This window comes from Nocardia vulneris (assembly GCF_001613425.1).
In the GTDB taxonomy this organism is placed as follows: domain Bacteria; phylum Actinomycetota; class Actinomycetes; order Mycobacteriales; family Mycobacteriaceae; genus Nocardia; species Nocardia vulneris.
On record NZ_BDCI01000007.1, the window covers coordinates 1 to 55,671 of the forward strand.

A 55,671-nucleotide genomic window follows, 5' to 3' on the forward strand; every position below is an offset into this window, starting at 1 on the left:
GGGCGACCGGCACGCGGCGATCCTCGCCGACGCGGGCCGCACCTGGGTGCTCGTGCTGCGCGGACAGGTCGCGGCGGCACCAGTGGCGACGGCCGTGGCCGGGCTGAGCGAGATCGGCATGACCTGGGACGCCGCCCGTCTCGCCAGCGAGGCCGCGCTCGGCGCCGCCGATTCGGCCACCGCCACCGCACTGCTCAAGCTGGCCCGTACGGTCCGCGCCGACGCGAAGCCGCAGGAACCGAGCGTCGCGCCCGCGCAGCCGGTGGTGCGGGAGGGCACGCCGCCCGTCCCCGATCCGGCGATCGGGGAGCCGGCCGCGATCCTCAGTGAGCGCGAACGCGAAGTCGCCGAACTGGTGTTACTCGGCCTCACCTACCGTGAGATCGGCGCACGTCTGTACATTTCCGCCAAGACCGTGGAGCATCATGTCGCCCGTATTCGACGCCGGATCGGTGCGCGGTCCCGATCGGAGCTATTGTCGATGCTCCGTGCCATGGGACACGGCTCACTGCTGGTGTGATCCAGCACTGGTGCACAGAGTGCGGATTCGTCAGCCGGACGCCGAAGCGAGGTATTGAGGATGGCCACAGGGGTGGGCCTGCGCATCGCCGAGGACGAGTGCACGGCGGCGATCGTCACCGACAGCGGCGATGAGCCGCTGCTCATCGTCCGCGAGTCGGTGCTGTACATGTCCGACGACGGCGACGCCGCACTCGGCGAAGCGCCGCCGGACGGGAACGCCCACGCGATCACGGGCTTCGTGCGCGCCGTCGGCGATCCGGCCGGTCTCGCGGTCGACGACGGTGAGGCCTACCGGGCCGAAGACCTCGTCGCGACCGCGTTGTTCTGCCTGATCAACCTCACGGCCGAATATCTCAACGGCGCCGCCGAGTTCTACGCCACGCATCCGGGCGACTGGCCCCGCGAATACATCCAGGCGCTGCGGGACGCGCTGGACTACCTCGGACTGCGTTCGGTGCTGCTGGTCAGCGAGGCCGAGCTGCCGAGCGCGGGGACCGCGGAGCCCGGCGGCACGTACGCCTACGACGCCGCCCGCGCCGCGCTGGCCGCGGTGTTGTCCACGCCCGCGGGCAGCACACCGCCCGACCCGACGCACGCCGAGAACTCGACGGTGGACACCGTGATCATTCCGGCGGTGCCTGCGTCCGAGGCACAGCCGCAGGCGTATTCGGCGGCCATCCCGCTGGCCGAGCCGCTGCCGACGACCGCGGCCGCGGAGCCGGAACCACAACCCGAGCCCACGCAGCCGGCACCGAAGAAGGACCGCAAGCAGCTGTCGCTGCTGATCGGAGCGGCGGCGCTGATCGGGCTCGTGCTCGGCGGCTTCGCGGTGGCCGTGCTGTTCCGCGAGCAGAGCGACACTCCGGTGCCGCCGCTGCGCGACGCCAAATCCGATCAGGTGACGGTGAGCCCGACCCCGGCCGCGCCGCCGGTCAACTTCCCGACCGTGCCGTCCACCCCGCCGACCACCGAACCGCCGGTGACCATCACGGCGACCACACCGCCGGAAACGAGCGAGCCGCCGCCTCCGCCACCCCCGCCGCCGACCACCGAAGCTCCGACGACCACGCCGACACCGACGACGCGCCCGAAGCCGTCGAAGTCCTCGCCGTTCCAGCCGTTGCCGGAGATCCCGTCCATCCCTGGCCTGCAGATACCGGGCAGTCGGTGATTAGTAGAGCCCTTCCCCGGTTTGTGCCTTAAAGTGATGCGCTGACCGGTGTTGTCGGATGAATTCCCGGCGCTCGGTCTGTTGCTGGAGGACGACTGTGAGCCAACGGATTCCAGGCCCGTTGCCGCGGATTTAGCTGGCACTTGCGTGCCACGAAGGGATTTCATGCGCAAGTTGGTGGCGCGCCGCGCCGCGGTCAAAGCTGTCGCTATCGCTTCGACCGTTTTCCTCGCTCCCTTGCTCGGCGCGACCACCGCCGCGGCGGCGCCAGCCACACCCGCGCAGCTCACCGCCGATACGCTGCCGCCCGAACTGGCGCAGGCCATCGCGCGCGACCTGAAGATGACGCCGACCGAATACCTGGACCGGGCCGCCCGCGCACAGCAACTGCGCGACTACGCCCGCGACTTCCGCTCCGAGCGTCCCGAGGCGTTCGCGGGCGCGTGGATCGGCACCGACGGCAAGCCCATCGTCGCGGTCACCTCGCTCGACGCCGCCAAGATCGCCTCCGCCGACGGCTACCAGACCAGGCTCGCCCCCGTCTCCGCGGACGGGCTGGAGGGTTCGCTGATGCAGCTGAACCAGTGGATCACCAGTCTGCCCCGGGAGATCTCGACGGCGATCAACTCGGTCGCCATCGACTTCCTCAACAGCCAGCTGGTACTCAGCGTCGCCAACACCCCCGCGGGCCACCTGCTGAACCTGCCGACCCTGATCGCCAACGTCAAGGTCATCCTCTCGCCCGGCAGCGGCGGTGCGGTGGAGCGGCGGCCGATGGGTGGCGACACCTACATCAGCGCCCCGATCCCGCTGAGCGACGCCTCGTTGAAGGGCGTCGACGTCTGCTCGTTCGGCTTCAACAGCGTCGACGCGGCCGGTAACGCGCTGAACATCAGTGCGGGACACTGCGATCCGAACGTCGGCAAGGACAGCCAGACGGCCACCGTCTACTTCCCCAACGTCAAGGACATCCCGGCCAGCCCCGAGCTGGGCACGTTCGTCCAGGCGAAGCTGGGCGGGCAGAGCGCACTGGACTACTCGGTGATCAAGCTGAACGAGCGCGCCGTCCGCGCCGGCATGGACCAGCCGACCGTGCGCGGCGCCAACGGCACCACGCTGTCGATCACCGGCACCGCCGACCCGATCACCGGCGCGCCGGTGTGCAAGACCGGGCAGTCCTCCACCTTCACCTGTGGCTTCGTGGTGGCCGACCGGGTCGAGACTCAGCTCTACACCGCGGAGGGCGAGAGCAAGGTCGTGCGCGGCTTCGCCAGCTCGGCCTGCACCCTCGGCGGGGACAGCGGCGGCGCGATCGTGTCCGGCACGCTCGCCCTCGGCATCACCAGCGGCTCCAACGCGGCCGAGGCCCCCGATTGCAACGAGGCCAATATCGCGCTGGCGCAGTACGGCGGCACCGCCAGCCTCGGCATTCCGATCCGGCCGATCCTGGCCGATATCGACGCCTCGTCCGGCGGCGGCGTCGGCAGCGGCATCTCGGTGCGAACCCGAGGCTCGGTATAAGTAGGCATAGCGGGCTCGAGCCCATATAGTCTGGGCATGCTCCTGCCACGTATAGGTCATCTCCGATCAGCTGCGCGACAGACCCGGGTCCGAAAATCAGTGATCGCCGCTTCGGCGGCGATACTGCTGTTCGGACCGACGGCAGTAGCGTCTGCACAACCCGATCCCGCGCCGAACCTGCCCGCAGAGCTCGTCAGCGCGATCGCCCGTGATCTGAAGATCTCGCCGGAGGAGTACCTGCACCGCGCCGACGTGGCCCAGCAGGTCGCCGCGTTCGCCACCACCGCCCAGCGGCAGTACCCCGCCGTGTTCGGCGGCTCGTGGCTCGACGAGGGTGGCAAGGCGGTCGTGGCGCTGGCGCAGGGGCCGGGTGCCGACGAGGCCCGAAAGGCCGCGCAGTCCGCCGGTTTCGAGGTGCGCAACGTGGCCAAGAGCGAGACCGCGCTGCGTGGTGAGAAGAGCGCGTTCGAGCGGTGGCTGGAGGGCCAGCCCGAGGCGGTCTCCTCGCTGGTGCGCGGCGTCGTGGTCGACACCGTCAACAACAGCATCGCGGTGCGCGTCGACAAGATCGGCCTGCCGATGCCGAACTTCATCGATCCGTCCCGGGTCATCGTGATGGCCCCGCCGGTTGCCGGTGAGCAGGCGACGCTGCCGCAGGGGAGCGAAATCGCCGGTGCCGGAACCGGTGTGCTGGCCGGCGGCGACGGTTACGCCTCGGTCGCGGGCCGCACCTCGCTGCGCTGCTCGCTCGGCTTCAACGGCACCGACCGCAACGGCAACATCGTGAATGTCACTGCGGGCCACTGCAACCCGGATCTGCCGTCGGCGGGCAACGACAACGCCGCGCGGATCCACGAGCTCAACGGCGACCGGCTCGGCACCGAGCTCGGCCGGTTCCAGAAGTCGGTGCTCGGCGAGCAGGACTACTCGATCGTGCGGATCGCCGATCAGTCCCGGGATCGCTTCAGCAACAACGAGGTTCGGGTGCCCGGCGCCGCGTCCATCCGGATCGAAGGCGTCGCGACCCCGGTCGTCGGCGCGCCGGTCTGCAAGTCCGGTTCGCGGACCGGCTTCAGCTGCGGCGTGGTGAACGCGGTCGACCAGACCGTGCAGGTGGGCGAGCGCGAGCTGACCCAGGCCTTCTCGGCCAACATCTGCGCGCTGCCCGGCGACAGCGGCGGCCCGATCGTGACCGGCCGCCTGGCGCTCGGCATCTCCAGCGCGTCGTCGGTGGCCGACTACCCGATCTGCGAGATCCCCAACCTGATCGGCGCCCTCACCGGCAACGCACCGCAGCTGTTCGCGCAGCCGGTGCACGTGGTGCTCTCGGACAACCCCGGTCTGAAGCTGCGCACCAACTAGTTTTTTCCCGACGGAAGGGCCGGCCGCGTTCGCGCGGCCGGCCTTTTCGCTGTCCCGGGCGCCTTTCCACTGGCCTTGCCAGCCCGTTCCGGCGGCGAATGCGATGCTGTGCCCGGCACCGTTGCGGCATCCTGGACTGCATGTGTTTGGTGTTGATCGGCTGGCGCGCCCATCCGGAGTATCGGTTGATCGTCGCGGCCAACCGGGACGAGTTCTATACCCGGCCGACCGAGTCCATGCGCTGGTGGCCGGAGCTGCCCGGCTTGCTCGCGGGTCGCGATCTGGGCGCGAAGAACAAATCCGCGGGCGATCCGCCCGGCACCTGGCTCGGGCTCGGCGCCACCGCGCCGGATCAGCAGGAGCCGCTGCGCCCCAACCGATTCGCGACGGTGACCAATGTGCGCAACCCGAAAGACGAGCGCGCCGACGCCCGTTCGCGCGGCGCGCTGCTGATGGACTTCCTGCGGGGCTCGTCGCAGCGGCGCTCCGGCGCCGACTTCCCCGGCCCGGAGAAATACGTCCTCGACGTCGCGGCCGCACCCGACGACTACAACGGCTACAACCTGGTGGTGTCGGACCTGGACGCGCTGTGGTGGCATTCGAACCGCAGCGCCGCGCCGCCGCGGGAACTCACACCCGGCTTCCACGGCCTCTCCAACGCCCCGTTCGTCAGTTCGGTAGGGCCGAACCCACAGGACACGGATTTGACCACCCCACAGCCCATCTGGCCCAAAGTACGCAGCGGCGTAGCCGACCTGCGGGCCGTGGTGGCGTCCGAGCCGGGCGCGGTGGCGCGCTATTTCGAGGTGCTCGCGGACCGCACTCGCGCCGCGGACGCGGAACTGCCGGACACCGGCGTGCCCAAGCGGATGGAGCGCAGGCTCTCGTCCCGGTTCATCGCCGACGGCGTGCACGGCACCCGCGCGAGCACGGTGCTACTGGTGCGGGAGGACGGCTCGTTCGAGATGGCGGAGCGAACCTTCGGGCGGTTCGGGCGACCGAAGGGCACGGTGTCGATGCGCGGCACGCTGGAAATGCCCGCCTGAAACGACGACTCGGCCCGCCCTCCGAGGAGAGCGGGCCGAGTCGATGGAACCGAAAGAACTTACTTCACCGGCTGCGGCTTGTCGGCCCACTGGGTGGTGCCGTCCGGCGCCTGAATGGTGTTGATCAGCTCGAGGCCCGCGGCGACCAGCGCCGGGCCACCGACGATGATGGTGCCCAGGATGCCGCCGATACCGGCGCCCACCGGGATGCCGAGCAGGCCGCCGACACCGAAGATCGGCAGGCCGAGGAAGAAGCCGACGACGGCGCCGATCGCGGTGCCGATGAAGCCACCGATCGCGGTCGCGATGCCGAACTTGCTGGCGAACTCGTTCTGCGCCCGCTGGTTCTCGATCGGCGAGGCGATGTCCTGCGCCACGGACGGGCGTGCGGCCACCGGCTTGCCGGTGACGACGAGGCCCTCGGGCTTCTGCGGGGTGATCTCGAGGACGGTGCCGTCCTTCTTCACCTCGGTCTTGACCGGGACGAGGGTGCCGTCGACGTCGACCTCGAGCGGGAACGACACGAGAGTGTTGCCCTGACCGTCACGCACGTTGGCAACACTGAGCTTGGGATCTTCGGCGGTCGCTCCGTCCTGCTCGGTAACCGAGAAGGTGCCCCCCTTGAGCGACGCGACAACCGTCTTGTCGACCAGCTTGACGGAGTAGTTGATGCCGGAGTCGGCCGGTGCGGCGACAGGCTCGGCATGCGCGGTCCCGAGACCGATGGTCATCGCGCCGATGACCAACGCGGCACCCGCGGTGGTTCTGCGGAGGTTCATTCAGTTTCCAATCCATCATCAGGTCGTCTACCGGCCGGTCTGCGTCACGCGAGAGCTCTTCATCAAATCCGGGCGGTCGCCCCGGATCCTCCCCGAGCAGTGCGGAGACGGGCACAGCAGACAGAACGTCGTGAGCGTAATCGAACGGCCGCTCAGATGCGAGATGCATTACGCGCCTTGCGGACTAAGCCTGACCTTAGCGACGGAACCGATTCGCTCGACGTTTACGGTGGTGATCACCTGAACATGCAGTTGGATTGGCAACCCTTTTGTGACGTTCCTCACAGGTAAATTCTGCGTCAAGCCCCAGGAAGATGGGGCATAGCTCAGGTGCTGATCGTACGGTAGACAGTGGTTGTTACCGGTGGGTAACTTACCGCCGGTTAGGATACGAGCCAACCGGGGCGGCCGGACTGCCCTCGCTCGTGTTGCCTCTCTAGAGAAAGGTCGCGACATGAATGCCCTGACAGTGACGCTGGGCACGATTGGGACGGCGCTCAGCCTATTGTGTTGGGCCTCGTTCGTCGGCGGCGTTCGAAATATCGCGCGCACCATCATGATCGGCCAGAGCGCGCCGGACCGCTGGCGACCGTTCTTCCCCCGCTTCAAGACGATGATCGTGGAATTCCTGGCGCACACGCGCATGGTGAAGTTCCGCACCGTCGGCTGGGCCCACTGGCTGGTGATGATCGGCTTCCTGGCCGGGTTCATCCTCTTCTTCGAGGCCTACGGGCAGACCTTCGATCCCGAATTCCACTGGCCGATCATCGGCAACTGGGCGATCTACCACCTGGCCGACGAGATCCTCGGCATCGGCACCGTGATCGGCATCCTGGTGCTGATCGTGATCCGTCAGCTGAACCACCCGCGGCTGCCCGAGCGGCTGTCCCGATTCAGCGGCTCGCGGTTCGGTCCCGCCTACATCATCGAGACCATCGTGCTGATCGAAGGTCTCGGCATGGTGCTGGTCAAGGCGGGCAAGATCGCCGTCTACGGCCACTCGAACCCGTGGACCGACTTCTTCACCATGCAGGTCGCCAAGCTGCTGCCGGCCAACGCGACGATGGTCGCGCTGTTCGCGTTCGTGAAGCTGATGTCGGGCAGCACCTTCCTGTTCCTGGTCGGCCGCAACCTCAACTGGGGCGTGGCGTGGCACCGCTTCTCGGCGTTCCCGAACATCTACTTCAAGCGTGAGGACGACGGCGGCGTCGCGCTCGGCGCGGTGAAGCCGATGATGTCCAAGGGCAAGCCGATCGACATGGAGACCGCCGACCCGGACAACGACACGTTCGGCGCGGGCCGGATCGAGGACTTCTCCTGGAAGGGCTGGCTCGACTTCACCACCTGCACCGAGTGTGGCCGCTGCCAGTCGCAGTGCCCGGCCTGGAACACCGGTAAGCCGTTGTCGCCCAAGCTGCTGATCATGTCGCTGCGCGACCACGGCTACGCCAAGGCGCCGTACCTGCTGGCCGGTGGCCGCAAGGACATGGGCGGCGACGAGGTCGGCCTGGTCGACGCCGAAGGCGCGCCGAACGAGGCCGCGCTGGCCAAGATCTCCGACGCCGCGAAGGCGGAAGCGGAACGTCCGCTGGTGGGCGAGCTCGAGGCCAACGGCATCATCGACCCCGAAGTGCTGTGGTCGTGCACCACCTGCGGTGCGTGCGTCGAGCAGTGCCCGGTGGATATCGAGCACGTCGACCACATCATCGACATGCGCCGCTACCAGGTGCTCATCGAATCGGAGTTCCCGTCCGAGCTCGCGGGCCTGTTCAAGAACCTGGAGAACAAGGGCAACCCCTGGGGCCAGAACTCCAAGGACCGGCTCAACTGGATCAACGAACTGGACTTCCAGATCCCGGTCTTCGGCCAGGACGCGGACAGCTTCGACGGATACGACTACCTGTTCTGGGTCGGTTGCGCGGGCGCCTACGAAGACCGTGCGAAGAAAACCACCAAGGCGGTCGCCGAACTGCTCGCCACCGCGGGCGTCAAGTTCATGGTGCTCGGCGCCGACGAGACCTGCACCGGCGACTCGGCCCGGCGCGCGGGCAACGAGTTCCTGTTCCAGCAGTTGGCCGCGCAGAACATCGAACTGCTCAACTCGGTGTTCGAGGGCGTCGAACAGCAGAAAAAGAAGATCGTCGTCACCTGCGCGCACTGCTTCAACGCACTCAACAACGAATACCCGCAGGTGGGTGGCACTTACGAGGTGGTGCACCACACCCAGCTGCTGAACCGCCTGGTGCGGCAGAAGCAGCTGATCCCGGTCGCCTCGGTGTCGCAGAACGTCACCTACCACGACCCCTGCTACCTGGGCAGGCACAACAAGGTCTACAACGCGCCGCGCGAACTGATGGAAGCCTCCGGTTCCACGCTGGTCGAAATGCCGCGCCACGGCGAACGTTCCATGTGCTGTGGTGCCGGTGGCGCGCGCATGTGGATGGAAGAGCAGCTCGGCAAGCGGATCAATGTCGACCGCGTGGACGAGGGCCTCAACACCCTCACCGGCGCCGGCGGCGCGACGCCGGGCAAGATCGCGACCGGCTGCCCGTTCTGCCGCGTCATGCTCACCGACGGCGTCACCGCCCGGCAGGAAAAGGGTGAAGGCGAAGGAGTCGAGGTCGTCGACGTCGCCCAGCTCATGCTCGACGCCATCGACCGGGTCGACCCGGCCCGGCTCACCGAGAACCTCACCGTCGTGCAGGAGCCGAAAGCGCCTGCGGTGCAAGAGGTCGCCGAGCCCGAACCCGAACCGGAGCAGCAGGCCCCGGCGGCCAAGGCCGCGCCGACCGGCGGCGGACTCGCGATGAAGGGCCCGGCGAAGGCACCCGGTGGCGGGCTCGGCATGAAGGGCGCGGCCAAGGCGCCCGGAGCCAAGGCCGAAGAGCCCGCCGCGGAAGCGGCGCCACCGGTCAAGGGTCTGGCCATGAAGGGCCCCGCCAAGAAGCCCGGCGGACTCGGCATGAAGGGCGCGGCCAAAGCGCCGGGCGCGAAAGCCGAACCCGCCGCGGAAGAGTCGGCCGCGGAGACCACCGCGCCGCCGGTCAAGGGTCTCGCCATGAAGGGCCTCGCCAAGAAGCCCGGCGGGCTCGGGATGAAGGGCGCGGCGAAGGCGCCGGGCGCGAAGGCGGCACCGGCCGCGGAATCCGCTCCCGCCGAGTCGGCTCCCGCCGAATCGGCCTCTGCCACCGAGTCCGCTTCCGCCGCACCGGCTCCCGCGCCGAAGCCGGTCAAGGGACTCGGTATGAAGGGCGCCGCCAAAGCACCGGGCGCGAAGGCACCGGCCGCACCCGCGCCCGCTCCGGCGGCCGAGAGCCCGGCCGCCCCGGAAACGCCCGCAGCCGAACCGGTTTCGGAACCCACCGAAACCAAGCCGACCATCCCCGCCAAGGGTTTGGCCATGAAGTCCGGCTTCAAGCGCCCCGGCCCCAAGGCCCCCGGCACCCCCGCGACCCCGGCCGACCCGGCACCCCCGGCCGACCCGGCACCCCCGGCCGACCCCGAACCCGTCGCGGAATCCCCCGCCGAGGACTCCACCCCCGAGCCGCCCCAACCCACCAACGGCACCGGCAACGGCGAAGCCACACCCCCCACCGCCAAACCAGGCGGCCTCGGCTTCAAGTCCGGCGCCAAGGCCCCGGGCCGCAAGAACTGAACGAACTGAACAGCGAGATCGGCCCGGGCGTCCAACGCGCCCGGGCCGATCTCTTCTATGGCCATGCCGACGATAGTTACTACGTATCACCCGCCCGGTCGTGCTGATATCATTGATCGAGAGATTCTGATATCAGGAGGTTCGTGATGTCGCGGACGCTAATAGACATCGACGACGACGCCCTCGCTCTCGCAGCCGAGGAACTGGGGACGAAGACGAAGGTCGCGACCGTGAACGCCGCACTGCGGGAGGTCGCGAACAGACGAGCGGTATCGAAGATGATCCAGCAGCTGCGGGACAGCGAGACGGACCTTTCGCCCGAAGCCATGAGGGGAGCTTGGCACTGAGGACACTGTTCATGCTCGCGGACAAGTCGGCGCTCGAGTGGGTACTGCGCGACGATACTGCCGCGGCCGATTTCGCCAGGGTGACCGGCGAACCAGGTGCACTGGTCGCCGCCTGCCATCTCACCGCATTGGAGATCGGTTACTCGGCGCGTTCGCACGCCGACTACGTCGCGAAGCTCACAGGTCAACAGTCCTTGGTCTGGCTACCGGTCACCGAGGAGGTCATGGACCGGGCGTTGGCCGTCCAGGGCATCCTCGCCGAACGCGGAGCCCATCGGCTGCCCATCCCCGACCTGGTCATCGCCGCGACCGCCGAGGTTCACGGCGCGACCGTCCTCCACGTCGACAACGACTACCAGACCATTGCGGACGTGACCGGCCAACCACATCAACGGCTGCGGACGGGCTGACCCTCGGGATAGGACGCCGAGACCGCTCATCAAGATAGTGCAGGTCTGATCCGTCCACCTGGATCGACGAATCCGCGTACGCCGTCGCAGTATCTCGCCAAGCTGCCAGAGCAATGGCCAGTCGGTCCGATGAACCGGATTCGAGTCCAGCTCGACCGGCGCCGACAAGATCCCTGAGCAGCTCTCGGCGGTTCACCCCAGACAGGAGATCGAGCCATGAGTAGACCACCGCATACCGACCGGGCCGCAGATGCATCCGCCGATGATGTCACCGCCGCCGAAGAACTCGCGTACCGGGAGCAACAGCGGCGGACGCAATACGAGGCGATCCACGCGACCTCGGTGGCCCTGGACGACGAGGAAGATCCACGAATGGTGCTGGCAGAGCTGCAAGTGATCCGGAAGGAAATCGCCGATCGTCGGCTCAGGGGTGGGTGAGGGTGGCGTAGCGGGTGAGGTGGTGGTCGGGGGTGCCGTATTCGTGCTGGATGGCGGTGAGGCGCTTGAAGTAGTGGCCGATGGCCAGTTCTTCGGTCATGCCCATGGCGCCGTGCAGTTGGACGGCGTTCTGGCCGATGAAGCGGGCGGCGCGGGCGACGGTGACCTTGGCGGCGGCGACGGCGCGGGCGCGGGCCGGGGGTTCGGCGGCGAGCGAGTAGATCGCGAGGTAGGTGGCGGCGATGGCTTGTTCGAGTTCCATATACATGTCGACCATGCGGTGTTGCAGCACTTGGAAACTGCCGATCGGCTGACCGAACTGCTTGCGCTGCTTGGCGTATTCGAGGGTGTCGGCGAGCACGGTGCGCAGGCAGCCGACGGTTTCGGCGGCGATGGCCGCGATGGCGGTGTCGACGGTGGGTTCGATCGCGACCCAGGCGGTCCCCTCGATACCGAGCAACGCGTCGGCAGGGACCCGGAAATCGGTGAAGGTGAGGTCGGCGGCGACGCGGTCGTCGATGGTCCGGTACGGGTGCACCGCAACACCGGCCGGCGGGTTGTCCGCGTCGAAATCGATGCAGAACAACGAGATACCGCGCTGGTCGCGCCGATTGCCCGCGGTGCGCGCGGTGATCAGCAGGTGCGTGGCCAGCGGGGCGCTGGTCACCACGGTCTTCGCGCCGTCGAGCACCCACGCGTCGCCGTCGCGCCGTGCGGTGGTGCTGACGTCGTGCAGGGTCTGGCCCGAAGTCGGTTCCAGCGCAGCGAAAGCCGTGCGCGCCTCGCCCGCCGCGATCTGGCGCAGCACCGCGTCGGCGCGTTCCCCACCGGAGCGGTTCAGCAGTCCGGCGCCGACGACGACGGTGTCCACGAACGGCTCCACGACCAGCGCCCGGCCGAGTTCCTCGGCGATGACCATCATTTCGACCGGCCCGCCTCCCATCCCGTCGACCCGCTCGGGCAGGATCGCGCCGAGGATGCCGAGTTCGTCGGCGAACGCACGCCAGATCGCGGGCTGCCAGCCCGGCCCGGATTTGACCGCGGTGCGGCTCTTTTCCAGGTCATAGCGCGCGCCGAGGAAGCCGGCGAGGGCGGTGCGGAGCAGTTCCTGCTCGTCGGTGAGTGTGAAGTCCATCAGAGCCCCAATGCTGCTTTGGCGAGGATGTTTCGCTGAATCTCGTTGCTGCCCGCGTAGATCGAGCCGGCCCGGTCGTTGAAGTAGCGCAGCGGCGCGACCGCCTGCCATTCGGTGCCGCTGTGGTAACCGTCCACCGGCGGCGTGAATTCGGCGATCGGCCCACCGGGTTTGGTGGCATGCGGTTGATACACCCGTGCGCGCGGACCGGCGGCGGTCAAGGCCAGTTCGGTCAGCTGCTGGCTCAGCTCGGTGGCGAGGATCTTCAGCATGGAGGCGGCCGGTCCCGGGTTCTTGCCCCGCGCCATCGCCGAAATTGTGCGGTACTCGAGTATTTCGAGCACCTCGGTGCGAATCCGCGCCTGCGCCAAGCGCACCGAGAACGCCGGATCGTCGATCAGCGGATTGCCGTCCGGCCCAGGTTGTTGCGCCGCTTCGACGCCGATTTCCTGTGCCATCGCCTGCAGGTACGGCGCCATCGCACCACCGCGTTCGTGCACGAGCAGGTATTTGGCGACGGTCCAGCCGTCGTCGATCTGCCCGAGCACATTGCTTTTCGGTACCCGGACGTTGTCGAAGAAGACCTGGTTCTGCACCTGTTCGCCGGAGGTCATCACCAACGGGCGGATCTCGATGCCGGGCGAGGTCATATCGATCAGCAGAAAGGTGATGCCCTGCTGCTTCTTTCCCGACCGCGAGGTGCGCACCAGGCAGAAGATCCAATTCGCCTCGGTGGCGTGGGTGGTCCAGATCTTGCTGCCGGTGCAGACGAGGTCGTCGCCGTCCTCGACCGCCGCCATCGTCAGCGCGGCGAGGTCGGATCCGGCCTCCGGCTCCGAATAGCCTTGGCAGAAGAAGACTTCCCCGGTCAGGATGCGCGGCAGGTAGAACGCCTTCTGTTCCGCGGTCCCGTAGGCGATGATCGCGTGCGCCACCATCTTGATCCCCATCGGGGACAGCGCGGGCGCTCCCGCCAGTGTCGATTCCCGCGCGAAGATGTAGTGCTGGGTCAGGCTCCACGCGCATCCGCCGTATTCGACGGGCCAGGCGGGCGCCGCCCAGCCGCGCTCGTGCAGGATCCGCTGCCACTGCATGCTGGCCTCGTGATCGGGGTAGACGCTCGTCGCCAAGCGTCCGGCGCGCCGCAACTCCGGCGTCAGCTCGGCGTCGAGAAACGCCCGCACCTCGTCCCGAAATGCCAGATCGGCCGCTGACCAGTCGAATTCCATCAGCCCTCCCGGAGGGTGTGCACCAGTGCGTCGCTATCGGCCGGAGCCGAAACGAGACAGGACCTACGTGTGTCCCGCCACTGTAGCAAACTGATGTCACCTGCCAGCAATTAACTGAAGCACGCGCTGATTCCCGATAAAACCCCAGCTAGGGGTCACAATCCTCGAAGAAGGCCCGGACGTAGCCCGCGGATTGATAGGCGTAGTCCCACGCCCAGCGCGGAACAGAGAGCGCGGGTTCGGGGTCGACGAAGAGCAGCTCGCCGGACCAGCATTTGCCGAGGATGTAGCGGGCCCGGGAGATATGCGGGGTGAAGGTGACGACGATGACGCGCTGCCAGCCGCCGGCTCGCGCCAGCCGCGCGAGAAATCGGCCCTCGCCGCGGGTGGTGCGGGGCGCGGGGTCGAAACAGATCACCTGGAAGCTGTAGCTGCCGTGGCAGATTCGATTGATCAGGGTGCTGTGCTCGTACGGATCCGAGATCAGCACCCGGGGCGCGAAGCCTTCGGCAGCCAGGCGCAGCGCCAGCTGTTCGCGGCCGTCGTGCGCCCCGCCGAGGACCAGGATCGCGTCGGCGGGAACGGGGGTGTCGGTGCGCGGCCGGACATAGACGGGCCACAGCGCCGCCACGACCGACACGGCGACGATCAGGCCGAGCACGGCCCACCGCAAACGTCGCATCTCGTCGATGCTAGCCGTGTCGTCGCAGGTCAGGGCGGCCAACCCGGGCTGCGTCGCCACATGTACACCTACCGTTGCCGTGACCCTTGCCTCGGTGACGTGGTGTGGCCACCGGGGAGGCTTATCAATCGATCATGCGATGCACAGTCTTCGGAACCGGGTACCTCGGGGCCACGCACGCGGCGTGCATGGCCGAACTCGGGCACGACGTGATCGGGGTGGACGTCGACCCGGGCAAGGTCGCGAAGCTGTCCGACGGTGTGGTGCCGTTCTACGAACCCGGCCTCGAGGAGGTGCTGCGGCGCAATCTCGACGCGGGCAGGTTGCGGTTCACCACGTCCTACACCGAAGCCGCGGCACACGCGCAGGTGCACTTCCTCGGCGTCGGCACGCCGCAGAAGAAGGGTGAGTACGCCGCGGACCTGAAATACGTGCACGCCGTGGTGGATACGCTCGCCCCGCTGCTGGAGCGTCCGTCGGTGATCATCGGCAAGTCGACCGTGCCGGTCGGCACCGCGACCGCGCTCGGCGCCAGGGCCCGCGCACTCACCTCGGCCGAGGTGGAGGTGGCGTGGAACCCCGAGTTCCTCCGGGAAGGCTTCGCGGTGAAGGACACGCTGCGCCCGGATCGCCTGGTGCTGGGGGTGGATCGGGAGCGCGACGCCGCGGCCTGGGTCGAACAGCTGGTGCGCGAGGTCTACGCGGATCTGATCACCGCCGAGGTGCCGTTCCTGCTCACCGACCTTGCCACCGCGGAATTGGTGAAGGTCTCGGCCAATGCCTTTCTCGCGACCAAGATTTCGTTCATCAATGCGGTCTCGGAGGTGTGCGAGGCGACCGGCGCGGACGTGACGATGCTGGCCGACGCGCTCGGCTACGACGCCCGCATCGGCCGCCGATTCCTCAATGCCGGACTGGGTTTCGGCGGCGGCTGCCTGCCGAAGGACATCCGCGCGTTCATGGCCCGCTCCGGGGAGCTCGGCGCCGATCACGCGGTGGCGTTCCTGCGCGAGGTCGACAACATCAACATGCGCCGTCGCACCAAGGTGGTGGACATGGCGGCGCGCGCCTGCGGCGGTTCGCTGCTCGGCGCGAACGTGGCCGTGCTGGGCGCCGCGTTCAAACCCGAATCCGATGACGTGCGCGACTCCCCGGCGTTGAATGTGGCGGGCATGATCCAGCTGCACGGCGCGGTGGTGACCGTGTATGACCCGAAAGCACTGGAGAATTCGCGCCGGGTGTTCCCGACGCTCAACTACGCCACCTCGATTGCGGAAGCGTGCGAACGGGCCGATGTAGTCTTGGTGCTCACCGAATGGGACGAGTTCACCTCATTGCGTCCGGCCGATCTGGAGCGAGTGGTGCGGTCCCGGTCGATCATCGACGGGAGGAATTGTCTCAATCGTGCCATTTGGCGAGAAGCCGGATGGGTGTACGCCGGACTGGGTACCCCGTAGAGTTGCGTCGCGGCGGCGCGGTCTGCGGCGGGACGTACGGTCCTGCCGTATGCACAGACGCTCGCCGACGGTATGGTCCGGGGAGCGGGCCTTCGCGCTGGCTCGCATGTCGTGAAGTGTGAACGAGATGGGCAGCTGATGAGTTCGGTACTGGGAGTTTCGGTGGGGGCCGGCGCTGTCCGTATGGCGCGACCACACACCGCGAACCCCCACGGGCACGTCGAGCCGCATTCGTTCGATCTGCAGACCGTTCCGGTCGCCGGCCAGACGGTCGAGGAGTTGGCCGCCGAGGCCATCGGCGTCACGCTGGAGACCACGCCCGGCATCGCCGCCACCGCGATCGCCTATCGCAGCGAGCAGCACGCCCGCGCGGTGCGCGCGGCCATGGCCCGCCAGCAGCTCACCAATTACGAACTCGTCCCCGAGGTGGTCGCCGCGCTGGAGTTCGCGCAGTCCACCGGGGATATCCGCGGTATCTCCTCGCTGGTCGTCTACGACCTCGGCAGCTCGGGCCTGTCGGTGAGCGTCGTGGACACCCAGTCGCGGGAGATCCGCTACAGCGAGCGCACCAGCGATATCAGCGGCGACTACCTCGACTCGCTGATCCGCGAACAGCAGATCGCCTCCGGCCGGATCGCGCATCCGCCGGACGCGGCGGGCCTGGCCGCACTGGACGGGCTGTGCCGCGAAGCCAAGGAACAGCTATCCACCAACACCGCGGTCGCGCTCCCCAGCGAGCAGGGCCTGGTGTTACTGGCACAGGAGAATTTCGAGTCGCTGATCATGCTGGCGATCGAATCGTCGGCACGGATGGCGCGCGACGTGATCACCCGCTCCGACCGCCCCGTGCACGGGGTGCTCGCGATCGGCGGCTGCGCCCGGATTCCGCTGGTGGCCAAGGTACTCGAACGCTGGATGGGCGTTCCGGTGATCGTGCCGCAGAGCCCGGAGACCGTGGTGGCCCGCGGGGCCGCGCTGCTCGCCCGGCCGGTGCAGCCCGAGGCGGCGGCGCCCGGCGCGGTGCTCGACGACGAGTTATCCCCGGCCTGGTTATCGACGCCGCCGAAGAAGCGCGGCAAACGCGAGATCAGCGGCGCGGTGCTGACCGTCAGCGCGCTCGCGGTGGTCGCCGCGATCGGCCTGGGCCTGGGCTACGGTCCCCAAGTACTGCAACGCGATTCGCACAGCGAAGGTTCGCCCACCGTGCCGACGACCACGGCGCCGCGTACCACCACGCTCGACCCGCAGATCGCCGTCGCCCCCGCGACACCGTCGGAGACGCCCGCGGAATCGGTGGCCGCGCCGCCGCCGCGCCGGGCCACCACCGAGCCCCCGCCGCCACCGGCCCCGGGCCCCAACACCATTGTCGTGCCGGGACTTCCGCCGATCGTGGTGCCCACGATCCCGCCCGAGGTCTTCCCCTTCCCACCGCCCCCGCCGCGCTAGACCGGGCCTAGCCGCAGCTCAGTTCCGTGCGTGCCGGGCCCGGCGCGGCGGCTCGACCGGCGCGTGGCTGCCGAACGGACGCGCGAGCATCACCGCGATGGCGGTGGTCAGCGGGACGGACAGGGCCAGGGCGATACCGCCGACGGACGAGCGGGCGATCTCGATGGCCACGGCGTCGCCGGTCAGCACGTCCCGGATGGAACGACCCGCGACGCTGAACAGCAGCAGCAGCGGCAACGCCCCACCGGCGTAGGCGAGCACCAGCGTGTACACGGTGCTGGCGATGTGGTCGCGGCCGACCCGCATCGCCGCGGTGAAGACCTCCCGCCGCGACGCCCCCTTGTCGATGGCGGCCAGCTCGAAGGCCGCCGAGGCCTGCGTGATGGTGACGTCGTTCAGCACGCCGAGCGAACCGATGATGAAGCCGGCCAGCAGCAGCCCGGTGATGCTGACGTGTTCGATATAGGTGGCGACGTTGGTGTTCTGTTCTTCGGACAGGCCGGTGAGATTGGTCATCTTGATCGCCACCCAGGACAGCACCGCGGCGACGATCATCGAGGTCAGCGTCCCGAGCAGGGCCGAGCTGGTGCGCAGGTTCACTCCGTGCGCCAGGTACAGCACCGCGTAGAGGATGAGCGCGCCCGCGACCAGCGCGACCGGGATGGCGGGCTTGCCGTCCAGCAGCGCGGGCAGCATGAACAGCACCAGCACCGCGAACGCGAACACCAGGCCGAGCAGCGCGCGCAGGCCGCGCCAGCGCGCCACCGCCACGATCACCACGACGAAGGCGACGACGATCAGGGTCAGCGGGAGCCCACGCGCGTAGTCCTCGAACGAGTACATCGGCGTGCCGCTCGGGTCGGTCTGGCGCACGAGGCGCAGCTTGTCGCCGGCGTGCAGATCGGGTTGGCCAGGGCCAGGGGCGATTTCGAGCAGGGTGCGGTTGCCCTTGTGCGGGCCGGATTCGATCTCGATGAGGCTGCGCTGGCAGGTGTAGGCGTTGTTGCGCGGGGCGTCGGGCTTCTCCACGAACACCTTGCCGATCGAGGCGCTGCCGCACGGCCCGATGTCTTGCAGCACCACCGTGCCCGCCTCGGTCTGCACCGCGCCGCCGCCGGCATTCTGCATGGGCAGCGGGATGTCGATGTGCTGTTTGCTCGGCCAAAGCAGGAAGGCGCCTGCCAGCACCACGATGCCGATGACGGTGAGCAGTCCGATGACCACGCGGGCGGCGGTGTCGCCGATCGCGATGGGACCGGAGTGATCGTGGTGATGGTGGTGGTGATCGGTCACGCGCAGAGCTTAAAGGATTTCATTTTCAAGTTGCGACCGGAAACAGCCGAGGGGGTATGCCGCTGACTTGCGGAGACGTTCGGGAGGGGGCGGCGGAGAGCAGGGGGATGTCTCCGCCGCCCACAGGGCTGGCGGCCCAGGGGGGTAGGCGGCCGAACCCGAGACCGAGTTAACCCAGGGGGGTAGGCAACTCGGTCGGACACTCGAAAGTGCCGATTCCTACTGTACACAAAAGTACTTCGTTTGCGCTAGAGAAGTCTCCAAACCTCGCATGTATTCATACATTCGGTATGTTTAGAGCCTGAAACCAGGGCGCTGCCGTTGCCGGAGGGTGGCGAGCAAGCTACTGGCGATAGCTGGACAGGAAGTTGCCGAAGCGCTCGATGGCCACCGCGAGGTCCCTGGCCCACGGCAGCGTGACGATCCGCAGATGATCATGGTTGGGCCAGTTGAAGCCGGTCCCCTGCACCATCAGGATCTTCTCCTGCAGCAGCAGATCCAGGATCAGCTTCGAATCATCATGGATCTCATACACATTCGGGTCCAGCCGGGGGAACGCGTACAGCGCGCCCTTCGGTTTCACGCAGGACACACCGGGAATCATGTTCAGCCGCTCCCACGCGACGTCGCGCTGCTCCAGCAGGCGCCCGCCGGGCAGGATCAGATCCTCGATGCTCTGATGACCGCCGAGCGCCACCTGAATCGCATGCTGCGCAGGCACATTCGGGCACAGGCGAGACGAGGCCAGCAGGTCGATCCCCTCCAGGAAACCCGCCGCGTGCTCCTTCGGACCGGTGATCGCCAGCCATCCGGAGCGATACCCCGCCACCCGGTACGCCTTGGAGAGGCCATTGAAGGTCAGGCACAGCAGATCCGGCGCGACCGAGGCCATGGACACGTGCTTGGCATCGTCGTAGAGGATCTTGTCGTAGATCTCGTCGGCGAGCAGCAGCAATTGATGCTTGCGCGCTATATCGGCGAGCTGCTGCAGAATTTCCGCCGAATACACCGCGCCCGTCGGATTATTCGGATTGATCACCAGCAGCGCCTTGGTCTTGTCGGTGATCTTCGATTCGATATCGGCGATATCGGGCTGCCAGCCGCTGGACTCATCGCACAGATAATGCACCGGGGTGCCCCCGGCCAGGCTGGTCATCGCGGTCCACAGCGGATAGTCCGGTGCCGGGATCAGCACCTCGTCGCCGTTGTCCAGCAGCGCCTGCATGGTGATGGTGATCAGCTCGGAGACGCCGTTGCCGAGGTAGACGTCGTCCACGTCCAGTTCGGGGAAGCCCGGCACCAGCTCGTAGCGGGTGACGACCGCGCGCCGGGCCGAGGTGATGCCCTTGGATTCGGAATAGCCCTGGGCATACGGGAGCGACGCGATGATGTCGCGCATGATCACATCCGGCGCCTCGAAACCGAACGGCGCCGGGTTGCCGATATTGAGCTTGAGGATGCGATGCCCCTCCGCCTCCAGCCGTGCCGCCTGCGCGTGTACCGGTCCACGGATTTCGTAGACGACGTTCTGCAGCTTCGTGGACTGCTCGAGTACGCGTGGCGGGCGATGCGGTAGATGACTGGGGCTCACCCGTCCCATGGTGCCAGGTGCGCGCAAGCCGATAAACGTCCAGCTCGCGCCGATTGCCGGTATTTCACCGGGACGACGCGAACCGACCCCTCGCCGGGCGGACGATTGTGACGAGCACCTCAGGAAGCGGGGTTGCCAGGAGGTATCCCCTTCGCCGCCGTCGTGCCGCAGAACTCCTCGATTCGCTCGTCCAGGAAGCGCGCGCCGACCGCGTCCCGGAAGTCCGGGCCCGCGATCCGGCGGCGCACCCCGGTCAACCGCTCTTCCAGCTGCGCGATCCGCTTGTCCTCGGCCAGCCCGAGCACCGGCCGCAACGCCTCGGCGGCACCGTCGAGACTGCCGTTGATCAGGTGCGCCGCGGCGCAGTCGACCCGGGCCAGCGATTCGGCGCCATAGGAACGTTGCTCCGACGGTCCGTTCGAGTACAGCTCGATGGCGCGCTGGGTGGCCGCCAGCGCGGGCGTCGCCTGACCGAGATGGATGTAGGTGGCGCCGGCGTAGTACTGCGCCTTCGCGTCGTTGAAGCCGAACACGCCGCCGACCTCGTCGTGCAGCGTGTCGGTCTCGGTGACCTCACGCGCGTCGTCGGCCGCCCGGATACAGCGATCGGCATCGGTCGAATTGCCCAGGCGCGACCAGATTCTGGCCTCGATATTGAGCAAACGCACCTTCGCCGTTGCGGATTCGGCGAATTCCTGGCCGCTCTGCGCCAGCAGCACACCACGGCGCGGCCGTTCCGACCAATACTCGATGAGCGCGTGCATGCCCCGGGTCCAGGCCCGTAATCCGTTGTGGCCGCACAATTCCGAATAGGCCCACGCGGCTCTGATCTGTTCGCCCGCCGCGTCGTAATAACCCAGATCGGTACTCGCGTTGGCGAGCAGACCCGAGAGGGTGCCCGCCAACAGGTACAGATGACTGGTGTCGGCGGGGCGCTGATGGCCTTCCAGCAGCCGGTATACCCGGCGGCGCACCCGTAGCATCTCCACCATCATCGGCACCGGTGGCACGTGCACATAGTCGTTCGCGATGCGTCTGACATCGGCGTCGAGCTGGTCCAACGTGGTCGCACCCACATTCGTGCTCTCGGCCTGGCCGGCGTGCTCGCTGGCCTCATGGGCAGCCGCCATGATGAGATCCCTCTCCGAAATCGCTGCTAACGCATCCCCTCTCATCGCACCGGCGTCTATGAGAGCCAAAAGGTCCGCGTCGCTCGAATATTGGGCGCGCGCCGAGGTATCGGCGGGCGCATCGAATCCGGGCGCGGTCGATCGATCGGCCATCGGCTGATCGATCATTGCCGCAAACCGTGCCCGCACAACGTCGTCGGACCTGGCCAGGGAGGTATCGAGCGCGGCTTGGTTGATCGGACGTGGGTGCACCCGGACGCCGCCGGCCTCCCACTTCGAGACCAGGCGTTCATGCACCCCGAGATGAGCCGCGAACTGCCTGATGCTCATCCTTTTGGCATCGCGAAGGGCACGGGCCTCTTTACCTGACCATTGCCGGACCACGATGTCATCCCTTCCGAACGAACTCTTTCCCAGGGTACGAGGGGTTCGTTGGCACGGCTACATACGAAACAGAGCTGGTACCAGAGGCAGCGGAAAGGCAGCGGAAAGTGGGCGTGCGGGCGATACCGAAACGGGGTTCCTACCTGGAACCTTGAGGCGGGAGGCAAGGAGTTCGCCGTGAATGTGGAGAAACTCAGGACTGTCGACGATTGGGTGGCGTTCTATCGGCACGAGTTCGGGCTACCGGTCACCGAACGTGGCGGCTTCGTCATGCTGCCGATCACCAACCGCGTCTGCGTCGTCCACTTGCCGACTGCTCGTGCCGAAAAGGTCCGGGCCGCACTGGAACAGCAGGGTACCAGGGGGCCCATGCTGGCCAGGCAGATCCGGTGGAGCTTCCTCGCCGAACCGGACAGCAGGCCGGGGGTGCAGGTGTTGGACGTGCTCAATCGTCTCGATATCGGCATCCCCGCCATAGGTAGTGCCGTGATGTTGCCGACCGGTCTCGGGCGGTGGACCCGGGAAGGGTGCTTCTGGGTATCCCCGCCGAGACGCGGCGACACGCTCCCACCGTTATCCGTCATCATCACGACGGCGCTGGCGGTGGGTGCGGGCGGCGGGGACTGATCACGCGCCGCGATCGGTTCCCGTTGCCGCCCGGCGCAAACCGGGTCGAGTCCGCCCCTTAATTCTGGCAGTCGGCGGGGCGGACTCGACCCGGTGCTTCGGTGCGCGCGGGGTCGTAGGCTCGGAACATGGGCGGTGATCGGCTGAGCGATCTGCGCGGGACATACCAGGTGCGTGCGCACCAGGTGGTGGCCGCGCCGCCCGCCGCTTTCGCCGGCCTCGACGTGCTGCGCTGCTTCGGCTTCGACGTGCTGGAACCGAACCCGGTGCGCCGCAGGAAGATTCCCGGCGGCACCGTGAAACTCGTCTTCGCGCTGGAGGGGATCTTCGAAGGACGCAGTCTCGACCCGACCGCGCTGGTCATCGGCTTGCACGATCGCGCGGGTAGCGCGGGGCACGCCGGGCGGATGCGCAGCGTTCAAGTGCAACTCGATCCGCTCAGCGCGCGCCGGCTGCTCGGTGTGCCGCTGGACGAATTGCGCAACGAGGCGGTCCCACTCGCCGAACTGCTCGGGCCACCGGTGCGGCAGCTGACCGAGCGGCTCGCCGAATCCCCCAGCTGGCCGACCCGATTCGCACTCCTGAGCGCCTACCTGCGCCGCCGCGCTCGCGACTGCGACGACCACGCCGACCGGGCGATCGTGCACGCCGTACGGGAACTGCGCCGGACCCACGGAATCCGGCCGGTCACCACGCTGGCGGCGGAAAGCGGCTGGAGCCCACGGCATTTCCGGCGCCGCTTCGCCGAGCAGATCGGGTTGCCGCCCAAGGACTACGGTTCCCTGCTCCGATTCTCGGCCGCACTCGGTGCCCTGACCAGCCGACCCGACCACGACACGAGCGCACTCGCCGCCGAGTTCGGCTACTACGACCAATCCCATCTCATCCGCGACTTCCGTCGTTTCGCGGGCGCCGCGCCGGGACGCCTGCTCGGCTGAGGGTTATCGCGCCGGTTCGACCAGCAGCCGAGCGTAATTCGCCATGGACCGTTGATATCGGGGCAGGTGCGCGGCCAATGCGCCGAGCACCAGGGACAGTCCCTCCCGGTCGCGGCCGAGCGTGGACAGGCACAGCGCGAGGCACGCGCGGACCGCGTCGTCGAGTTCATCCGAGGGTGCGTCGAGTTCGCGGGTCAGCAGCTCGACGCCCTCCGCGGCCGCACCGATGTTGCGTAGCGAACTGGACAGTTGGATTGTCGCGCGCCTGCGCCGGTAGTCGTCGAGTCCGCCCGCCAACGCCGCCCGATACAGCGGCACCGCCTGGTCGGAGTGGCCGGTCGAGTCCCAGGCGCACGCCCGCTCGAACGCCCCGCACGGATGCTCGTCCGGCAGTTCGGCGACCAGGGCGTCGATCACGGCCCGGAAGTCGGCGGCGTCGTGCTCATCGATCGTGGTCCACGCGGCCGCTACCCGATCTTCCCAATCCTGATTCACGCCGATCACTGTCGCACAGGGCGATGTCCTATTCGTCCAATACCGCGGCGCGCGTGGACCGTAGCGTTCCCCGCACCCCGACCGCGAAGGGACTCCCGCGATGTCCGCACCGCTCACCGTGCGTCTGGCCGCACTCGGCATCGGCATACACGCCGTCAATCACGTTCTCGTCCTGGTGTTCTCGCCCTTCAGCTGGCACGTCGGCACCGTGTTCCACCTGATCAGCGCCCCGCTCTACGCCGCACTGCTGCTCCCCGTGCTGCGCGGCCGCAACTGGGCCCGCATCACCATCACCGTCTTGCTCGGCGGCCAATTCCTCGGCCGATTCGTGGTCTGGGTCCTGTTCCCCACCACCGGCGCCCACCTGGCCCTCCTAGCCGGCTGGACCCTCTCCCTGATCATCTTCGCCCTACTCTGGACACCCCCATCCACCCGCCGCCACTTCCGCCGTGTACGTACCGAGGTGCCAGCCGAAACACAGTCGGCATGACGTGTTCTATCGAGACATGGTGCGAGGATAGATGTTTCGGGCCGGAGCTACCCGACGTCGAGCGCGCTCGCTATCACGGTGGCCACGTCACGAATCCGATCGCACGCCTTCGGGGCTGCAGCGGCCGCAGGCGGCACGATCAGCGAGATCTGCAATGTCCCGTCCGGTGATTCGACTGCCGCATCACAAGCGACAGGCATAGAACGGTAGATGGCCGCGGGCCGCTGCCCGATCGAAGTCGTCTCGACGATCTCGTTGCGCCCAGAGCCAGTCACCTCCGGCAGCCTTTCTGTGCTGGTGGTGATGCTGAGGAAATCGGCCACCTGTGCCCCCGAAGACAGACCTCGAAAACTGCACCCGATCTTCGTAAGACTGCTCATCGTGGTCACTTCCGTGGCATTGCGCTCGCGCGAAGCCGGGTCGAAACCCGCCTCGGCGATGCGCGCATCATCCACCCGGAAACAAGGATCGAACGCGACAACCCGGGGAACCACGTCATCGGCAGCAGGCGGCACGGCTACCCGCACCGCCCCGGGGGCAGAGGCAGCGCTGGTCGCCGGCTTCGACGCCGTCGGCCCACCCGTGTTGTCGGTGTCGGAACAACCACTCGACACTCCGATCGCACAGACCGCCCCGACCACAACCCCCAGCGTCCGACGCCCAACCAATGGACTCCGATGATCACGCATGATCCTTCCCCCTCTGACAGGCCGAATGGAAGTCCTCCGACGCAGCACGCCGACGGTGTGTCGCGGTGGCACTACGAACGGGTGGGGAGGGGGAAGTTGAGGTAGGAGCGGGAGGGGGTGGGGCCGCGCTGGCCTTGGTATTTCGAGCCGGCGGTGGCGCTGCCGTAGGGGTGTTCGGCGGGGCTGGTGAGGCGGAGCAGGCAGAGTTGGCCGATTTTCATGCCGGGCCAGAGGGTGATGGGCAGGTTGGCCACGTTGGAGAGTTCCAGTGTGATGTGTCCGCTGAAACCGGGGTCGATGAAGCCCGCGGTCGAGTGCGTCAGCAGGCCGAGCCGGCCGAGGCTCGACTTGCCCTCCAGCCGTCCGGCCAGATCGTCGGGCAGCGTGCACACCTCGAGCGTCGAGCCGAGCACGAACTCGCCGGGATGCAGCACGAAGGGTTCACCTTCGGCCGGTTCGACCAGGCTGGTCAGCTCGTCCTGCTGCTGCGCCGGGTCGATATGGGTGTAGCGGGTGTTGTTGAACACCCGGAACATCCCGTCCAGGCGCACGTCGATACTCGACGGCTGGATCAGCGTCTCCAGCAATGGCTCGACGCCGAGACGCCCAGCGGCGATCTCCGCACGGATGTCACGATCGGAAAGCAGCACGGCAAGCAGCGTAGCGCCTGCTCGCCGCCGGTCTTCAGCCGCACATCGATGCGGCCGCGGCGATATCCTCCACTCGTTCGAGGCGGTGCCGGACATTCGCGCCCGGCACCGCCCGTGACCGAAGGGATGAACCGGATGACCGAGCCCGCACTGTTCGACCTGAGCGGCCACGTGGCCGTGGTGACCGGAGGCAACTCCGGGATCGGTCTCGGCTTCGCCCGCGGTCTCGCGCGGGCCGGCGCCGACGTGTGCGTCGTCGGCCGCAACACCGAGCGCAACGCCGACGCCGCGGAGATTCTGCGCGGTTACGGCGGACGGGTGCTCACCCTGTCCTGCGATGTCGGCGACGAGCAGCAGGTGCGCGACACGATGGCCAGGGTGGTGGACGAACTCGGCCGGATCGACTCCTGCTTCGCCAATGCCGGTGTACCGCAGGGCGGTCTGCCGTTCTTGGAGACCGATCTCGCCGAATTCCGGCGGGTCACCTCGATCAACCTCGACGCCGCGTTCGTCACGCTGCGCGAGGCGGCGAAGGTGATGGTCGCGCAGGGCACGGGCGGTAGCCTGGTGGGCACCGCCAGCCTGGCCGCCAAACAGGGTGTGCCGCGCGGCCAGTCCTATGCGGCGAGCAAGGCGGGGCTGATCGCCATCATGAATTCGATCGCCGTCGAACTCGGCAAATACGGCATCCGCGCCAACTCGGTGCTGCCGGGCTGGGTCGAGACACCGATGACGGACGGCGTGTTCGCCTGGGATCGTTTCCGCGAGCGCGTGCAGCCTCGCATCCCGGCCAAGCGCTGGGGTACCGCGACCGACTTCGAGGCCGTCGCGGTGTATCTGGCGAGCCCGGCCAGCGCGTACCACACCGGGGACACGCTGCTGATCGACGGCGGCTACAGCATGTTCTGACCTGGTCCGTTTTGTCCGATTTTTCAGTACTCAGCGAATACACAGCGTGGCAATGACATCCTGGGAAAGGTGACCCCGAATCCCACGCTCGTCCCGACTCCACGCCGGGTACCGCCGCTCGCGGTGGTGGCCGGGTTGCTCACCGTGTTCATCGTCGGACTCACCGCCAACGTGGTGGCCCGCGACGGACTCACCACAATCGACCCGGATATCGCGGACTGGGCCGTCGCGCATCGCAACGGCGTGCTGACCCCGATCGCGATCACGGTCAGCAATATCGGCGGCACGGTCGCGATGACCACGCTGGCCACCCTCGCCGTGATCGCCTTCGGCTGGTTCGGGTACTGGCGCGCGGCCGGACTGGTCATCGTGACCGGTCTGCTGTCCTGGCTGTTCGTCGACGGCGGCAAGAACCTGATCGCCCGGCCGCGGCCGCCGGTCGACCTGCACGTCGTCGTCAAGACCAATTTCGCCTATCCGTCCGGGCACAGCCTCGGGTCGATGGCGATCGTCGGCATCGTGTCCGTGCTGCTGATCCCTCGCCTGCGCCGCCGCGCCGCGCGCTGGATCGCCGCGGCCGCGGCCGCCGCTTTCGTTGCCGCGGTGGGCCTTTCCCGCATCTACCTCGGCGTGCACTGGACCACCGACGTACTCGGCGGGTGGGCCATCGGCGCGCTGCTGGTGATCGCGACCTTCAGCGGCTACCGCTATCTCGAAGCGCGCGAACACGATGCGGTGCGCGACAGCGCGAAACATCCGTCAGCCGTAGGGGATCCAGGTGGTGCGGCCGTCCCCGTCCCGGTGCACCCGGCCGAACGGGACGTCGGCAAAGTGGATGCCGAAGGCCAGATCGCCGGTGGCGGCTAGCCGGTCGACCAGCATCCGGCGCCGGCGAATGCCTTCGGCGGGATCGAAATCCGAGCCACACGCCCACTCCGGATGCCGCACCTGCACCGGACTGTGCAGCGCGTCACCGATCATCACCAGGCGACGGCCCATGGACTTGAGCGCGAACGCGGTATGACCCGCGGTGTGCCCGGGGATCTCCTGGGCACGCACGCCGGGGAAAACCTCCGCGCCGTTCACGAACGGCTGCACCCTGGCCGTGATGGCCGCCAGCATCTGCGGCGTCGTGATGCTGTTGCGCGCCCAATCCGGCAGCGCCGCGACCAATTCCGGCGGCAAGGCATGCCACCAGTCCCACTCCGACTCGTTCACCAGATACCGGGCCGTGCCGAACGGCGGCACACCGCCCGGGCCCGGATACAACGTCCAGCCGAAATGATCGGTGTGCAGGTGGGTGAACGCGACCGCGTCGATCCGACCGGCCACGCCGAGCCGCGCCAGGTTGCGCAGCAACGCGCCGCCGTGCGTCGCGCCCGTCATCGGGTTGTCCGGCTCGTCCGGCATGACGACCGGACCGATCCCGGCGTCGATGAGCAGCGCGCGCCTGCGATAGCGCACCAGCAGCGCGCCGATGCCCGCGACCAGGTGCCCGTTCTCGTCGAGATGGTCGGCGTAGGCGGCCCAGTCCCGGGCGGTGGCGTCCGGCAACCATCCCGTCGGCTTCAGGAACACCGCGCCGTCGGGCACATAGGTCAGCTCCATCCGACCCAGCCGAATCGTGCGCAACCGCGGCGGTCGCCGCCACCGTTCGCGCTGCACCGTAGCGGCCGGACGGGTGTCGGGCCGGCCCGCCGCCCAGCCATGCCTCGAATCGATCCGCGATGATGTCACGTCAATACTCCTCGGTCGAGATCTGACAGTAGCGCGCGAATACCGTTCGCGTGACCCGGCTTTCGTCGCCCGGGGGCGCGGATCGGTGTCGGTCGAGAAAGAGAACGCGAGAACCCGAGAGTCCGTATCAAGATCGTGTCCAGCAACCTCGCGCGCGAACAGTCCGTCCAGACGTCCAGCTGGTGAACCCCCGCTGAACGACCCCGCGCCCGCCGTGCCGTCCAATACTGTCTGGCACCGAAGGGTTTTCACCGGGTCAGGCGGTGCCGCCGGATCGTGAGGAGGAGTTGCGGTGGTGGTCGAAGGGTTCGTCGAGCGCGGGTACGAGGACGTTCGGGTCGCGTTCGGGCAGGCGCACGAGAAAGACGCGGGCGCGGCGCAGTTGTGTGTCCATCGTCACGGCCGGGTCGTCGTCGACCTGTGCACCGGGCACGACCCGGTCTCCGGAAAACTTTGGGACGCAGAGTCGCTGGTGGTGTTGATGTCGGCCTCGAAAGGGGTGACGGCAACCTGTGTGCATCTGCTCGTCGAACGTGGACAGCTCGACCTCGATGCGCCGGTCCGGGAGTACTGGCCGGAGTTCGCCGCCAACGGCAAAACCGACGTGACGGTCGCCGACCTGCTCACCCACCGGGCCGGGCTGTGCGGCTTCGAACCCGAATCCGGTATCCGCGCAGCGGACTTCACCGATTGGGCCCGGTGCGTCTCCGCGCTCGAAACGATGGCGCCGCTGTGGCAGCCGGGTACCGCGTTCTACTATCACGCCATCACCTGGGGTTTCCTGGCCGGCGAACTGGTGCGACGCGTGAGCGGGAAAACCGTCGGCGACTTCCTCGCTGCCGAGATCGCCGACCCGCTCGGGTTGAGCCTGTGGATCGGTCTGCCGGAAACCGAAGAGCCCCGGGTTGTTCCACAGTTCACCCGTACACCCTCCCCGTCGGCCGCCGAGGTATCGGCGGTGCTCGCGCGGATGGGTATCGATCTCGAATCCCGCCTGGTGCGCAACCTTCTCGAAACCGTGGCGACCCGCGAAGACGGCATCGAACTGCTCAACACCCGCGCCGGGCACGCGGCCGAGGTCCCGGCGGGCAACGCCATCGGCAACGCCCGCGCCCTGGCCCGCATGTACGCCGCCACCATCGGCGCCGTCGACGGCATCCGCCTGCTCACCCCCGCCACCGTCGAGCGCGCCTGCCGCCCCGGCACCGACCACCTCATCCACCCGGCCCCCATCGACCTGCTCCCCGTCACCCACCGCTTCGCCAACGGCTACGAACTCCCCCAAACCAACAACCCCATGCTCGGCGCCACCTCCTTCGGCCACGTCGGCACCGGCGGCCGAATCGGCTTCGCCCACCCCGCTTCCGGCACCGCCGTGGGCTACACCTGCACCGACATGACCGCCGATGTAGCGGTGGGCCCGGATCCGCGCTGGGCCCCCTGGCTGAATGCACTCCACCAAGCCCTCGTCTGACGGGAAGTGTCTGCGCGACAGCCGTAGCCTTGATCCTGTGACACCGGAAGCCCGAGTTCTCGCGGAGGCGTTCGCGGACGACCCCTTGATGACCTTCTTCTGGCCGGATCCAGATCGCCGACGGCGTGCGCTGCCGTACTTCTGGCACTCCCGGGTCGAATCGCGACGACGTAAAGGCATTGTCGATACCGCCTCCGACGACACCGGGATCGTGAGCGTCGTCCTGTGGGATCTACCGGGTACACCCACGCCAATAGCGAAGCCGCTCAGCATGATCCGAGCACTCGGCGGGGCGACACCACGAGCCTTGGCCACCTCCCGCAAAATCGAGGGCCTCCGCCCGAAGCATCCACACCTATACCTGGCGTGCGGCGGCACGCTGCCCCACGCCCCGCGCGAAAGGGGTGACCGCGCAGCTGGTGCGAGCGCGTCTCGAGGCCAGCCGAGCCGACATCTTCGTCATCGCCACAAACGACTTCAGCGCAACCCTTGCCGAACACGACGGCTTCCACCCCACCGGCGAACTGGTTGTCGCCCGGAACGTGGTCCTGCGCGGAATGCTGCGCCCCGTGTGAGCACCGCAAATTCTTGCACCACCGGGATCGCCGCAGGTCAGGGGGTTCTGCCTGGAGTTTTCACGTCGTCTCGGGGACTCTGCTAAAGTCTCGGGAGGTGCTTCGGCATCCTGCCGATGTAGTTCAATGGTAGAACTTCTGCTTCCCAAGCAGACAGCGCGGGTTCGATTCCCGTCATCGGCTCAGTACGGCTCCGATCTGGTGGTTCAGGTCGGAGCCGGTTGCGTTTCGGGGGTGTCCGCTGCGGCAATGTTGTTCAGAGTGTGGGGGTTTCGGTGGCGGGGACCAGGCAGAGGTAGGGCTTGCCCGCGTAGGTTCGCGCACCGTCGACCAGGCCCGCTTCGGCAGGGGTGCGGCAGCGCACGTAGGGCTTGCGGCGGGTGTAGGAGACGTCCTGGTGGCGTAGGGCCGCCGCTTCGTCGGCGAATGTTTGATGGCATTGCGCGCAGTGGCACACGTTGTGCGCGCTCAACGGCCACTGGTGGTGGCAGCCTCGGCACTTCACCATCTCGGCCGACATCGTGGCCACACTCCTTACCAACCCTCATCAGATACTCCGCCACGGGAGTTCCACCACGGAGGTGCCGGCCCGGTGCGGTTCTTGCCGAGGATAATTTCCACACCCCCGGTGAGCAAACCCGTACAGCGCGGATGATGCGGCAATGCAACAACATCCGCAACCTACTCGCGACATCCGCCGCGGTTCGGCGTCCCCACACGCGCGCAGCGTCCCGCGCACTCCAGCATCCCGCGCACCTTTCAGCGTCCCGCGCGCGTGTCGTCCGACTGACACGCGCGCAGCGTGACGAAAAGTGCGCGGCAGTGCTCAACCCAGGCGCCAGAGCCAGCTGACCTCCGCGGCGCGCACGGCGTGCACGGCGCGCACGCGCCCTGCCCTCCCGCGCCGCAGCGTCCGGCGCATCCCGCGCACTTCTCAGCATCCCGCGCACCTTTTGGCGCCCCGCACACCATTCAGCGCCCCGCACACCATTCAGCATCCCGCACACCTTTTGGCGTCCCGCGCGCGTGTCGGTCGACTGACACGCGCGCGAGGTGACGAAAAGTGCGCGGCAGTGCTCAACCCAGGCGCCAGAGCTAGCTGACCTCCGCGGCGCGCACGGCGTGCACGGCGCGCACGCGCCCTGCCCTCCCGCGCCGCAGCGTCCGGCGCATCCCGCGCACCTTTTGGCGTCCCGCGCACCTTTTGGCGTCCCGCGCACTTCTCAGCGTCCCGCGCACCTTTTGGCGTCCCGCGCGCGTGTCGGTCGACTGACACGCGCGCAAGGTGACGAAAAGTGCGCGGCAGTGGTCAGCCCAGGCGCCAGAGGGAGGTGATTTCGGTGGCGCGGGCGGTGTGTAGGGGGTCGGTGGTGTCGCGGGTGCGGGGGTGGTGGGGGATGGTGTCGAGGCGGTCGAGGACATGCAGACCGGCGGCGGCGATGTGGGCGTGGAGTTCGGGGCGGGTGCGCAGGCCGAGCCGTTCGGCGAGGTCGGAGAGGATGAGCCAGGCTTCGCCGGTGGGGGTGAGGTGGGCGGGCAGGCCCGCGAGGAACTGGCGCAGCATTCCGCTGTCCGCGTCGTAGACGCCGCGCTCGAGCGCGGAGGTGGGGCGGGCGGGCAGCCAGGGCGGATTGCAGACGATCAGGTCGGCGCGGCCTTCGGGGTAAAGGGTGGGGCCGGTGACGTGGACGGTGTCGGCGAGCCGCAGCCGGGCCGTGTTCTCGCGGGCACAGGTCAGGGCGCGCGGGTTGTCGTCGGTGGCGACGATGCGCCGGATGCCGCGCCGGGCGAGCACCGCGGCCAGCACGCCGGTGCCCGTGCCGAGATCGAAGGCCGTCGCCGCACCGGCCGGTAGCGGCGCACCCGCGACGAGGTCGACATATTCACCGCGGACCGGCGCGAACACGCCGTAGTGCGGATGGATGCGGTCGCCGAGAGCCGTTATGGGGACACCCTTTTCGCGCCATTGCGCAGCACTGAGCACACCGAGGAGTTCGGTGAGCGCGACGAGCACGGGCCCGCGGCCCGGTCCGTACGCCTGATCACAGGCCGCGCGGACGTCGGGGGCGCGGCGCAACGCGAGCGCGTGATCGTGCTCGAGGTGCACGAGCAGCTTCCCGAGCACCCGGGCGCGCTGGTTGCGGGCCCGGCGTTGCGCGCGAAACATCTCCGCCGGATCTCCTTGGCGTGCAGGCGCTTTCCGATCGATACGCCGTGCCATCGCGCGCAGCAGCTGGCGAGCGTTGTGATAGTCGCCGCGCCACAGCAGGGCGGTGCCTTCGCAGGCCAGCCGGTACGCGGTGGCGGCGGGCAGCCGGTCGTCGGCGATCAGGACGCGGCTCGGTGCCGGTGTCGCGCTTTCGGAATGCCAGCGGGCGGATCGGACGGTGTCGGCTTCGGTCCAGGTCACGGTGGACACGGACAACTCCTCGTGGTCGGGCAGTCAGGGGCACGGAGTGCACCTCGACGAGGAGTTATTGCGAGTGGGTGTGGCTAGTGCTCCCGCGTCGACGTGCGCGCGGAGCCGTCCCCTACAACCATGCCCATGGTCATGACAGACCCTTCCGAACGAATGTGCCACCAGTCTCGCACACCCGTGGCGCTACCTCACGACGCGATGTCGACTTCGGCATGCAAGCGACGGAACCTACTGCCGTGGAAGACGAGCGGGTCGACGTCGGTGCGGGTGGCGATGCGGTGGATGCGCAGGATGACGACCGCGTGATCGCCCGCTGGCACCTCCGCCTCCGGCACCCCTTCGATCCACGCCGACGCCCCGTCGAGGAACACCGCCTCGCCGGTGCCGCGATGTAATGCGGTGCCGCGGAAGCGGTCACCGTTGCGGGCGCCGAGCGAGCGGGCGGCGTCCTGCTGATCGGTGCCGAGCAGGCTCAGGCCGAGGTGACCCGCGGCGGCGAGTTTCGGCCAGGTCGAGGACGAGTTCTGCACGCAGAACGACACCAGCGGCGGATCGAGCGAGACCGGCACGAAGGTGCTCACCGCGAGACCGTGTGGGGCGCCGTCGATATCGGCGCAGACGGCGACCACGCCGCTCGGGAAGTTGGCGAAGGCACGGCGTAGGCCGCTGCCGTCGGCGGGAGATTCGAAGAGCTCATGCATGATCGGTCGCCTTCACGGTGGCCAGCGCCTGGGCGACGGGGCGCCACCGGTCGCTGTAGCGGTCGATCGCGCCGTCCTCCTGAAAGGTGCGATCGGAGAGGTAGAGGCCGGGCAGCGCGGCGGTGGCGCCCAGTTCGACGAGGACCGGTTTGAGCAACAGGTCGGGTGCGAGCGCGTGCCCCGGGCCGGCGCCGAGCATCACGGGAACGCCGAGCACACCGGCCAATCCGGTGCCGCCGTCGAACTGTTCGAGGAACAGCTTCAGTAGCCCGGTATAGGTGGCTTTGAACGTGGGGCTGGCGAAAACGACCAGCTCCGAATCGGCTACGGTGCGCACCGCCGCGCCCACCGCGGGATCACCCCAGCCGAGCAGCGCGGGACCGAACTCGACCAGATCGAGCACGGTGGGCGCCACCTCAGGACGCAGCCCCCGCGCGACCAGTGTGGCCGCGGTCAGGGTGCGGGAAGCGGGCTTCGGATTGCCGACTACGACCGTCACTGTCACTGTTCGTATCCCTCTCGCTGACAAACTGTTCGACCGCGCGAGCGGTCAGAGCACCCCGTGCAACGGCGGCGCCGTGCCGTGCAACAGGGCACGGCCGAGGTGCTGGTACTTCCATCGGACCGGGTCGTGCAAGGTGTGCGTACGCGCGTTCCGCCAGAAGTGATGCAGGTTCAGATCAGCGGCGGCACTGCGTGTTCCGCCCACTTCGAACAGCGCGCTCGACACCTCGGTCGCGGCCCGATCGGCGAGCACCTTCGCGGCCGCCACCGCGAGCGAGGCCCGCGCGGCGGAATTCACCTGCGCCGCAGTACCGGTCGCCGCGTCGACGGCGAGACCCGCCGCGGTGAGCGTGGCCTCGGCGGCGGTGACCGTCACGGACAACTCACCGAAGCGCTGGATCAGCAAGGGATCGTCGATCGCGCGGGCGACGTCGGCTTCGAACCAGGGCCTGCTGGTGGTCTGCACGAATTCCGTTGCCGCCGTGAGTGCGCCGCGGGCGATACCGGTATCGATGGCGGCGTGCAGCAGCTGCGCGAAAGCGCCGTACGCGTGCGGGGCCCGCACCGCCGTCGAACGGGCGATCACCTGGTCGGGGTCCACCAGGACCTCGTCGAACCGTACGGTGCCGCTGCCGGTGGTGCGCTGGCCGAAACCGTTCCAGTCGTCGATGATCTGCACGCCGGGAGTATCGGCGGGCAGATACACGATGTACTCCCCCGGCTCGAGCCCGCTGCGCCGGTCCGGATCGTCCAGTTTGGTCAGCACCGCCAGCAGATTCGCGAACAGCGAACCGGTGCAATAGAACTTGCGACCATCGACGCGAAACCGTTTGCCCGCCGGGCGCAAGGTGGTGCTGATATCGGCGATGGTCGCGCCGCCGCGTTCGGACTGCGCGTTGGCGATGCGCGCACCGTCGAGCACCTGCCCGAAGTACCTACGCCGCTGCGCCTCGGAACCGGCCAGCCGCACCAGGTTCAGATAGACGAAGTGGCTGTGCGGGATCTGCGCGATATTCGGGTCGGCGGCCGCGAGAATCCGCACCACCTCCGCGACCGCGCTCGGCGGCAGTTCCGCGCCACCGTACTCGGCGGGCACGGTCACCGCGAGCAGGCCGGCGGCCGCGAGCCGATCCACCTCGTCGTGCGGCAGGACGCGGTCGCGGTCGCGCACAGCGGCACCGGTGGCGAACTGCGCCGCGAGCCCCTGCGCGACCGAAAACGCCTGCGCCGCCGAGGTGATGCGATCAGCCGCGACCGCGGTCATCAGCCGACCGCCGCGACCGGCCGCCGCGCGGCCTCCAGTTCCCGGACCAGCGGCAGCACCTTCGCCCCGAAGTACTCGATCTCCTCCTGGAAGTGCAGGAAGCCGCCGAGGATCAGGTCGACGCCGAGCTCGCGGTAGGCGACGATGCGCTCGGCGATCTGCTCGGGGGTGCCGATCAGTTTGGTGCGGAAGCCGTCGTTGTACTGCACGAGATCCTCGAAGGTCGAGTCGGCCCACATGCCCCTGTGGTCCTTGGTGGACGCGCCCGCCTGCTGCACCGCGTCCCGGAAACCCTCCACAGCAGGCTTGTTCGCCTTCTCGATGATCTCACGCAGCGTGTCCTGCGCTTCCTTTTCGGTGTCCCTGGCGATGATGAAACCGTTCAGGCCGAACTTCACCTCGCGACTGTGCTCCCGCGCGACCGCCCGCAGATCGTCGAGTTGTTCGGTGACGCCGTCGAAGTCCTTGCCGTTGGAGAAGTACCAGTCGGCGTAGCGGCCGCCGTTGCGGCGGGCGGCGGTGGAGTTGCCGCCTTGGAACAGTTCGGGATTCGGCCGTTGCGCGGTGTTGAGCGGTTTCGGCTTCAGCGTGAAATCCCGGATGCGGTAGAAGTCACCGCCGTAGTTCACGTTGTCCTCGGTCCAGATCTTGCGGATCACCTCGAGGAATTCGGCGCTGCGCCGGTACCTTTCGTCGTGCTCGAGCCACGGCTCGCCCAGCGCGGTGAATTCACCGGCGAACCAACCGGAGACGACATTGATGGCGAAGCGGCCGTTGGAGAGGTGGTCGGCGGTGGCGCCGAACTTCGCGAGCACCGCGGGATGCCAGAGGCCGGGGTGGATCGCCGCGATCACCTTCAGCCGCTCGGTCGCGCCGAGCAGTGCGAGGCTGAACGAGGTCGACTCGTGCTGGAATTCGGCGCCGTAGGACGCGGTGTAGCGCACCTGGGACAGCGCGTATTCGAACCCGTTGTGCTCAGCGGTCTGTGCCAGCTTCTTGTTGTAGTCGAAGTCCCAGCTGGTGCGCTGTTCGATATCGCTGGTGACCAGTCCCCCGCTGACATTGGGCACCCAGTAGGCGAATTTGATCTGGTCGGCGATCTGCTCCGTGGTCATAGCTGCTCCATGGTTTCGGGGGTAGCCGTCGATCTACATCACTCCAGCACCGCGACCCGATCGGCACGAGGGTTTGAATCTGTGCGATCGGATCGCTGTGCCGAGGCGTGCCGATATCAGGCGCTGGCGAGGGCTTCCGAGAAGGTGGACCGGGCGAACTTGCCCGCGGGCGTGAACCGGCCGAGCACGGCGAGCGCGTCTTCGCCGGTGACCCGGGTGATGAAGGCGTTGGCGGCGTCGAGCGAGTCGACCTCGAGGAAGGGCTGCGGGTGGTGCAGCAGGCCGACCAGCGCGGCGGCGAACTTCGGCGCGACGCTCGCCGCCGCGAACAGCTGATTGCCGATCTCGGCCAGCTCGGGGTCGCCGAGGAACAGCCGGGTGACCTTGTTGGCGGCGTCGCCGCGCACCGCGAGGAACTCCGCGTACTGCTCGGTGAACCAGGCCTCGTCGAACGGACCGTCGTGCACCGCCGCGGCGGCCACCAGTCGCTGGGCCTGGATGAGCCCGCTTTGCGCGCCCTGCCCCGCGATCGGGTCGTAGGCCGCGGACGTGTCGCCCAGCGAAGCCACCACGTGGCCGCCTGCGGTGTGCCCGACGGCCGCCCGGACCACCGGCCGCACGGCGCCTTTCAGCCAGGAGTGCGGGTCGTCGGCGAGCACCTGGGTGGCCAGCACCTCCGGCAGGTCCCAATCGATGTAGTCCCGGTACAGGTCCTGCACGACGCGCAACGCCGATTCCGCGGAATCCGCTGTGGCGAAACGGGTTTCCCAATCGCTGCCGGGGCGCGCCCAGCCGAGGAAGGCCCAGCTGGGTCCGGCGTCCTTGTGCAGGTACGGGCCCCACCAGGCCTCGCCCTGCTCGGCCAGGATGGAGAAGCCGCTGTGCGCGCCGCCGGCGGGGCTGCGGTGCGCGAAAACATCCTTGTCGTGGCCGATTCCGGTCACGGTGACGGTGAGCAGCGACCGCTGCGGCGCATCGTACGGGGTACGCGTCTCGTCGATCGGGAACAGATCGGACAGCCCGCCACGGCCGGTGGCGACCAGGGTCAGCTCGTTCGCCGCGGCGATCGAATCGAGGGTCTCGGGGGTCACCGACTCCACGACAAAGCGACCGCCGCGCTCGAGGAACGCGCTCAAACGCTCGTCGGCCTTCAACCGGGTGTCGACGGCGACGCCGACATAGCCGTCGAAAGTGCCGTCGAACTGGATCAATTCGGCGCCCTCCGGTCCGGCGATCCGGACGCTGAGGCCGGTATGCCGGGGTGCGCGACCGGTGTAGGTGTCCAGGCCGAGCGCCGACTCGGCCTGCTGGGTCACGCCGAATTCGAGCGCGGTGCCGGTGGCGGGGACGTCGTCGCGCAGACTGCGCTGATCACGGTCGCTGTAGAGGGTCACGTCGAATCCGGCGTCGAGCAAACCCAGTGCCGCAGTGGCGCCGGTTTGGCCCGCACCGATCACCGCGGCCGAACGGGGGGAACGGGGAACGGAATTCTGCGTTGTCATGTAGGGATCATCAGGGTGTGCCGCGGCCCTCGTGAGTGTTGCGATCACCGAGAATCAATGAGCGAACCGGCCTTTGCGCAGGCGTACCATTCGGCCCATGTCGTTTACCGTTGCCGAGCTGACCGGCGACCGCACCGAGCAGTACCGCCAGCTCACCGAGCAGGCGAGCGCGCTGGTCGCGGGCGAGCCGGACCGGACCGCCAACGCCGCGAATATCGCGGCGCTGGTATTTCACGCACTGCCCGACGTCAATTGGGTCGGCTTCTATTTTCACGACGGGCACGAACTCGTGGTCGGGCCGTTTCAGGGCAAACCGGCCTGTGTGCGCATTCCCCTCGGAAAAGGCGTGTGCGGCACGGCGGCACAGACCAGGGAAACGCAATTGGTGCCGGACGTGCACGCTTTCCCCGGCCATATCGCCTGCGATGCCGATACCCGCTCGGAAGTGGTTGTCCCCCTTGTGCACAACGGCGCGCTGATCGGTGTCTTCGATCTGGACAGCCCGAAACCCGGCCGGTTCGACGAGATCGACCGGCAGGGCCTCGAATCCGTCGCGCAGGCGTTCCTCGCCGCACTTCCTGCGTAATCGACTGTCGTTGCGGTGCAGGCACCGCAACGACAGTCTCATCTAGAGGTTCGGCGTGACCACCGCGGCGCCGGGACGGGCGACCTCGTCGGGCAACACCGTCGACCCGGCGGCACCCACGCGGTAGCGGGCGCCGCGATGCTCGTCCGGCAGCCGATCTCCCGACCCGAACAGCGCGTTGCGCAACGTGCCCGGCACATAGTCGGCGGCGTAGGCGCCACGCTCGGTCAGCACGGGAACCACGTGGCGGACAACGTCTTCGAATGACCCCGGCGTGATCGCATAGGCGAGGTTGAAGCCGTCGAGATCGGTGTCGGCGACCCATTCCTGCAGACGGTCGGCGACGGTCGCACCGGAACCGACGAAGACCGGCCCCATGCCTCCGATACCGGCCCACCGCCCGATATCGCGCACGGTCCATTCCCGCCCGTCGTCGTCGAATTCCTGGAAGGCGGCCACCGCGGACTGGATGGCGTTGCTCTGCACCTGCCCGATCGGGTCGTCGAGGTCGTAACCGGACAGATCGATGCCCATCCAGCCGGACATGAACACGAGGCCACCCTCGATGCTGGCGTAGGACAGGTACTCCTCGTGCTTGCGCTGTGCCGCCTCGTCGGTCGCGTCGGTGATGATGGTGGCCAGCGCGTAGATCCGCGCCGCGTATCGGTCGCGCCCGGCCTGCTCCAGCTCGGCTCTGATCCGGGAAACCGTCTGCGCCAGCAACCGTTTCGAGGGCGCGGCGATGAAGATGGCCTCGGCGTTCTCGGCGGCGAAGCGCACGCCGCGGGTGGAGGCGCCCGCCTGATAGATGACCGGCGTGCGCTGCGGTGACGGCTCGGCGAGATGGATCCCGGGGACCGTGAAGTGCTTGCCCTGATGGCCGATGTGATGCACCTTGGCCGGGTCGACGTACACGCCCTGGGCGGCATCGCGCACCACGGCGTCGTCCTCCCACGAGCCTTCCCACAGCTTGTACAGCACCTCGAGGTACTCGTCGGCCTGGTTGTAGCGCTCGTCGTGGTCGAGCTGATCGGCGGCGCCGAAATTCCTTGCCGCCGAGGGTAAGTAGCCGGTCACCACGTTCCAGCCGATCCGGCCGTTGGTCAGGTGGTCGAGGGTGGAGAGGCGGCGCGCGAACGGGAACGGATGCTCGAAACCGGTGCCGGTCGTGATGCCGAACCCGAGATGCTCGGTGACCGCGGCCATGGCCGACACCAGCAGCAGCGGATCGGCCACCGGGATCTGCGCGCCCTGGCGCAGGGCGGCGATATCGGTGCCGCCGTACACGTCATAGGTGCCGAGCACATCGGCGATGAAGATGCCGTCGAACCGTCCCTGCTCCAGCAATCGCGCCAGATCGGTCCAGTAGCTCAGTTCCTTGTATCGATGCGACTGATCCTCCGGATGCCGCCACAAGCCCGGTGATTGGTGGGCGACACAGTTCATGTCGAAGGCGTTGAAGCGAATTCGACGGGTCATTCGGCCGCTCCTTCGGTGGCTTTGCGTTCCCCCGCGCTCCAGGCGAAGGGCAGGTCCGTGCCGTTCAACAGGTGATCGCCGATCGCGCGCGCCTTCTGGATCGCCGGATTGTGCACCGAGATGGTGCGGGCATTGCGCCAGTGCCGATCCAGCCGCTGCCGCTCCGAAACCACCGACGCGCCACCGACTTCGAACAGCAGCGAGGTGGCGGGCAACACCAGGTCGATCACCGCGAGCTGGGCCTGCGCCGCCGCGAGTTCGGCGGCCACCAGGGACTTTTCGTCGGTCGCACCGGCGGCGAGCACGTCGTCCAGTACGTCCGCGACGGCGAGCACACTCGACCGCGCCGCGAAGGCCGCCGCCGACAACTTGCCGATCACCTGCTGTACCAACGGATCCTGGCGCGGCAGCCCAGCCGCGGAATGCGTGTAGCTACGGGTCCGGCCCGCCACCCAGGCCCGGGCGTCGGACTCCGCGCGCTGCGCGATGCCCGCGAGCACCGCGAGCTGCACCAATTGCAGGTACGACGTCCCGTAGGTGGGACCGGGCGCACCGTAGCCGGGCCCGAGGATACGGTCCTCCGGCACCACCACATCGGTGAATTCCGTTGTGCCACTTGCAGTCAACCGCTGTCCGAAACCATCCCAATCGTCGTGCTGCCGCACGCCGTCGGCGCTCGCGTCGACCAGCACGCCGACCCGCTCGCCGTCGCGGTCGGCCGCGGCCAGGATGTGGTCCGCGTAGAGCGAACCGGTGCTGTAGTACTTCACGCCGTTCAGCAGCCAGCGGTCGCCGTCCCTGGTCAGCCGAGTCCGGTAGCGGTCGACCGCGCCGACGCCCGGCTCGGTGATCGCGTTGCCGACGAGCGTGCCGGCGGCCACGGCCCGCAGCCACTGTTCGCGGGCCGGGCCGGGCTCGGCGAGCAGTTGGTCTTCCACGAACGAAAAGTGCACGCGCAGCGCCTGTGGCAGATTCGATTCGGCCGCGGCCAACTCGATGAGCAACCGGAACAGCTGACGCACCGTGACGCCGTAGCCGCCGAACTCGACCGCCACCCGCAGCGCGCCGAATTTCGCCTCGCGCAACCACCCGATCTCGTCGAACGGCAGCCGGCGATCGATCTCCCGCTCCACCGCGCCCTGCGCGATCCGGTCGAAGATCGGCCCGAAGACCGCATCCAGTTCGGCGTCGGTGGCGGATCTGGCTTCGATGGATGTCATCACCCCACGATCGCGCACGCCGCGGGGGAGCTCACGGGTTGCGCGCAGCGCGATCCGAATCCGGCGCGCTACCCCCGGCGCTCGCGGCGAAAGTGCTGGTCCTGACCGATTGTCAGAGGGTGGCGCTACAGTCGCGGCGTGGCTGGATCGCAGTACTCGTTCGACGCGCAAGTGTGGGAGCACCACGCGGGCTCCTGGTATTTCGTCTCGCTGCCCGAGGACGTCGCCGACGAGATCGAGGAGCGCTACGCGCACCGGGTCGGCGGATTCGGCTCGGTCCGGGTGCACGTCACCATCGGCGCGAGCCGCTGGTCGACTTCCTTGTTCCCGGACAAATCCCGTGCCACTTACGTGCTCCCGGTCAAGAAGGCGATCCGCACCGCCGAGGAACTCGACGCGGGCTCACGCACCCGCGTCGAACTCGTCGTCGCGCTGTGAGGCCCTCAGTACTGGTACGGGCCGGGTAACGGAGGACCGGAGGGATAGCCGCCGGTGAAGCCGGACGCGGCCCGGCGCTTGCTGCCACTGCGCTTCACCGCGACCACGATGATCACCGCCAGGCCCAGCAGCAGTCCCACCACGCCGAGCGCGATACCGCCGAGCAGGGTGCCGACGAACGAGGTGCCGAGCCCGCGCCCGATCGCCGCCGTGGCGCTGGTGCCCGGGTCGCCCTGGATCGCCACCTGATAGGTCCCCGGCACCGCGGCGTCGAACGACAGTGCCGCGCGCCCCTCGCGCTTGCCGAAGGAGTAGGTGACGTCCGAGTCGTAGCGCAACCCCCGGCGCAGGACGCTGGTTACCTGGGCTGGGAAGGGTTCAGCGCGGGGTGGCCATGCATTCCGTGGCGATGCGGGTGCTCGCGGTGCGGGCCTTCTCCGCGTCTTCCTTGCTCATGCCGAGGGTCTGCTGGTCGGCGGCTTTGGTGTCGTACTCGTCGCTCACCATCACCCGCAGTCCGTCCTGCGAAATTCCCTGCTCGACAAAGAGTTTCGCCGCACACTCGGCGAGCTCCTGGTTCTTGAGCCCTTTGTCCTGCAGCGACTTGGCCAGGTCGGCCTGGGTCACCGCCGGGGCCGCCGCCGCTTTGTCGCTTCCGCATGCCGCGAGCACCGGCAGCGCGATGAGCGCAGCGGCGATCAGGGAGATCCGCACCTGAATCCTCTTCTTTCGAATGGACACTAGCCATTGCCTGGACCGAACGGACGGCGCGACAGCGCCGACGTCGGCCCCGATGGTACCGATCGAGCCGGAAACCGTCGTGCCGATGCCGTTTTCACAAATCCATCGCGGCGCGCAACGCGGTATCCAGGCGTTCCAGCGTCTCGGACTCCATTTCATCCACCCGCTCGGCGAGCCAGCCGCGGAAGATACGGCCGATATTGCCGGCGTGCACCCAGCCGTACCGCTGCACCGGCACCGCGAGGATGTCCTGCGGGTCCTCGGCCACCACCTCGGCGGCGATCAGCCACGGCCGCGGCGACTCGTTGATGCCGTCACTGCTGATGAGCACGACCGTGCGCCGTCGGGGCGAACCATGCGGGTTGTAGATCCACAGTTCACCCCGCCGCACGCATCGCCTCCTCGGCGGCGGCCAGCTCGGCCGCGTCGGCGGCCGCTTCGGCCGTCACGTCGGGCGCCGGGCCACAGCCGGTGCGCACGGCCTCGCGACGCGCGGCCTTCGATATCCACGCCGACGGCGACATACCCGCGCGGGCCGCGGCCTGCTCGGCATAGGACCAAGCGGCCTCGTCCAGCGAGAGGGTGACCTTACGCGTTGCCATACCTTTTATCTTACCCACCTTTCCGCATCTTCAAGCCAGCTCAGGCGCGTATGCGGGAACGTCGGCGGCTGCCGAGAAGAAACTGAGGGCTGGTGCCTGCTGTTAGGGTTGACGCAGCGGAGAGGCGGAGTGCGGATGACGACGTTGAATTACCACCGGGTGGGTGCGGGCGCGCCGCTGGTACTGGTGCACGGCGTCGGCAGCCGGTGGCAGGTGTGGGAACCGGTCATCGACACCCTCGCCGAGTCGCATGACGTGATCGCGGTGGATCTGCCGGGGTTCGGCGACTCGGCCCCGCTGGCCACCACCACGGTCGACACGCTCACCGACGCACTCGCCGAATTCCTTGTCGCGCAAGGGATCGAGCGGCCACACCTGGCCGGGAACTCGATGGGCGGGTTGATCACGCTGAACCTCGGCGCCCGTGGGCTGGCCCGCTCGGTGACCGCGTTCTCTCCGATCGCGTTCTGGGACAAGGCCGGTCGGATCTGGTGTCAGCAGTCCCTCGGCCGGTCACAGCAGCTCGCGGGACTGTTGCGCCCCGCACTGCCCGCGGTGATGGGCACGGCCCTGGGCCGCACCCTGTTCCTGCAGCTGGTCTTCGGCAAGCCGTGGGCGGTCGGCAAGCAGGTGGGGCTGGACACCGCGACGGGCGCGGCCGACGCACCGGGTTTCACCGCGGCGCTCGCCTCGTTCGACAAGGCGCGACTGCACGAAATCGGTGCGCTGGCCGACATTCCGGTCACCGTCGCCTGGGGCAACCGCGACATCCTGCTCACCTACGCGACGCAGAGCCGCCGGGCCCGCGCGACCCTGCCGGACGCCCGGCACGTCACGTTGCCCGGCAGCGGGCACACCCCGTACTACGACGATCCCGCCGCCTGTGCCGCGGTGATTCGCAGCACCGCCTACGCCTGACGGTCGGGACGCGCCAGCAGCGTGTCCGCCGGGGCCGCGCCGAGCAGGATGCGGACGGCGTTGCGCCAGCGGTGCTGGATGATTCGGTTCCCGTCCAGATCGCCGGTGAGCAGCACGCGCATGGCCAGACCGGTCATGATCTCGATGGTGAACTCGGTGATCGTCGGCACCCGTGGATCATCGGGGAACTCCGTGCGGAAGACGTCCCGAATGCTGGTGTGCATCAACTCGAACAGTCGATGCTCCAGCGGCAGGAACGCGGCGAGCAGCTCCGGATCGGTACGCGCGCCGACCCACATCTCCAGCGCGGCCCAGAACGACGGGCCGCTCAGCATGCGCATGGTCAATTCGACGGCCGTCTCCAGCCGATCCACCGAGGACGGGATATCCGCGAATTCGCTTGTCAGCTGGTCGAATCGGCGAGCGGCCAGATGCTCGACCGCCCCGGCCAGCAGCTCGGCCTTGGTCGGGAAATGGTGTTGCAGCGTGCCGCGCGGCACGCCCGCCCGTTTCTGCACCTCGAGCGTAGTGGTGCCGGCGTAGCCGACCTCCACCAGGCTCTCGACCGCCGCGTCCAGCAGTCGCGTGCGCATCCGCGCCCTGCGCTGCGCCTGCGTCTCCCGGACGCGTTCCCCGGCGCCGGTCAGCGGCCCTGCCACTGCGGTTCACGCTTCTGCGCGAAGGCGAGCGCGCCTTCGGCGGCGTCCTTGGAAAACAGTGCGGGCAAAGCGATCTCGCCCTGTTTGGCGAAGGCCTCGCCGACCGCCCAATCGGGCGACTCGTCGATGATGCGCTTGCTCGCGGCGACGGCCAGCGGTGCCGCGGCGGCGATCTCGGCCGCCAGCTCCAGTGCCACCGCCAACGCGCCACCGGGCTCGGTGATCCGGTTGACCAGGCCGAGCTGGTACAACCGCTCGGCACCGACCCGGCCGCCGGTCAACGCGAGTTCGGCGGCCATGCTGCGCGGCAGCCGCTGGGTCAGCCGCAGCACGCCGCCGCCCGCGGCGACCAGCCCACGCTTGACCTCCGGGATGCCGAACTGCGCGTCGCTCGCGGCGACGATCAGATCGCCGGAGAGGGCCAGTTCGAAACCACCGGCCAGCGCGAACCCCTCGACCGCCGAGATCATCGGCTTGGCCGGCGGTTTCGCGGCGATGCCGAGCGGACCGCGCCGCTGCGTCATCGGCATCTCGCCCTTCGAGGCGGCGACGAGATCCATTCCGGCGCTGAATGTTCCGCCTGCACCGGTGAGCACCAGCACGCGCGCCGACGCATCGTCTTCGAACGCATCGACGGCCGACTCGATCGCCAGCGCCGTCGCGAGGTCGATGGCGTTGCGAGCCTCGGGGCGGTTGACGGTGAGCACGGTGACGGCATCGTGCCGCTCCACCAAGATCTTTTCGGTCATCGGGCAGTCCCTTCGGTGAGCGTGAGCGCATCAGCGGCAGTGATATTCACGGCGGCGCCCAGCGGGTCGCCCTCGGTGAACGCCGCGACCACGTCGGTGGCGGAGGTCCGGACCAGTATGCGGGCACCGGCCGGGTTCAAGGCGCTGACCACGACGGCCTCGGGTTCGTCGAGATGAGCGGGGGCGGGCCCCTTGCGGTAGGCCACGGTGTAGGCCTCGACGGTCGCCGGACCGGTATATCCCGGCGCCGCGGCGCGGCGGGCGGCGGGCACCTCGGGTTCGAGCGAACGGAACAGTCCCGCAGGCGGTTTCGCCGAGTACACGCCGACGCCGTGTTTGGTGATGTACCAGCCGAGCGCGGTCGCCAGTCCGTAGGCCTGCGGGTCCTCGCGCAGCAGGCCGACCAGGGTCGCGATCGAATGCGTGCTGTAGTTGTTGCCCGGCCCGCCCGCGAAGGTGAGGCCGCCGGTGACCGAGAGCGGCCGCGCCGGATCGTCGATCGGCAGGCCGAGCGCCTCGGCCGCGACCTGCACCGCGACCGGGAAGCAGGAGTAGAGATCGATGTGCGCGACGTCCTCGATGCCGATACCGGCCGCGCCGAGCGCCGCCCGTCCTGCCGCGGCGATCGCGGGCGACACCGACATGTCCGCGCGCTCGGTGACGAACCATTCGTCGGTGGCGGTGGCCCCGCCGTGCGGGAACACCCAACGCTCCCGCGGCACGCCGGCCGCGTCGGCGGCGGCCGCGCTGCACACGATCAAGCCCGCGCCGAGATTCACCGACAGGTTCGCGACCAGCAGTTTCGGATACGGCGTCGAGACCAGCCGGTTGGCCGCGCCCGGTGTCACCAGATCGGTCGCGTCGTGCGATTCCGGTTGCCACGCATAAGGATTGCGCGCCGCGACGGCGGACAGCCGCGACCACAGCGCGCCGATCCGGGCCCGGTGCGCGTCTACGCCGAGCCCGAGCCGATGGCGCAGCGCGGTCTCCATCAGCGCGTAGAAGTACACCGGCCCCCACATCCCGGCGGCGGTTTCCATGTCGGAGTTGGGGGCCCGGTCGGAGCCGACGAGGTCGGTCGGTTGCACGTCGTCCGGCTGCTCCGGCCACGGCAGGGTGGCGCCCGCGCGGGTCGCGCTGTTCCACGCCGCCACCGCCTCGGCGCCGGTGATCAGCGCGACCTCGGACTGTCCGTCCGCGATGGCCTGGGCGACGGTGTTGAGCAGACGCTGCGGCGCATCGCCGCCGAAGCGCACGGACTGCATCGTCCGCTTCGGGTCGGCACCGAGCTCGGCGGCGACCAGCGCGCCGAGATCCGAATACGGCCTGCTGACCGGGGCCGCGGCCGCGATCAGGTCCGCGCCGCGCAGGAGCCGATCGCCGGTGCCGCTGTCGGCGCCCGCGCGGCGCAGCGATTCGGCCGCGAGTTCGACCGGGCCCGGCAGGCCGGGTTCGCCGTTCCGGTGTACGACCTGCCCGGCGCCGACGAGCACCGGCGTTCGGGGATCAATTCCCGCTGGCAGCATGGTTCCTCCGCAGATCAGGCGTGCCGTCGCCGCCGCGGCAGTGCGGCGGTCGACGCAATTACCGTCAGCATTGACGGTAACCTGAGTTCGATTAGAGCAGAGTCCCCCTTGGCCGGGCAATGCCCACTGACTTCGAACTGACTCACGGGTAAGATCCGGGCATGGGCACCCACATCGCGCTGCGCTTCGACGGCGATCGCGCCTACGTCTCCCTCGACCGGCCGGACAAGCACAACGGCCTGACCATCGACATGCTGCGCGAGCTGATCGACACCGCGCACACCATCGCGGGCCGCGACGACGTGCGCGCGGTGATCCTGTCCGGCAACGGCCCCAGTTTCAGCAGCGGTTTGGACATCGCGAAGGCGGCCGGCGATCCGCTGTCCATCGTGCGGGCCTTCGTGCCGCTGCCCTGGCGCGGCACCAACGTCTTCCAGGAAGCCTGCTGGGCCTGGCGCCGGCTGCGGGTGCCGGTGATCGCCGCCGTGCACGGCCGCTGCTACGGCGGCGGACTGCAACTCGCGCTGGCCGCCGACTTCCGTTTCGCCACCCCGGATTCGGAGTTCTCGGTGATGGAGGCCAAACACGGCCTGGTGCCCGACATGACCGGCGCGGCCACCCTCTCCCGGCTGATCGGCGTCGACCAGGCACTGCTGCTGACGATGACCGCGGACACCGTCGACGCTGCCTACGCCGAACGGATCGGCCTGGTCACCGAGGTCACCGCGGACCCGGTCGCCGCCGCGGAGAAGCTGGCCGACCGGATCGCGACGCGCTCGCCGCACGCCGTCGCCGGGGCCAAGCGGCTCTTCGACAAGGCCTGGCACGCCTCGACCCGCCGCACCTTCGCCATCGAGCGGGCGACGCAGCTGCCGCTGGTCATCCGGCTGGCCGTCAACCGGGGGAAATCCGGCACCGACTGAATCCGGCCCGGCAGTTCCGGGACCGAGGCCGCCCTTTTCGACGAAATCACTGCTAGCATTTTCCGCAGATTTGCCAGCCAGTCGAATTGTGGTGCGCTACACACCGCGAGGGGTCTGTGTATCGCGGAAGTCTGTGTTTCGCATTGCTTTCGGCGTGATTCCGGAGGGCGCACAGACTTGAACAGAACCGTAGCCATTGTGCTTACCGCGTTGGCGGGTGTTTCAACCTTACTGACTACAGCGATTACCCCGGCCGCCGCCAATCCAAACACCATCAATCCGATTCCGGTACTCAACGGCAGCAACGGCCTGCCCAACCTCGTCGGCCGGTCCCGGGCTGTGTTCCAGATGACCGGCATGGCCAGCCCGAACAACACCCAGGCCTACAACGTGCTCGGCACCGACCTCGGCATCATGTGGGACAACGGCAAGGGCGAGCTGCTCACCGCGTTCGGCGATACCGCGGGGGTCGGTTTCCCCAACCTGCTGGCCGGCAGCATGTGGTCGTGGCGCTCCAACATCCTGATGCGCAGCCACACGAACAACCCGGTCAACGGCATATATTTCGACAGTGTCGTGCGCGATGTTTTCGGTCAGGCGCGCGATCTGATCCCCAGCCCGAAAATTCCGTTTCTGGAGATTAGCCGTATTCCTACCGCGGGCATTTCGGTGGGCGATGTCCAATTCATGAGCCTGATGTCGGTCCGTAGCTGGGACGAGGTCGGGCAGTGGAGCACCAACTTCTCCAGCCTCGCCGCCTCCGGCGACAACGGGGAAACCTGGGGCGAGCTGCCCGCCACTCGACGGCCGGACGAGGGCGGCAACGGCAACTTCCAGATGAACGCCTTCCTGAAGGACGGCGGGTTCATCTACGAGTACGGCACGCCCTCCGGCCGCAACCAGGCGGCGTTCGTCGCACGCGTCCCGGAAGCCCAGATCACCGATCTCAGCGCGTACGAGTACTGGGACGGCAAGGAGTGGCGGCGCGACGACGTGAACGCGGCCGCGCCGATCATGTGGGGCGTCGGCGAGCTGTCGGTGATGTACAACGCGTACCTCGGCCAGTACATCTCGCTCACCACCGACCCGTTCAACTCGGTGGTGCTGCGCCGGGCGGCCGCACCGACCGGGCCGTGGAGCGAGCCCGAGGTACTGATCGACACCAGGGAACTGCCGAGCGCGTACGCGCCCTCGATCTTCCCGTATCAGACCGGCCGTGATCTGTACTACCTCACGACCGTGCACAGCCAGTACAACGTGCTGCTCATGCGCACGCAGCTGTAGCGGTTCGCGCCCCCGGACACCCGCGATCCGGCGCGGTCCTTGACCTCAACCTTGCTTCACCTATGAGGCTGGACCGCGTCGGATCGTCGTCTGTTCAGGAGGAACCATGGGAACCAGCGCACCCGCCGTGCCCGAGTGGCCGATCGTGCGGGATTGGCTCGCCGCCAACGCCCGTCCGATCAGCGATACCGCACCCGACTACACCGGCCCGGACCTCGCCGCGCTGGTCGAACGACTCGGCGCGGCCACGGTGGTCGGGCTCGGCGAATCGACCCGATTCTCCCGGCAGATCTATGGGCTCCAGGAACGGATCTTCCGCGCACTGGTGCAGCGATATGGATTCCGCGCCTTGGCTATTCAGGACAGCGCCCGCTCCGGCGAACGGTGGGACGCGTACGTGCGCGCGGGCGCGGGTGATCCCGAAACGGTGCTCGCCGGATCGTGGCGGCCGTGGCGCACCGCGGAAACCGTTGCGGCGCTGGCCTGGATCCGCGCGTACAACAAGACGAACCCCGACGATCAGGTGCGGATCTTCGGCATCGAGCCGCCGCGGGCCGAGCCGGCGGACTACGACGTCGTCCTGGATTACGTGCGCCGCGTGGCCCCCGGCCAGGTGGCCGCCATCGACGCCCAGCTGGCCCCGATCCGCACCGCGCATCAGGTGGACGAGCATGTCCAGCGCCATCTCGGCACCCACCCGGGCCGCCCGTTCGCCGAGCACGCGCGTGCCGCCTTCGAACTGTTCGAAACCTTGCCCGTCGCAGCGGAATACGTCGAAGCCCGGCGGCGCGCCCGGTTGATCGTCGAGTTCCACGAGCAGAGCGTCGCCGGGCAGGGCGGGTTCGCGCGCGACGAACGCCCCGCGGGTATGCGGGTGATCGAACAGCAACGCGCCACCGGCGCGAAAATCGTCTACTGGGACGGTATCGCCCACACCGCCGCGCACCCGCTCGGCCTGGGCAGCGCCGAATTCCGCAGCGTCGGTAGCTATCTGCGCGCGGAGTTCGGCGACGGCTACGCCTCGGTCGCCCTCGGTTTCGGGCACGGTGACCTCGGCGCACACCATGCGCCCGAGCCGCTGCCCGATCTGGTGGACGCGGCGCTCGGCACGGTCGAGCTGCCCGGCTACTACCTCGACCTGCGCGCGGACGCGCCGCAAGCGGTCGACGCGTGGCGCGGGGCGCCGGCGAAGCTGCGCGTGATCAGCGGCGTCTACGACCCGGCCGAAGACGACAAGGCGAACATCACCGTGCCTTCGCTCGCCGGGGCCTTCGACGTGCTGGTGCACGTGCGCGAGACCACACCGGTGCGCTGGTTGCCGGACACCGAGATCGCGGGGTAGCCGCGCTCGTCAATAGACTCGCGATCATGGATGCGACCGAGTGGGACGAGCGCTATGCCCAATCCGATTTGGTCTGGGGCACGCCACCGAACAGCACCGTGGTGGAACACGTCTTCGGGTTGGAGCGGCGCACCCCGCTCGCGCCCGACGGCGACGGCCAGGTCCCGGAGTTGCCCCGCGCCCTGGACCTGGCCTGCGGGGAAGGGCGCAATTCGCTCTGGCTGGCCACGCACGGCTGGCAGGTCTACGCCGTAGACTATTCCCAGGTCGGAGTGGACAAGGGCCGCACCATCGCGACCCGGCTGTCCCGCTCGGTGCGCAGCCGGATCACCTGGGAATGCGCCGACGTCACCGAACTCGAGGTCCCGGGCCCGTTCGAACTCGTCCTGATGGTCTTCCTGCACCTGCCCGCCGACCAGCGGCGCACCGTGCTGCGGCACGCGGCCGACCTGCTCGCACCCGAGGGCACCCTGCTCGTCCTCGGCCACGACACCACCAACCTCACCGACGGGTACGGCGGCCCGAAAGACCCGGATGTCCTGTTCACGCCGGACGACGTGGTCGCCGACCTGGCACCCGCCATCGACGACCACCGCATCCGAATCCGTCTGGCCGACCGCGTCTTACGCCCGACCGAAGGTCGCGATGCCATCGACGCACTCGTCATCGCGACCCGACCCGCCGAGACCGCACTCGAGCCCACCGACTGAACCGTCACAGCGAGTACAGGCCCCAGCTGAGTGCCCAGGGGACGAACACGATTCCGGCGAGCACCAGCAGCGCGAGCCGGACCCGCTCGACGCCGACCACCCGGCGTCGCGTCCGCCACCAGACGAGCACGGTCGCGATCAGACTGAAAAGTGCTACTGCCGAAAAGGTTTGGAGCACCAACCAAGGCAGGGTGCGCCCCGCGAGAAATGCCGACGCGCCCTGCACACCGGTGGCGAAGCACGACACGACGTAGGTCAGCGTGCCGATCACCGCGAACAAGCCGGTCGCGGACAACCAACGGGCCGGCGCACGCACGGCGCGACCGTCCGGCGCGCGGCGTCGCCCGGCCCAGGCCAGTACCGGGTAGCCGAGGAAGCCGACCAACAGCAGGGCCAACGCGCCGTACCGCACCACCGCGGTGTCGTACCAGGCCCCGGACGACGGCTCGCGACTCGTATCCACCTGCGGCGGAACAGGTTCGGCGCTGGACAGCGGCGCGGCCCCGCGGGCGACCGACCAGACCCACGAGGTCATCACGTCGGTATAGCCCGGATCGAGCGCGCCGAGTGGTTTGCCGTCGAAGAGCTGTCCACCGACCTTGTCGAAGCCGTCGGTGCTCCGATGCCCGGTGTGCCCCGCGTTCGGCACGAAGCGGATGGTCACGTGCTGGTTGCCCGCCCGCGCCAGCGCCTGCTGGAAGACCACCGCGCTCTCCGCGGGCGGGGTCACGGTGTCGTGCGCGCCCCACAGCGCCAGGACCGGCAGCCGCAACCGCTCCAGCACCGGGGCCGGCTCGTGTCCCGCCTCCGGGAACAGTCCGGTAGCGGCCATCAGCTGCGCGCCCGGCGCGGCGATGGCCTCCGCGAGCCCGCCCGAAATCCCTTGGTGGCGTAGCTGATTGCCGAGGTTCCAGGTCTGGGTGCGCAGCGGATCGAAGGCAGAGCCGCCGATGGTCACCAGGAATGCGACGTCCGGCGACCGCGACGCGGCCAGCGGCGCCACCCACGCACCTTCGCTGAGCGCCCACAGCCCGGTGCGCGCCGGGTCCACGTCGGCGCGCGCACGCACTACCGCGAGACCGGCGAGCACGTCATCGGCGAGCAGGCCGAAATCCCGCTCGGCCAGGGAGTAACCCGCCGTCCGCTTGTCGAAGGCCAGCGTGACGATGCCCGCACGCGCGAAGGCCTCTGCTTCGGGCCGGTATTTGTCCCGCGGGCCGGGACCGGCGCCGTGCACGAGCACGATGGCGGTACGCCTGGTATCGGCCGCGGCAGGCGGTACGAACACCGTGCCCCGCAATGTCACTCCGTGACTGTCGAACGTGACATCCTCGCGAATCGGTGGGTCATCGGCGGGGGCGGCGCTCGCGGCGCCCGCACTCACGGCGACGCAGGCGAGGACGAGAAACGCGGCCGGCGTCACGCGTCGGATGAGCGGCTTGCGGATCGTCGGCGCGATGCGCTTCAGTCGGACGATCAGGGCACTCTGCATGCTGTGAACGGTAAGTTCGGACCGGCCATACCACATCGGGCTCCGGGTCTAGTCCCCCAGGCCTACAAGCGCTTTCGCGCTGCTGCCACCGGGGGATAGCGCACACCGGGGCGGCTGTGCCGTCGACATCACGGCCACCGGAATCGGGGGCGTGCCACGACCCGGGGCGCTGGCTAGCGTGGCGGAGATCCGATCCGTCTCACAGGAGTTGTTCGATGCGCCGTGTCCCACTGAAAATCATTGCCGCTGTTGCCCTCACGCTGGGCGCAGGGGCCGGCGTGGCAAACGCGGCGCCCGGGCTGCCGCTGGAACCGGCCCAGCACAGCCAGGTAGCACCGGTCGGCAACCAGGAGATCGGGGTCTCCCCCGGTTCGAGCGACGCCGCGTCGCTGGCCTGCCTGGTGCAGTCGCTGTCCGCCGGCGCCAAATACTGCCTCTGATCGCGCAGCCGCGCCGGACTACTCGCTCCACCGCCGCAGCCACGGCGTGACTGTGTCGGCGATGACATCGAACCCGGTGCGGAACGAATGCGGTTGACCCGCGATCACCCGGACCTCCGCGGCGTCGGCCGGGTCCGGGATGCCGAACGGATCGCTGCCCCCGTTGATGACCACCACCTCGACGGGGGCGGCAGCCAACAGCTCCGTGCGCCGGGTTTTCTCCGGCTTGCCCGGCGGATGCAGCGGAAACGACAGCGCGAGCACACCGCGCGCACCGACCGCGACCGCCGTTCGGCACGCCACCCGCGCACCATTGCTGCGCCCACCCTGCATGAGCGGCACCCCCTTGACCTTGCGGCGCAACGCCGCGACGATCTCGAGCCACGCCTCGTCCTGTTTCTCGGCGGACCCCGGCGCCCTTCGCCCCGCGACTCGATAGGGCTGCACCACCCTGGCGACGGCACCGCCGAGTTCCACCGCGCGATCGCGCACGGCCAGCAGATCCTTCGCGTCGACGCCGCCGCCGGAACCGTGCGTGAGCAGCAGCAGGAAGGTCGGTTTGCGCGGCCGGTCGAGCTCGATCTCGGCCGGTCCGGCACTCGTCTCGATGCGCACGTCTCACCGTAACCGGAGCACCGGTCCGATCGCCGCCGCCGCGCGCGTCGCTGTTTTCCGCGTCACATTGCCCGCTCGAGCCTTTGCCTGCCCATTACTGGTCGGTAATATGGAGCGTAAGTTACCCGCGAGTAGCATGCGGAAAGCCGGTCACCGGTAGAGCGACAAACGGGCGGGAACGGCTAACCAACCGACCGCACCAACTCAACGGAGAGTGAGTAACCGACATGGGTCACTACAAGAGCAACGTCCGCGACCTGGAGTTCAACCTCTTCGAGGTCCTCGGACTCGGCTCCATCCTCGACAGCGGCGCCTACGGCGACCTGGACAGCGACACGGTCAAGGAGATGCTGAACGAGGTCCGCCGCCTGGCCGAAGGCCCGCTCGCGGACTCGTTCGCCGACGCCGACCGCAACCCGCCGGTGTTCGATCCGGAAACGCACACCATCGCGATCCCCGAGTCGTTCAAGAAGTCCTTCCGCGCGATGCAGGAAGGTGGCTGGGAGAAGCTCGGCCTGCCCGAGGAGCTCGGTGGACTCGGCGTCCCGCGCACCGTGCACTGGGCGATCAGCGAGCTGATCCTCGGCGCGAACCCCGCCGTCTACATGTACGCCGCGGGCCCCGGCTTCAACACCATCTTCCACAACAACGGCACCGACGAGCAGAAGAAGTGGGCCAAGATCGCGATCGATCGCGACTGGGGCGCCACCATGGTGCTCACCGAGCCCGACGCGGGCTCCGACGTCGGCGCGGGTCGCACCAAGGCGATCAAGCAGGAAGACGGCAGCTGGCACATCGAGGGCGTGAAGCGCTTCATCACCTCGGCCGACGCCGACGACATGTTCGAGAACACCATCCACCTGGTGCTGGCTCGTCCCGAGGGCGCGGGCCCGGGCACCAAGGGCCTGTCGCTGTTCTTCGTACCGAAGTTCCACTTCGACCACGAGACCGGTGAACTCGGCGACCGCAACGGCGCCTTCGTCACCGGCGTCGAGCACAAGATGGGCCTGAAGGTCTCGGCCACCTGTGAGCTGACCTTCGGCGGCCACGGCATTCCGGCCAAGGGCTGGCTCGTCGGCGAGGTGCACAACGGCATCGCGCAGATGTTCGACGTGATCGAGAACGCGCGCATGATGGTGGGCACCAAGGCCATCGCGACCCTGTCGACCGGTTACCTGAACGCTCGTGACTACGCCAAGGAGCGCGTCCAGGGTGCCGACCTCACCCAGATGACCGACAAGGCCGCGCCCCGCGTGACCATCACCCACCACCCCGACGTGCGCCGTTCGCTGGCCAGCCAGAAGGCCTACGCCGAGGGCCTGCGCGCGATCTACCTCTACACCGCGGCGCACCAGGATGCCGATATCGCCCAGCAGGTTTCGGGTGCGGATGCCGATGTCGCGTTCCGCGTCAACGATCTGCTGCTGCCGATCGTCAAGGGTGTCGGTTCCGAGCGCGCCTACCAGTACCTGACCGAATCGCTGCAGACCTTCGGTGGCTCCGGCTTCCTGCAGGACTACCCGATCGAGCAGTACATCCGGGACGCGAAGATCGACTCGCTGTACGAGGGCACCACCGCCATCCAGGCGCAGGACTTCTTCTTCCGCAAGATCGCCCGGGACCGCGGCGTCGCGCTGGCGCACGTGGCCGGCCAGGTGCAGAAGTTCATCGACTCGGAGGCGGGCAACGGCCGGCTCAAGGGCGAGCGCAAGCTGCTCGCCACCGCGCTGGAGGACGTGCAGGCCATGGCCGCCACGCTCACCGGCCACCTGATGGGCGCCCAGGAGAACCCGTCCGAGCTGTACAAGGTCGGCCTCGGTTCGGTGCGCTTCCTGCTCGCCGTCGGTGACCTGCTGATCGGCTGGCAGCTGCTGCGTCAGGCCGAGATCGCCATCAAGGCGCTCGACAACGGCGCCACCGGAGCCGACGAGTCGTTCTACCAGGGCAAGGTGGGCGTCGCGCAGTTCTTCGCCCGCAACATGCTGCCGGAGCTGACGGCCACCCGCGCCGTGCTGGCCAACCTGGACAACGACATCATGGAGCTGGACGAAGCGGCGTTCTGATCCACGAACAACGAAAGCGGCCCGGAGCGATCCGGGCCGCTTTCTCGTCGCCGGGTCTCAGGTGGCGGCGGACGCGACGAGTTCGTCGGTGACGACCAGGTTCCCGCCGAGCTGTTTCGCGCGGTACATCAGGTCATCGGCCCGCCGCAGCATCGAATAGGGCAGCGTGGGATCGCACGTGCCCTCGTAGACCACGA

At 68.4% G+C, this 55,671-nt stretch carries 57 protein-coding genes and 1 tRNA gene (1 of these 58 only partly in view); 28 read left to right on the forward strand and 30 right to left on the reverse strand.

Annotated elements, in window-relative coordinates:
• The 5 genes from NVU01S_RS09270 to NVU01S_RS09290 all read left to right on the forward strand — a co-directional run.
• Positions 1-520 (forward strand): LuxR C-terminal-related transcriptional regulator (locus NVU01S_RS09270; protein ID WP_169815263.1); only part of this gene is annotated, 520 nt, incomplete at its 5' end.
• Between the two features lie 60 nt (positions 521-580).
• Complete coding sequence (locus tag NVU01S_RS09275) at positions 581-1,693, forward strand: hypothetical protein (protein ID WP_043670477.1); 1,113 nt, start codon at positions 581-583, stop codon at positions 1,691-1,693.
• 165 nt (positions 1,694-1,858) lie between these two features.
• A complete protein-coding gene (locus tag NVU01S_RS09280) occupies positions 1,859-3,214 on the forward strand; it encodes a S1 family peptidase (protein ID WP_043670474.1) in 1,356 nt (451 codons plus the stop codon).
• A 99-nt stretch (positions 3,215-3,313) separates the two neighbouring features.
• A complete protein-coding gene (locus tag NVU01S_RS09285; RefSeq protein WP_082032042.1) occupies positions 3,314-4,576 on the forward strand; it encodes a S1 family peptidase in 1,263 nt (420 codons plus the stop codon).
• A 140-nt stretch (positions 4,577-4,716) separates the two neighbouring features.
• Positions 4,717-5,622, forward strand: a complete 906-nt coding sequence (locus NVU01S_RS09290) for an NRDE family protein (RefSeq protein ID WP_043670471.1) — start codon at positions 4,717-4,719, stop codon at positions 5,620-5,622.
• A 59-nt stretch (positions 5,623-5,681) separates the two neighbouring features.
• On the opposite strand, the gene NVU01S_RS09295 is transcribed toward NVU01S_RS09290, so the two are convergent.
• Positions 5,682-6,401 (reverse strand): DUF8020 domain-containing protein, encoded by a 720-nt coding sequence (locus NVU01S_RS09295; protein WP_042258549.1) that lies wholly within the window; start codon positions 6,399-6,401, stop codon positions 5,682-5,684.
• Between the two features lie 454 nt (positions 6,402-6,855).
• Between NVU01S_RS09295 and NVU01S_RS09305 the strand changes: the two genes are divergently transcribed.
• The 4 genes from NVU01S_RS09305 to NVU01S_RS09320 all read left to right on the forward strand — a co-directional run bounded on the left by NVU01S_RS09305 (position 6,856) and on the right by NVU01S_RS09320 (position 11,251).
• The gene (locus NVU01S_RS09305) at positions 6,856-10,056 is read left to right on the forward strand and encodes a (Fe-S)-binding protein (protein ID WP_043670468.1); all 3,201 of its coding nucleotides are present in this window, start codon (positions 6,856-6,858) and stop codon (positions 10,054-10,056) included.
• A 146-nt stretch (positions 10,057-10,202) separates the two neighbouring features.
• The gene (locus NVU01S_RS09310; RefSeq protein ID WP_043670465.1) at positions 10,203-10,403 is read left to right on the forward strand and encodes a type II toxin-antitoxin system VapB family antitoxin; all 201 of its coding nucleotides are present in this window, start codon (positions 10,203-10,205) and stop codon (positions 10,401-10,403) included.
• Positions 10,394-10,813, forward strand: a complete 420-nt coding sequence (locus NVU01S_RS09315) for a PIN domain nuclease (protein ID WP_175068880.1) — start codon at positions 10,394-10,396, stop codon at positions 10,811-10,813. The genes NVU01S_RS09310 and NVU01S_RS09315 overlap by 10 nt, the downstream gene beginning before the upstream one ends.
• A 216-nt stretch (positions 10,814-11,029) precedes the next feature.
• On the forward strand, positions 11,030-11,251 hold the full coding sequence (locus NVU01S_RS09320) for a hypothetical protein (RefSeq protein WP_043670463.1): 222 nt from the start codon (positions 11,030-11,032) through the stop codon (positions 11,249-11,251).
• Here NVU01S_RS09320 and NVU01S_RS09325 read toward each other — a convergent pair.
• From NVU01S_RS09325 to NVU01S_RS09335, 3 genes are all read right to left on the reverse strand, one after another.
• Positions 11,238-12,386 carry an acyl-CoA dehydrogenase family protein gene (locus tag NVU01S_RS09325; RefSeq protein WP_043670460.1) on the reverse strand — a complete coding sequence of 383 codons (1,149 nt, stop codon included), beginning with the start codon at positions 12,384-12,386 and terminating at the stop codon, positions 11,238-11,240. The genes NVU01S_RS09320 and NVU01S_RS09325 overlap by 14 nt on opposite strands.
• Complete coding sequence (locus NVU01S_RS09330; RefSeq protein WP_043670457.1) at positions 12,386-13,615, reverse strand: acyl-CoA dehydrogenase family protein; 1,230 nt, start codon at positions 13,613-13,615, stop codon at positions 12,386-12,388. Before NVU01S_RS09330 ends, NVU01S_RS09325 begins: the two co-directional genes overlap by 1 nt.
• 148 nt (positions 13,616-13,763) lie before the next feature.
• Entirely contained in the window at positions 13,764-14,297 is a 534-nt protein-coding gene (locus NVU01S_RS09335) for a YdcF family protein (protein ID WP_052280608.1), read from the reverse strand.
• 134 nt (positions 14,298-14,431) lie between these two features.
• Here NVU01S_RS09335 and NVU01S_RS09340 point away from each other — a divergent pair, with 134 nt between their 5' ends.
• Positions 14,432-15,754, forward strand: a complete 1,323-nt coding sequence (locus NVU01S_RS09340) for a UDP-glucose dehydrogenase family protein (RefSeq protein WP_043670455.1) — start codon at positions 14,432-14,434, stop codon at positions 15,752-15,754.
• A 138-nt stretch (positions 15,755-15,892) separates the two neighbouring features.
• Positions 15,893-17,200 (forward strand): DUF7159 family protein, encoded by a 1,308-nt coding sequence (locus NVU01S_RS09345; protein ID WP_338769452.1) that lies wholly within the window; start codon positions 15,893-15,895, stop codon positions 17,198-17,200.
• An 18-nt stretch (positions 17,201-17,218) separates the two neighbouring features.
• Here the strand turns inward: NVU01S_RS09345 and NVU01S_RS09350 are convergent, their stop codons facing one another.
• From NVU01S_RS09350 to NVU01S_RS09360, 3 genes are all read right to left on the reverse strand, one after another.
• Positions 17,219-18,493: a YibE/F family protein gene (locus NVU01S_RS09350; protein ID WP_043670452.1), complete on the reverse strand. Its 1,275-nt coding sequence runs from the start codon at positions 18,491-18,493 to the stop codon at positions 17,219-17,221.
• Between the two features lie 343 nt (positions 18,494-18,836).
• Positions 18,837-20,093, reverse strand: coding sequence for a pyridoxal phosphate-dependent aminotransferase (locus NVU01S_RS09355; RefSeq protein ID WP_014988874.1), 1,257 nt, complete (start codon positions 20,091-20,093; stop codon positions 18,837-18,839).
• 110 nt (positions 20,094-20,203) lie between these two features.
• Positions 20,204-21,598: a helix-turn-helix domain-containing protein gene (locus NVU01S_RS09360; protein ID WP_043670449.1), complete on the reverse strand. Its 1,395-nt coding sequence runs from the start codon at positions 21,596-21,598 to the stop codon at positions 20,204-20,206.
• 177 nt (positions 21,599-21,775) lie between these two features.
• Here NVU01S_RS09360 and NVU01S_RS09365 point away from each other — a divergent pair, with 177 nt between their 5' ends.
• Positions 21,776-22,225, forward strand: coding sequence for a hypothetical protein (locus tag NVU01S_RS09365; protein WP_014988876.1), 450 nt, complete (start codon positions 21,776-21,778; stop codon positions 22,223-22,225).
• Positions 22,226-22,353: 128 nt separating this feature from the next.
• Positions 22,354-23,163, forward strand: coding sequence for an AraC family transcriptional regulator (locus tag NVU01S_RS09370; protein WP_052280594.1), 810 nt, complete (start codon positions 22,354-22,356; stop codon positions 23,161-23,163).
• Positions 23,164-23,166: 3 nt separating this feature from the next.
• On the opposite strand, the gene NVU01S_RS09375 is transcribed toward NVU01S_RS09370, so the two are convergent.
• Positions 23,167-23,658, reverse strand: a complete 492-nt coding sequence (locus NVU01S_RS09375; RefSeq protein WP_175068881.1) for a tetratricopeptide repeat protein — start codon at positions 23,656-23,658, stop codon at positions 23,167-23,169.
• A 100-nt stretch (positions 23,659-23,758) separates the two neighbouring features.
• On the opposite strand from NVU01S_RS09375, the gene NVU01S_RS09380 reads away from it, so the two are divergent.
• Complete coding sequence (locus tag NVU01S_RS09380; protein WP_043670445.1) at positions 23,759-24,148, forward strand: hypothetical protein; 390 nt, start codon at positions 23,759-23,761, stop codon at positions 24,146-24,148.
• Between the two features lie 47 nt (positions 24,149-24,195).
• On the opposite strand, the gene NVU01S_RS42375 is transcribed toward NVU01S_RS09380, so the two are convergent.
• On the reverse strand, positions 24,196-24,837 hold the full coding sequence (locus tag NVU01S_RS42375) for a DUF3558 family protein (protein WP_082032041.1): 642 nt from the start codon (positions 24,835-24,837) through the stop codon (positions 24,196-24,198).
• 71 nt (positions 24,838-24,908) lie between these two features.
• Positions 24,909-25,487, reverse strand: coding sequence for a dCTP deaminase (dcd, locus tag NVU01S_RS09390; RefSeq protein ID WP_043670439.1), 579 nt, complete (start codon positions 25,485-25,487; stop codon positions 24,909-24,911).
• 135 nt (positions 25,488-25,622) lie between these two features.
• On the opposite strand from dcd, the gene NVU01S_RS09395 reads away from it, so the two are divergent.
• The gene (locus tag NVU01S_RS09395) at positions 25,623-26,396 is read left to right on the forward strand and encodes an SDR family NAD(P)-dependent oxidoreductase (protein ID WP_043670719.1); all 774 of its coding nucleotides are present in this window, start codon (positions 25,623-25,625) and stop codon (positions 26,394-26,396) included.
• A 69-nt stretch (positions 26,397-26,465) separates the two neighbouring features.
• Entirely contained in the window at positions 26,466-27,263 is a 798-nt protein-coding gene (locus NVU01S_RS09400; RefSeq protein WP_156161578.1) for a phosphatase PAP2 family protein, read from the forward strand.
• Here the strand turns inward: NVU01S_RS09400 and NVU01S_RS09405 are convergent.
• Positions 27,156-28,133 (reverse strand): MBL fold metallo-hydrolase, encoded by a 978-nt coding sequence (locus NVU01S_RS09405; protein ID WP_244467239.1) that lies wholly within the window; start codon positions 28,131-28,133, stop codon positions 27,156-27,158. The two genes, NVU01S_RS09400 and NVU01S_RS09405, sit on opposite strands and share 108 nt — an antisense overlap.
• Before the next feature lie 292 nt (positions 28,134-28,425).
• Between NVU01S_RS09405 and NVU01S_RS09410 the strand changes: the two genes are divergently transcribed.
• The 3 genes from NVU01S_RS09410 (at position 28,426) to NVU01S_RS09415 (ending at position 30,365) form a co-directional block, all read left to right on the forward strand.
• Complete coding sequence (locus NVU01S_RS09410; RefSeq protein WP_209444799.1) at positions 28,426-29,607, forward strand: serine hydrolase domain-containing protein; 1,182 nt, start codon at positions 28,426-28,428, stop codon at positions 29,605-29,607.
• A gap of 419 nt (positions 29,608-30,026) precedes the next feature.
• Positions 30,027-30,182 (forward strand): hypothetical protein, encoded by a 156-nt coding sequence (locus tag NVU01S_RS43295; RefSeq protein ID WP_156161577.1) that lies wholly within the window; start codon positions 30,027-30,029, stop codon positions 30,180-30,182.
• Between the two features lie 112 nt (positions 30,183-30,294).
• A tRNA-Gly gene (locus NVU01S_RS09415) sits at positions 30,295-30,365 on the forward strand.
• 73 nt (positions 30,366-30,438) lie between these two features.
• Here NVU01S_RS09415 and NVU01S_RS09420 read toward each other — a convergent pair.
• From NVU01S_RS09420 to NVU01S_RS09450, 7 genes are all read right to left on the reverse strand, one after another.
• The gene (locus NVU01S_RS09420; protein ID WP_156161576.1) at positions 30,439-30,702 is read right to left on the reverse strand and encodes an FDXHR family putative zinc-binding protein; all 264 of its coding nucleotides are present in this window, start codon (positions 30,700-30,702) and stop codon (positions 30,439-30,441) included.
• Between the two features lie 789 nt (positions 30,703-31,491).
• Positions 31,492-32,607: a methyltransferase gene (locus NVU01S_RS09425; protein WP_373864192.1), complete on the reverse strand. Its 1,116-nt coding sequence runs from the start codon at positions 32,605-32,607 to the stop codon at positions 31,492-31,494.
• Between the two features lie 182 nt (positions 32,608-32,789).
• Entirely contained in the window at positions 32,790-33,302 is a 513-nt protein-coding gene (locus NVU01S_RS09430) for a flavin reductase family protein (RefSeq protein ID WP_043663817.1), read from the reverse strand.
• Positions 33,295-33,807, reverse strand: coding sequence for an NADPH-dependent FMN reductase (locus NVU01S_RS09435; RefSeq protein ID WP_043663818.1), 513 nt, complete (start codon positions 33,805-33,807; stop codon positions 33,295-33,297). Before NVU01S_RS09435 ends, NVU01S_RS09430 begins: the two co-directional genes overlap by 8 nt.
• Positions 33,808-33,852: 45 nt before the next feature.
• The gene (locus NVU01S_RS09440; protein WP_043663820.1) at positions 33,853-35,070 is read right to left on the reverse strand and encodes an SfnB family sulfur acquisition oxidoreductase; all 1,218 of its coding nucleotides are present in this window, start codon (positions 35,068-35,070) and stop codon (positions 33,853-33,855) included.
• Positions 35,070-36,185, reverse strand: coding sequence for a dimethylsulfone monooxygenase SfnG (gene sfnG / locus NVU01S_RS09445; protein WP_043663823.1), 1,116 nt, complete (start codon positions 36,183-36,185; stop codon positions 35,070-35,072). The genes NVU01S_RS09440 and sfnG overlap by 1 nt, the downstream gene beginning before the upstream one ends.
• Before the next feature lie 116 nt (positions 36,186-36,301).
• Positions 36,302-37,687, reverse strand: coding sequence for a styrene monooxygenase/indole monooxygenase family protein (locus tag NVU01S_RS09450; RefSeq protein ID WP_043663825.1), 1,386 nt, complete (start codon positions 37,685-37,687; stop codon positions 36,302-36,304).
• A 97-nt stretch (positions 37,688-37,784) separates the two neighbouring features.
• Here NVU01S_RS09450 and msrC point away from each other — a divergent pair, with 97 nt between their 5' ends.
• Positions 37,785-38,273, forward strand: a complete 489-nt coding sequence (gene msrC, locus NVU01S_RS09455; RefSeq protein WP_043663827.1) for a free L-methionine (R)-S-oxide reductase MsrC — start codon at positions 37,785-37,787, stop codon at positions 38,271-38,273.
• A gap of 42 nt (positions 38,274-38,315) precedes the next feature.
• Here the strand turns inward: msrC and NVU01S_RS09460 are convergent, their stop codons facing one another.
• Together NVU01S_RS09460 and NVU01S_RS09465 are read right to left on the reverse strand one after the other, a co-directional pair.
• Positions 38,316-39,752, reverse strand: a complete 1,437-nt coding sequence (locus NVU01S_RS09460; RefSeq protein ID WP_043663828.1) for an LLM class flavin-dependent oxidoreductase — start codon at positions 39,750-39,752, stop codon at positions 38,316-38,318.
• Positions 39,749-40,972, reverse strand: coding sequence for an acyl-CoA dehydrogenase family protein (locus NVU01S_RS09465; RefSeq protein ID WP_043663830.1), 1,224 nt, complete (start codon positions 40,970-40,972; stop codon positions 39,749-39,751). The genes NVU01S_RS09460 and NVU01S_RS09465 overlap by 4 nt, the downstream gene beginning before the upstream one ends.
• A 138-nt stretch (positions 40,973-41,110) precedes the next feature.
• Here NVU01S_RS09465 and NVU01S_RS09470 point away from each other — a divergent pair, with 138 nt between their 5' ends.
• The gene (locus NVU01S_RS09470; protein ID WP_014988900.1) at positions 41,111-41,410 is read left to right on the forward strand and encodes a DUF1905 domain-containing protein; all 300 of its coding nucleotides are present in this window, start codon (positions 41,111-41,113) and stop codon (positions 41,408-41,410) included.
• 5 nt (positions 41,411-41,415) lie between these two features.
• On the opposite strand, the gene NVU01S_RS09475 is transcribed toward NVU01S_RS09470, so the two are convergent.
• The 4 genes from NVU01S_RS09475 to NVU01S_RS09490 form a co-directional block, all read right to left on the reverse strand.
• Entirely contained in the window at positions 41,416-41,748 is a 333-nt protein-coding gene (locus tag NVU01S_RS09475) for a hypothetical protein (protein ID WP_043663837.1), read from the reverse strand.
• Between the two features lie 40 nt (positions 41,749-41,788).
• A complete protein-coding gene (locus NVU01S_RS09480) occupies positions 41,789-42,124 on the reverse strand; it encodes a hypothetical protein (protein ID WP_014988902.1) in 336 nt (111 codons plus the stop codon).
• Between the two features lie 121 nt (positions 42,125-42,245).
• The gene (locus NVU01S_RS09485; RefSeq protein ID WP_014988903.1) at positions 42,246-42,542 is read right to left on the reverse strand and encodes a hypothetical protein; all 297 of its coding nucleotides are present in this window, start codon (positions 42,540-42,542) and stop codon (positions 42,246-42,248) included.
• The gene (locus NVU01S_RS09490) at positions 42,529-42,753 is read right to left on the reverse strand and encodes a hypothetical protein (protein WP_043663840.1); all 225 of its coding nucleotides are present in this window, start codon (positions 42,751-42,753) and stop codon (positions 42,529-42,531) included. The genes NVU01S_RS09485 and NVU01S_RS09490 overlap by 14 nt, the downstream gene beginning before the upstream one ends.
• A 135-nt stretch (positions 42,754-42,888) precedes the next feature.
• Here NVU01S_RS09490 and NVU01S_RS09495 point away from each other — a divergent pair, with 135 nt between their 5' ends.
• Complete coding sequence (locus NVU01S_RS09495; RefSeq protein WP_043663843.1) at positions 42,889-43,671, forward strand: alpha/beta fold hydrolase; 783 nt, start codon at positions 42,889-42,891, stop codon at positions 43,669-43,671.
• Here the strand turns inward: NVU01S_RS09495 and NVU01S_RS09500 are convergent.
• Genes NVU01S_RS09500 through NVU01S_RS09510 form a run of 3 tightly spaced genes read right to left on the reverse strand, consistent with a single transcriptional unit; the run spans position 43,662 to position 46,605 of the window.
• Positions 43,662-44,330 (reverse strand): TetR/AcrR family transcriptional regulator, encoded by a 669-nt coding sequence (locus tag NVU01S_RS09500; RefSeq protein WP_043663846.1) that lies wholly within the window; start codon positions 44,328-44,330, stop codon positions 43,662-43,664. The two genes, NVU01S_RS09495 and NVU01S_RS09500, sit on opposite strands and share 10 nt — an antisense overlap.
• Positions 44,315-45,079 (reverse strand): crotonase/enoyl-CoA hydratase family protein, encoded by a 765-nt coding sequence (locus NVU01S_RS09505; protein ID WP_043663849.1) that lies wholly within the window; start codon positions 45,077-45,079, stop codon positions 44,315-44,317. Before NVU01S_RS09505 ends, NVU01S_RS09500 begins: the two co-directional genes overlap by 16 nt.
• Positions 45,076-46,605 carry a thiolase C-terminal domain-containing protein gene (locus NVU01S_RS09510; protein WP_052280140.1) on the reverse strand — a complete coding sequence of 510 codons (1,530 nt, stop codon included), beginning with the start codon at positions 46,603-46,605 and terminating at the stop codon, positions 45,076-45,078. The genes NVU01S_RS09505 and NVU01S_RS09510 overlap by 4 nt, the downstream gene beginning before the upstream one ends.
• A 161-nt stretch (positions 46,606-46,766) precedes the next feature.
• On the opposite strand from NVU01S_RS09510, the gene NVU01S_RS09515 reads away from it, so the two are divergent.
• From NVU01S_RS09515 to NVU01S_RS09530, 4 genes are all read left to right on the forward strand, one after another.
• Positions 46,767-47,528: a crotonase/enoyl-CoA hydratase family protein gene (locus tag NVU01S_RS09515; RefSeq protein ID WP_043663852.1), complete on the forward strand. Its 762-nt coding sequence runs from the start codon at positions 46,767-46,769 to the stop codon at positions 47,526-47,528.
• A 177-nt stretch (positions 47,529-47,705) separates the two neighbouring features.
• Entirely contained in the window at positions 47,706-48,812 is a 1,107-nt protein-coding gene (locus NVU01S_RS09520; RefSeq protein WP_043663855.1) for a glycoside hydrolase family 183 protein, read from the forward strand.
• Positions 48,813-48,918: 106 nt separating this feature from the next.
• Positions 48,919-50,154 (forward strand): erythromycin esterase family protein, encoded by a 1,236-nt coding sequence (locus tag NVU01S_RS09525; RefSeq protein ID WP_043663858.1) that lies wholly within the window; start codon positions 48,919-48,921, stop codon positions 50,152-50,154.
• Positions 50,155-50,180: 26 nt separating this feature from the next.
• Positions 50,181-50,864, forward strand: a complete 684-nt coding sequence (locus NVU01S_RS09530; RefSeq protein ID WP_043663861.1) for a class I SAM-dependent methyltransferase — start codon at positions 50,181-50,183, stop codon at positions 50,862-50,864.
• Positions 50,865-50,868: 4 nt separating this feature from the next.
• On the opposite strand, the gene NVU01S_RS09535 is transcribed toward NVU01S_RS09530, so the two are convergent.
• Positions 50,869-52,356, reverse strand: coding sequence for an alpha/beta hydrolase family protein (locus NVU01S_RS09535; protein WP_156161397.1), 1,488 nt, complete (start codon positions 52,354-52,356; stop codon positions 50,869-50,871).
• A gap of 215 nt (positions 52,357-52,571) precedes the next feature.
• On the opposite strand from NVU01S_RS09535, the gene NVU01S_RS09540 reads away from it, so the two are divergent.
• Positions 52,572-52,796, forward strand: coding sequence for a hypothetical protein (locus NVU01S_RS09540; RefSeq protein ID WP_063048095.1), 225 nt, complete (start codon positions 52,572-52,574; stop codon positions 52,794-52,796).
• 18 nt (positions 52,797-52,814) lie between these two features.
• Here the strand turns inward: NVU01S_RS09540 and NVU01S_RS09545 are convergent, their stop codons facing one another.
• A complete protein-coding gene (locus NVU01S_RS09545) occupies positions 52,815-53,411 on the reverse strand; it encodes an alpha/beta hydrolase family protein (protein WP_043663864.1) in 597 nt (198 codons plus the stop codon).
• A gap of 227 nt (positions 53,412-53,638) precedes the next feature.
• Between NVU01S_RS09545 and NVU01S_RS09550 the strand changes: the two genes are divergently transcribed.
• The gene (locus tag NVU01S_RS09550; RefSeq protein ID WP_043663867.1) at positions 53,639-55,474 is read left to right on the forward strand and encodes an acyl-CoA dehydrogenase; all 1,836 of its coding nucleotides are present in this window, start codon (positions 53,639-53,641) and stop codon (positions 55,472-55,474) included.
• Positions 55,475-55,531: 57 nt separating this feature from the next.
• Here the strand turns inward: NVU01S_RS09550 and NVU01S_RS09555 are convergent, their stop codons facing one another.
• A protein-coding gene (locus NVU01S_RS09555; protein WP_156161398.1) for a GGDEF domain-containing protein crosses the window boundary here: on the reverse strand, positions 55,532-55,671 show its final stretch. It continues 955 nt past the right edge of the window; the window shows 140 of its 1,095 coding nt (coding positions 956-1,095); its start codon lies off the right edge, out of view; its stop codon occupies positions 55,532-55,534.

Bases quoted from the DNA above. Each gene is read 5' to 3' on its own strand.
- NVU01S_RS09275 (WP_043670477.1), top strand. From the start codon at position 581: ATGGCCACAGGGGTGGGCCTGCGCATCGCCGAGGACGAGTGCACGGCG.
- NVU01S_RS09280 (WP_043670474.1), top strand. From the start codon at position 1,859: ATGCGCAAGTTGGTGGCGCGCCGCGCCGCGGTCAAAGCTGTCGCTATC.
- NVU01S_RS09290 (WP_043670471.1), top strand. From the start codon at position 4,717: ATGTGTTTGGTGTTGATCGGCTGGCGCGCCCATCCGGAGTATCGGTTG.
- NVU01S_RS09295 (WP_042258549.1), bottom strand. From the start codon at position 6,401: ATGAACCTCCGCAGAACCACCGCGGGTGCCGCGTTGGTCATCGGCGCG.
- NVU01S_RS09305 (WP_043670468.1), top strand. From the start codon at position 6,856: ATGAATGCCCTGACAGTGACGCTGGGCACGATTGGGACGGCGCTCAGC.
- NVU01S_RS09310 (WP_043670465.1), top strand. From the start codon at position 10,203: ATGTCGCGGACGCTAATAGACATCGACGACGACGCCCTCGCTCTCGCA.
- NVU01S_RS09320 (WP_043670463.1), top strand. From the start codon at position 11,030: ATGAGTAGACCACCGCATACCGACCGGGCCGCAGATGCATCCGCCGAT.
- NVU01S_RS09325 (WP_043670460.1), bottom strand. From the start codon at position 12,386: ATGGACTTCACACTCACCGACGAGCAGGAACTGCTCCGCACCGCCCTC.
- NVU01S_RS09330 (WP_043670457.1), bottom strand. From the start codon at position 13,615: ATGGAATTCGACTGGTCAGCGGCCGATCTGGCATTTCGGGACGAGGTG.
- NVU01S_RS09335 (WP_052280608.1), bottom strand. From the start codon at position 14,297: ATGCGACGTTTGCGGTGGGCCGTGCTCGGCCTGATCGTCGCCGTGTCG.
- NVU01S_RS09340 (WP_043670455.1), top strand. From the start codon at position 14,432: ATGCGATGCACAGTCTTCGGAACCGGGTACCTCGGGGCCACGCACGCG.
- NVU01S_RS09345 (WP_338769452.1), top strand. From the start codon at position 15,893: ATGAGTTCGGTACTGGGAGTTTCGGTGGGGGCCGGCGCTGTCCGTATG.
- NVU01S_RS09355 (WP_014988874.1), bottom strand. From the start codon at position 20,093: ATGGGACGGGTGAGCCCCAGTCATCTACCGCATCGCCCGCCACGCGTA.
- NVU01S_RS09370 (WP_052280594.1), top strand. From the start codon at position 22,354: ATGGGCGGTGATCGGCTGAGCGATCTGCGCGGGACATACCAGGTGCGT.
- NVU01S_RS09380 (WP_043670445.1), top strand. From the start codon at position 23,759: ATGTCCGCACCGCTCACCGTGCGTCTGGCCGCACTCGGCATCGGCATA.
- NVU01S_RS42375 (WP_082032041.1), bottom strand. From the start codon at position 24,837: ATGCGTGATCATCGGAGTCCATTGGTTGGGCGTCGGACGCTGGGGGTT.
- NVU01S_RS09395 (WP_043670719.1), top strand. From the start codon at position 25,623: ATGACCGAGCCCGCACTGTTCGACCTGAGCGGCCACGTGGCCGTGGTG.
- NVU01S_RS09420 (WP_156161576.1), bottom strand. From the start codon at position 30,702: ATGTCGGCCGAGATGGTGAAGTGCCGAGGCTGCCACCACCAGTGGCCG.
- NVU01S_RS09430 (WP_043663817.1), bottom strand. From the start codon at position 33,302: ATGCATGAGCTCTTCGAATCTCCCGCCGACGGCAGCGGCCTACGCCGT.
- NVU01S_RS09440 (WP_043663820.1), bottom strand. From the start codon at position 35,070: ATGACCGCGGTCGCGGCTGATCGCATCACCTCGGCGGCGCAGGCGTTT.
- sfnG (WP_043663823.1), bottom strand. From the start codon at position 36,185: ATGACCACGGAGCAGATCGCCGACCAGATCAAATTCGCCTACTGGGTG.
- NVU01S_RS09450 (WP_043663825.1), bottom strand. From the start codon at position 37,687: ATGACAACGCAGAATTCCGTTCCCCGTTCCCCCCGTTCGGCCGCGGTG.
- msrC (WP_043663827.1), top strand. From the start codon at position 37,785: ATGTCGTTTACCGTTGCCGAGCTGACCGGCGACCGCACCGAGCAGTAC.
- NVU01S_RS09460 (WP_043663828.1), bottom strand. From the start codon at position 39,752: ATGACCCGTCGAATTCGCTTCAACGCCTTCGACATGAACTGTGTCGCC.
- NVU01S_RS09465 (WP_043663830.1), bottom strand. From the start codon at position 40,972: ATGACATCCATCGAAGCCAGATCCGCCACCGACGCCGAACTGGATGCG.
- NVU01S_RS09490 (WP_043663840.1), bottom strand. From the start codon at position 42,753: ATGGCAACGCGTAAGGTCACCCTCTCGCTGGACGAGGCCGCTTGGTCC.
- NVU01S_RS09495 (WP_043663843.1), top strand. From the start codon at position 42,889: ATGACGACGTTGAATTACCACCGGGTGGGTGCGGGCGCGCCGCTGGTA.
- NVU01S_RS09505 (WP_043663849.1), bottom strand. From the start codon at position 45,079: ATGACCGAAAAGATCTTGGTGGAGCGGCACGATGCCGTCACCGTGCTC.
- NVU01S_RS09510 (WP_052280140.1), bottom strand. From the start codon at position 46,605: ATGCTGCCAGCGGGAATTGATCCCCGAACGCCGGTGCTCGTCGGCGCC.
- NVU01S_RS09515 (WP_043663852.1), top strand. From the start codon at position 46,767: ATGGGCACCCACATCGCGCTGCGCTTCGACGGCGATCGCGCCTACGTC.
- NVU01S_RS09525 (WP_043663858.1), top strand. From the start codon at position 48,919: ATGGGAACCAGCGCACCCGCCGTGCCCGAGTGGCCGATCGTGCGGGAT.
- NVU01S_RS09530 (WP_043663861.1), top strand. From the start codon at position 50,181: ATGGATGCGACCGAGTGGGACGAGCGCTATGCCCAATCCGATTTGGTC.
- NVU01S_RS09535 (WP_156161397.1), bottom strand. From the start codon at position 52,356: ATGCAGAGTGCCCTGATCGTCCGACTGAAGCGCATCGCGCCGACGATC.
- NVU01S_RS09540 (WP_063048095.1), top strand. From the start codon at position 52,572: ATGCGCCGTGTCCCACTGAAAATCATTGCCGCTGTTGCCCTCACGCTG.
- NVU01S_RS09550 (WP_043663867.1), top strand. From the start codon at position 53,639: ATGGGTCACTACAAGAGCAACGTCCGCGACCTGGAGTTCAACCTCTTC.